Source organism: Polaribacter marinaquae (assembly GCF_038019025.1).
GTDB lineage: Bacteria > Bacteroidota > Bacteroidia > Flavobacteriales > Flavobacteriaceae > Polaribacter > Polaribacter marinaquae.
On sequence record NZ_CP150496.1, the window covers coordinates 258,186 to 315,453 of the forward strand.

Annotated in this window: 63 protein-coding genes (1 of these 63 running past the window's edge); 35 read left to right on the forward strand and 28 right to left on the reverse strand. The window is 28.0% G+C overall.

The window, feature by feature from the left end:
• Window positions 1-31: 31 nt before the first annotated feature.
• The 14 genes from WG950_RS01170 to WG950_RS01235 all read left to right on the forward strand — a co-directional run bounded on the left by WG950_RS01170 (window position 32) and on the right by WG950_RS01235 (window position 10,267).
• Window positions 32-445, forward strand: a complete 414-nt coding sequence (locus tag WG950_RS01170) for a DUF2141 domain-containing protein (RefSeq protein ID WP_340933583.1) — start codon at window positions 32-34, stop codon at window positions 443-445.
• Window positions 446-474: 29 nt separating this feature from the next.
• The gene (locus WG950_RS01175) at window positions 475-1,836 is read left to right on the forward strand and encodes a 2TM domain-containing protein (RefSeq protein WP_340933585.1); all 1,362 of its coding nucleotides are present in this window, start codon (window positions 475-477) and stop codon (window positions 1,834-1,836) included.
• Complete coding sequence (locus tag WG950_RS01180) at window positions 1,836-2,159, forward strand: 2TM domain-containing protein (protein WP_340933587.1); 324 nt, start codon at window positions 1,836-1,838, stop codon at window positions 2,157-2,159. The genes WG950_RS01175 and WG950_RS01180 overlap by 1 nt, the downstream gene beginning before the upstream one ends.
• Before the next feature lies 1 nt (window position 2,160).
• Window positions 2,161-2,445, forward strand: a complete 285-nt coding sequence (locus WG950_RS01185; protein WP_340933589.1) for a 2TM domain-containing protein — start codon at window positions 2,161-2,163, stop codon at window positions 2,443-2,445.
• Window positions 2,446-2,452: 7 nt separating this feature from the next.
• Window positions 2,453-2,788 (forward strand): 2TM domain-containing protein, encoded by a 336-nt coding sequence (locus WG950_RS01190; protein WP_077809483.1) that lies wholly within the window; start codon window positions 2,453-2,455, stop codon window positions 2,786-2,788.
• A 2-nt stretch (window positions 2,789-2,790) separates the two neighbouring features.
• A complete protein-coding gene (locus tag WG950_RS01195; protein ID WP_340933591.1) occupies window positions 2,791-3,099 on the forward strand; it encodes a 2TM domain-containing protein in 309 nt (102 codons plus the stop codon).
• Between the two features lie 40 nt (window positions 3,100-3,139).
• Window positions 3,140-3,895, forward strand: coding sequence for a LytTR family DNA-binding domain-containing protein (locus tag WG950_RS01200; RefSeq protein WP_340933593.1), 756 nt, complete (start codon window positions 3,140-3,142; stop codon window positions 3,893-3,895).
• Between the two features lie 122 nt (window positions 3,896-4,017).
• On the forward strand, window positions 4,018-5,415 hold the full coding sequence (locus WG950_RS01205) for a sensor histidine kinase (protein ID WP_340933595.1): 1,398 nt from the start codon (window positions 4,018-4,020) through the stop codon (window positions 5,413-5,415).
• Window positions 5,415-6,155, forward strand: coding sequence for a LytTR family DNA-binding domain-containing protein (locus WG950_RS01210; RefSeq protein ID WP_340933597.1), 741 nt, complete (start codon window positions 5,415-5,417; stop codon window positions 6,153-6,155). Before WG950_RS01205 ends, WG950_RS01210 begins: the two co-directional genes overlap by 1 nt.
• A gap of 97 nt (window positions 6,156-6,252) precedes the next feature.
• Complete coding sequence (locus WG950_RS01215; protein ID WP_340933598.1) at window positions 6,253-7,254, forward strand: DHH family phosphoesterase; 1,002 nt, start codon at window positions 6,253-6,255, stop codon at window positions 7,252-7,254.
• 69 nt (window positions 7,255-7,323) lie between these two features.
• Window positions 7,324-8,895, forward strand: a complete 1,572-nt coding sequence (locus WG950_RS01220; RefSeq protein WP_340933600.1) for a helicase HerA-like domain-containing protein — start codon at window positions 7,324-7,326, stop codon at window positions 8,893-8,895.
• Window positions 8,896-8,938: 43 nt separating this feature from the next.
• The gene (locus WG950_RS01225) at window positions 8,939-9,505 is read left to right on the forward strand and encodes a hypothetical protein (RefSeq protein ID WP_079736735.1); all 567 of its coding nucleotides are present in this window, start codon (window positions 8,939-8,941) and stop codon (window positions 9,503-9,505) included.
• A gap of 6 nt (window positions 9,506-9,511) precedes the next feature.
• Window positions 9,512-9,901, forward strand: coding sequence for a hypothetical protein (locus tag WG950_RS01230; protein WP_340933601.1), 390 nt, complete (start codon window positions 9,512-9,514; stop codon window positions 9,899-9,901).
• Entirely contained in the window at window positions 9,902-10,267 is a 366-nt protein-coding gene (locus tag WG950_RS01235; protein WP_340933602.1) for a cupin domain-containing protein, read from the forward strand. It begins immediately after the preceding gene.
• Here WG950_RS01235 and WG950_RS01240 read toward each other — a convergent pair.
• On the reverse strand, window positions 10,264-10,965 hold the full coding sequence (locus tag WG950_RS01240; protein WP_340933603.1) for a TIGR02206 family membrane protein: 702 nt from the start codon (window positions 10,963-10,965) through the stop codon (window positions 10,264-10,266). The genes WG950_RS01235 and WG950_RS01240 overlap by 4 nt on opposite strands.
• A 120-nt stretch (window positions 10,966-11,085) precedes the next feature.
• On the opposite strand from WG950_RS01240, the gene WG950_RS01245 reads away from it, so the two are divergent.
• Window positions 11,086-12,117 carry an AI-2E family transporter gene (locus WG950_RS01245; protein ID WP_340933604.1) on the forward strand — a complete coding sequence of 344 codons (1,032 nt, stop codon included), beginning with the start codon at window positions 11,086-11,088 and terminating at the stop codon, window positions 12,115-12,117.
• On the opposite strand, the gene WG950_RS01250 is transcribed toward WG950_RS01245, so the two are convergent.
• From WG950_RS01250 to msrB, 7 genes are all read right to left on the reverse strand, one after another.
• Complete coding sequence (locus tag WG950_RS01250) at window positions 12,114-13,004, reverse strand: YitT family protein (RefSeq protein WP_340933606.1); 891 nt, start codon at window positions 13,002-13,004, stop codon at window positions 12,114-12,116. The genes WG950_RS01245 and WG950_RS01250 overlap by 4 nt on opposite strands.
• The gene (gene folD, locus WG950_RS01255; protein ID WP_077809470.1) at window positions 13,004-13,882 is read right to left on the reverse strand and encodes a bifunctional methylenetetrahydrofolate dehydrogenase/methenyltetrahydrofolate cyclohydrolase FolD; all 879 of its coding nucleotides are present in this window, start codon (window positions 13,880-13,882) and stop codon (window positions 13,004-13,006) included. The genes WG950_RS01250 and folD overlap by 1 nt, the downstream gene beginning before the upstream one ends.
• Complete coding sequence (locus tag WG950_RS01260) at window positions 13,879-15,207, reverse strand: hypothetical protein (RefSeq protein WP_340933609.1); 1,329 nt, start codon at window positions 15,205-15,207, stop codon at window positions 13,879-13,881. Before WG950_RS01260 ends, folD begins: the two co-directional genes overlap by 4 nt.
• A gap of 145 nt (window positions 15,208-15,352) precedes the next feature.
• Window positions 15,353-16,681, reverse strand: a complete 1,329-nt coding sequence (gene ffh, locus WG950_RS01265) for a signal recognition particle protein (protein ID WP_079736728.1) — start codon at window positions 16,679-16,681, stop codon at window positions 15,353-15,355.
• A gap of 75 nt (window positions 16,682-16,756) precedes the next feature.
• The gene (locus tag WG950_RS01270; protein WP_340933610.1) at window positions 16,757-17,221 is read right to left on the reverse strand and encodes a hypothetical protein; all 465 of its coding nucleotides are present in this window, start codon (window positions 17,219-17,221) and stop codon (window positions 16,757-16,759) included.
• Entirely contained in the window at window positions 17,208-17,741 is a 534-nt protein-coding gene (locus tag WG950_RS01275) for a DinB family protein (protein ID WP_340933612.1), read from the reverse strand. Before WG950_RS01275 ends, WG950_RS01270 begins: the two co-directional genes overlap by 14 nt.
• A gap of 89 nt (window positions 17,742-17,830) precedes the next feature.
• Complete coding sequence (gene msrB, locus WG950_RS01280; RefSeq protein ID WP_340933614.1) at window positions 17,831-18,313, reverse strand: peptide-methionine (R)-S-oxide reductase MsrB; 483 nt, start codon at window positions 18,311-18,313, stop codon at window positions 17,831-17,833.
• A gap of 200 nt (window positions 18,314-18,513) precedes the next feature.
• On the opposite strand from msrB, the gene WG950_RS01285 reads away from it, so the two are divergent.
• Window positions 18,514-19,323 carry a M48 family metallopeptidase gene (locus tag WG950_RS01285; protein WP_077809464.1) on the forward strand — a complete coding sequence of 270 codons (810 nt, stop codon included), beginning with the start codon at window positions 18,514-18,516 and terminating at the stop codon, window positions 19,321-19,323.
• Window positions 19,324-19,406: 83 nt separating this feature from the next.
• Complete coding sequence (locus WG950_RS01290) at window positions 19,407-20,783, forward strand: MFS transporter (RefSeq protein ID WP_340933616.1); 1,377 nt, start codon at window positions 19,407-19,409, stop codon at window positions 20,781-20,783.
• Window positions 20,784-20,858: 75 nt separating this feature from the next.
• Here WG950_RS01290 and WG950_RS01295 read toward each other — a convergent pair whose 3' ends face one another.
• The 6 genes from WG950_RS01295 to WG950_RS01320 form a co-directional block, all read right to left on the reverse strand.
• Window positions 20,859-23,147 carry a TonB-dependent receptor gene (locus WG950_RS01295; RefSeq protein WP_340933618.1) on the reverse strand — a complete coding sequence of 763 codons (2,289 nt, stop codon included), beginning with the start codon at window positions 23,145-23,147 and terminating at the stop codon, window positions 20,859-20,861.
• An 81-nt stretch (window positions 23,148-23,228) separates the two neighbouring features.
• Window positions 23,229-23,501 carry a hypothetical protein gene (locus WG950_RS01300; protein ID WP_340933619.1) on the reverse strand — a complete coding sequence of 91 codons (273 nt, stop codon included), beginning with the start codon at window positions 23,499-23,501 and terminating at the stop codon, window positions 23,229-23,231.
• 49 nt (window positions 23,502-23,550) lie between these two features.
• Window positions 23,551-24,315 (reverse strand): TerC family protein, encoded by a 765-nt coding sequence (locus tag WG950_RS01305; protein ID WP_340933621.1) that lies wholly within the window; start codon window positions 24,313-24,315, stop codon window positions 23,551-23,553.
• Window position 24,316: 1 nt separating this feature from the next.
• A complete protein-coding gene (locus WG950_RS01310; RefSeq protein ID WP_340933622.1) occupies window positions 24,317-24,802 on the reverse strand; it encodes a hypothetical protein in 486 nt (161 codons plus the stop codon).
• 1 nt (window position 24,803) lies between these two features.
• Window positions 24,804-26,147 (reverse strand): adenylosuccinate lyase, encoded by a 1,344-nt coding sequence (gene purB, locus WG950_RS01315; protein ID WP_340933624.1) that lies wholly within the window; start codon window positions 26,145-26,147, stop codon window positions 24,804-24,806.
• A 45-nt stretch (window positions 26,148-26,192) separates the two neighbouring features.
• Window positions 26,193-26,765, reverse strand: coding sequence for an adenylosuccinate lyase (locus tag WG950_RS01320; protein WP_340933626.1), 573 nt, complete (start codon window positions 26,763-26,765; stop codon window positions 26,193-26,195).
• A gap of 59 nt (window positions 26,766-26,824) precedes the next feature.
• Here WG950_RS01320 and WG950_RS01325 point away from each other — a divergent pair, with 59 nt between their 5' ends.
• The 7 genes from WG950_RS01325 (at window position 26,825) to WG950_RS01355 (ending at window position 32,865) form a co-directional block, all read left to right on the forward strand.
• Complete coding sequence (locus tag WG950_RS01325) at window positions 26,825-27,538, forward strand: toxin-antitoxin system YwqK family antitoxin (RefSeq protein ID WP_340933628.1); 714 nt, start codon at window positions 26,825-26,827, stop codon at window positions 27,536-27,538.
• An 88-nt stretch (window positions 27,539-27,626) separates the two neighbouring features.
• Window positions 27,627-28,814 carry a tRNA 2-thiouridine(34) synthase MnmA gene (gene mnmA, locus WG950_RS01330; protein ID WP_340933630.1) on the forward strand — a complete coding sequence of 396 codons (1,188 nt, stop codon included), beginning with the start codon at window positions 27,627-27,629 and terminating at the stop codon, window positions 28,812-28,814.
• Between the two features lie 44 nt (window positions 28,815-28,858).
• A complete protein-coding gene (locus tag WG950_RS01335) occupies window positions 28,859-30,526 on the forward strand; it encodes a S8 family serine peptidase (protein ID WP_340933632.1) in 1,668 nt (555 codons plus the stop codon).
• Entirely contained in the window at window positions 30,526-31,335 is an 810-nt protein-coding gene (locus tag WG950_RS01340) for a hypothetical protein (protein WP_340933635.1), read from the forward strand. Before WG950_RS01335 ends, WG950_RS01340 begins: the two co-directional genes overlap by 1 nt.
• The gene (locus tag WG950_RS01345; RefSeq protein WP_340933638.1) at window positions 31,332-32,273 is read left to right on the forward strand and encodes an NAD(P)H-dependent flavin oxidoreductase; all 942 of its coding nucleotides are present in this window, start codon (window positions 31,332-31,334) and stop codon (window positions 32,271-32,273) included. The genes WG950_RS01340 and WG950_RS01345 overlap by 4 nt, the downstream gene beginning before the upstream one ends.
• A 116-nt stretch (window positions 32,274-32,389) precedes the next feature.
• Complete coding sequence (locus tag WG950_RS01350) at window positions 32,390-32,581, forward strand: cold-shock protein (protein ID WP_077809452.1); 192 nt, start codon at window positions 32,390-32,392, stop codon at window positions 32,579-32,581.
• A gap of 86 nt (window positions 32,582-32,667) precedes the next feature.
• Window positions 32,668-32,865 (forward strand): YwbE family protein, encoded by a 198-nt coding sequence (locus WG950_RS01355; protein WP_340933642.1) that lies wholly within the window; start codon window positions 32,668-32,670, stop codon window positions 32,863-32,865.
• 9 nt (window positions 32,866-32,874) lie between these two features.
• Here WG950_RS01355 and WG950_RS01360 read toward each other — a convergent pair whose 3' ends face one another.
• The 3 genes from WG950_RS01360 to mtaB form a co-directional block, all read right to left on the reverse strand.
• On the reverse strand, window positions 32,875-33,777 hold the full coding sequence (locus WG950_RS01360; RefSeq protein ID WP_340933644.1) for a lytic transglycosylase domain-containing protein: 903 nt from the start codon (window positions 33,775-33,777) through the stop codon (window positions 32,875-32,877).
• 40 nt (window positions 33,778-33,817) lie between these two features.
• On the reverse strand, window positions 33,818-34,477 hold the full coding sequence (locus WG950_RS01365) for an alpha/beta hydrolase (RefSeq protein ID WP_340933647.1): 660 nt from the start codon (window positions 34,475-34,477) through the stop codon (window positions 33,818-33,820).
• A 78-nt stretch (window positions 34,478-34,555) separates the two neighbouring features.
• Window positions 34,556-35,878, reverse strand: coding sequence for a tRNA (N(6)-L-threonylcarbamoyladenosine(37)-C(2))-methylthiotransferase MtaB (mtaB, locus tag WG950_RS01370; RefSeq protein WP_340933649.1), 1,323 nt, complete (start codon window positions 35,876-35,878; stop codon window positions 34,556-34,558).
• A gap of 193 nt (window positions 35,879-36,071) precedes the next feature.
• Here mtaB and WG950_RS01375 point away from each other — a divergent pair, with 193 nt between their 5' ends.
• Window positions 36,072-36,389 carry an antibiotic biosynthesis monooxygenase family protein gene (locus WG950_RS01375; RefSeq protein ID WP_340933651.1) on the forward strand — a complete coding sequence of 106 codons (318 nt, stop codon included), beginning with the start codon at window positions 36,072-36,074 and terminating at the stop codon, window positions 36,387-36,389.
• Here WG950_RS01375 and WG950_RS01380 read toward each other — a convergent pair.
• The 8 genes from WG950_RS01380 to WG950_RS01415 form a co-directional block, all read right to left on the reverse strand.
• Window positions 36,386-37,546 carry an NAD(P)/FAD-dependent oxidoreductase gene (locus tag WG950_RS01380; RefSeq protein ID WP_340933653.1) on the reverse strand — a complete coding sequence of 387 codons (1,161 nt, stop codon included), beginning with the start codon at window positions 37,544-37,546 and terminating at the stop codon, window positions 36,386-36,388. The genes WG950_RS01375 and WG950_RS01380 overlap by 4 nt on opposite strands.
• A 42-nt stretch (window positions 37,547-37,588) precedes the next feature.
• A complete protein-coding gene (locus tag WG950_RS01385; RefSeq protein WP_340933655.1) occupies window positions 37,589-38,605 on the reverse strand; it encodes an endonuclease/exonuclease/phosphatase family protein in 1,017 nt (338 codons plus the stop codon).
• A gap of 1 nt (window position 38,606) precedes the next feature.
• Window positions 38,607-39,461 (reverse strand): rhomboid family intramembrane serine protease, encoded by an 855-nt coding sequence (locus WG950_RS01390; protein WP_340933656.1) that lies wholly within the window; start codon window positions 39,459-39,461, stop codon window positions 38,607-38,609.
• Complete coding sequence (locus WG950_RS01395) at window positions 39,461-40,192, reverse strand: rhomboid family intramembrane serine protease (RefSeq protein ID WP_340933658.1); 732 nt, start codon at window positions 40,190-40,192, stop codon at window positions 39,461-39,463. Before WG950_RS01395 ends, WG950_RS01390 begins: the two co-directional genes overlap by 1 nt.
• 2 nt (window positions 40,193-40,194) lie before the next feature.
• The gene (gene mutL, locus WG950_RS01400) at window positions 40,195-42,009 is read right to left on the reverse strand and encodes a DNA mismatch repair endonuclease MutL (RefSeq protein ID WP_077809442.1); all 1,815 of its coding nucleotides are present in this window, start codon (window positions 42,007-42,009) and stop codon (window positions 40,195-40,197) included.
• Entirely contained in the window at window positions 42,009-42,284 is a 276-nt protein-coding gene (locus WG950_RS01405; RefSeq protein ID WP_077809441.1) for a riboflavin synthase subunit beta, read from the reverse strand. The genes mutL and WG950_RS01405 overlap by 1 nt, the downstream gene beginning before the upstream one ends.
• A gap of 120 nt (window positions 42,285-42,404) precedes the next feature.
• Window positions 42,405-42,911 (reverse strand): 6,7-dimethyl-8-ribityllumazine synthase, encoded by a 507-nt coding sequence (ribH, locus tag WG950_RS01410; RefSeq protein WP_340933660.1) that lies wholly within the window; start codon window positions 42,909-42,911, stop codon window positions 42,405-42,407.
• Window positions 42,912-42,987: 76 nt separating this feature from the next.
• The gene (locus WG950_RS01415) at window positions 42,988-43,755 is read right to left on the reverse strand and encodes a tetratricopeptide repeat protein (RefSeq protein WP_340933662.1); all 768 of its coding nucleotides are present in this window, start codon (window positions 43,753-43,755) and stop codon (window positions 42,988-42,990) included.
• 114 nt (window positions 43,756-43,869) lie between these two features.
• Here WG950_RS01415 and recF point away from each other — a divergent pair, with 114 nt between their 5' ends.
• Both recF and WG950_RS01425 read left to right on the forward strand, forming a co-directional pair.
• The gene (gene recF, locus WG950_RS01420; RefSeq protein ID WP_340933664.1) at window positions 43,870-44,949 is read left to right on the forward strand and encodes a DNA replication/repair protein RecF; all 1,080 of its coding nucleotides are present in this window, start codon (window positions 43,870-43,872) and stop codon (window positions 44,947-44,949) included.
• On the forward strand, window positions 44,949-45,245 hold the full coding sequence (locus WG950_RS01425; protein ID WP_077809437.1) for a DUF721 domain-containing protein: 297 nt from the start codon (window positions 44,949-44,951) through the stop codon (window positions 45,243-45,245). Before recF ends, WG950_RS01425 begins: the two co-directional genes overlap by 1 nt.
• Before the next feature lie 72 nt (window positions 45,246-45,317).
• Here the strand turns inward: WG950_RS01425 and WG950_RS01430 are convergent, their stop codons facing one another.
• Both WG950_RS01430 and WG950_RS01435 read right to left on the reverse strand, forming a co-directional pair.
• A complete protein-coding gene (locus WG950_RS01430) occupies window positions 45,318-45,737 on the reverse strand; it encodes a nucleoside-diphosphate kinase (protein WP_077809436.1) in 420 nt (139 codons plus the stop codon).
• Window positions 45,738-45,787: 50 nt separating this feature from the next.
• Complete coding sequence (locus tag WG950_RS01435; protein ID WP_340933666.1) at window positions 45,788-46,819, reverse strand: alkaline phosphatase D family protein; 1,032 nt, start codon at window positions 46,817-46,819, stop codon at window positions 45,788-45,790.
• A gap of 80 nt (window positions 46,820-46,899) precedes the next feature.
• On the opposite strand from WG950_RS01435, the gene WG950_RS01440 reads away from it, so the two are divergent.
• From WG950_RS01440 to WG950_RS01460, 5 genes are read left to right on the forward strand one after another with little or no spacing between them, the layout of a single operon-like run.
• Complete coding sequence (locus WG950_RS01440; protein ID WP_340933668.1) at window positions 46,900-47,928, forward strand: DHH family phosphoesterase; 1,029 nt, start codon at window positions 46,900-46,902, stop codon at window positions 47,926-47,928.
• Complete coding sequence (gene gldI / locus WG950_RS01445) at window positions 47,918-48,448, forward strand: gliding motility-associated peptidyl-prolyl isomerase GldI (RefSeq protein ID WP_340933669.1); 531 nt, start codon at window positions 47,918-47,920, stop codon at window positions 48,446-48,448. Before WG950_RS01440 ends, gldI begins: the two co-directional genes overlap by 11 nt.
• Window positions 48,449-48,457: 9 nt before the next feature.
• Window positions 48,458-49,186 (forward strand): FKBP-type peptidyl-prolyl cis-trans isomerase, encoded by a 729-nt coding sequence (locus WG950_RS01450; protein WP_079736698.1) that lies wholly within the window; start codon window positions 48,458-48,460, stop codon window positions 49,184-49,186.
• 4 nt (window positions 49,187-49,190) lie between these two features.
• Entirely contained in the window at window positions 49,191-50,345 is a 1,155-nt protein-coding gene (locus tag WG950_RS01455; RefSeq protein ID WP_340933671.1) for a peptidylprolyl isomerase, read from the forward strand.
• A gap of 5 nt (window positions 50,346-50,350) precedes the next feature.
• Window positions 50,351-50,905 (forward strand): phosphatase PAP2 family protein, encoded by a 555-nt coding sequence (locus WG950_RS01460; protein WP_340933672.1) that lies wholly within the window; start codon window positions 50,351-50,353, stop codon window positions 50,903-50,905.
• Here WG950_RS01460 and WG950_RS01465 read toward each other — a convergent pair.
• The gene (locus WG950_RS01465; RefSeq protein WP_340933674.1) at window positions 50,902-52,896 is read right to left on the reverse strand and encodes an LTA synthase family protein; all 1,995 of its coding nucleotides are present in this window, start codon (window positions 52,894-52,896) and stop codon (window positions 50,902-50,904) included. The genes WG950_RS01460 and WG950_RS01465 overlap by 4 nt on opposite strands.
• Before the next feature lie 348 nt (window positions 52,897-53,244).
• Here WG950_RS01465 and pheT point away from each other — a divergent pair, with 348 nt between their 5' ends.
• The 3 genes in view from pheT to WG950_RS01480 are tightly spaced (at most 48 nt apart) and all read left to right on the forward strand, a layout consistent with a single transcriptional unit that may run on beyond the window.
• Complete coding sequence (gene pheT, locus WG950_RS01470; RefSeq protein ID WP_340933675.1) at window positions 53,245-55,671, forward strand: phenylalanine--tRNA ligase subunit beta; 2,427 nt, start codon at window positions 53,245-53,247, stop codon at window positions 55,669-55,671.
• A gap of 48 nt (window positions 55,672-55,719) precedes the next feature.
• Window positions 55,720-56,751, forward strand: coding sequence for a quinone-dependent dihydroorotate dehydrogenase (locus tag WG950_RS01475; protein WP_340933677.1), 1,032 nt, complete (start codon window positions 55,720-55,722; stop codon window positions 56,749-56,751).
• A gap of 38 nt (window positions 56,752-56,789) precedes the next feature.
• Window positions 56,790-57,268, forward strand: the 5' portion of a protein-coding gene (locus tag WG950_RS01480) for a LysE family translocator (RefSeq protein WP_340933679.1). It continues 139 nt past the right edge of the window; 479 of the gene's 618 nt are visible here — the first part of the coding sequence; its start codon is at window positions 56,790-56,792; the stop codon falls past the right edge of the window.

The following is a 57,268-nucleotide window of genomic DNA, read 5'->3' on the forward strand; positions in this document are numbered from 1 at the left end:
GAACCATAATTAATAACAAAAACCACACAACATGAAAACTTTAGTATCTTTTTTAGTAATCGCAATGTTAACATTAACAAATGATTTAATTGCGCAAAACAAAACAATAACTGCAACTGTAGTAAATGTAACTTCAGATTCTGGTAAAGTAGGATTTGCGCTGTATGACAAATCTAACTTTAGATTAAAACCAATAAAAGCATCAGCATCTAAAATTATAGACGGTAAAAGTGTCGTTGTCTTTAAAGATGTAATCGCTGGAGATTATGCAATTATTTGCTACCATGACAGAAATGACAACGATAAAATGGATTTTAGATCTAACGGAATGCCATTAGAAGATTACGGTGCTTCTAATAATGTTATGAGTTTTGGGCCTCCAAATTTTGAAGATTCTAAATTTACAGTTTCTGATAAAGATGTATCTTTAGATATAAAATTTTAAGAATTTATTTATAAAATTAAATAGTAAAAATGTTTGCAACCAACTCGAATTTATTTAAAGAATTAAGAAAGGATTTGTTAATTTCTTTAAAGCTAGCTTTAATTTTAGGAGTAGTGTTTATACTGATAAATCAACAGTTTACAGTAAAAGGAATGGCTCTAACATTTTTAATATCTGCTATGTATTCTTTTACATTGGGTTTAGGAAACGGAATTTTAAACGAATTCTTAAACAAAAAATGGGATTGGGTTACCGAAACGAATAGTAGAGTTTGGGCAGGTGTTGTAGCAACATTTATTTATACTGTTATTGCAGTTTTAATTATTCATTATGTACAATACATTTTAATATTTGGTTACAAATTCGAAGATTTTTTTAAAGGATTTTTAATTTGGGTTCATTTATTTGCCATCGTTTTTTCTCTTGGAGTAGCCGTTTTTTTTCATGCAAAAGGTTTTATGATCAACTGGAAAAAGGCAATGACCAAAGAAAGTACGCAACAACAAATTGTGGCGAAAACAGAAACTGCAAAGTTCGAATCTCTTAAAAATCAGTTAGATCCTCATTTTTTATTCAATAGTTTAAACGTTTTAACAAGTTTAATTGGAGAAAATCCTAATCAAGCAGAAAAATTTACAACCAAACTTTCTAAAGTTTATAGGTACGTTTTAGAACAAAGAAATAAAGATTTAGTACCAATTACCGAAGAATTAAATTTTGCCAAAACTTACATGCAATTATTAGGTATGCGTTTTGAAGATGCTGTAAAATTTAATATACCAGATCTAGTAAGTAACAACGATCTTAAAATTGTGCCATTATCACTGCAATTATTACTAGAAAATGCAGTAAAACACAATGTGGTTTCATCTTCAAAACCTTTAGAAATATCAATTTACGAAGAAGATAATTATTTAATCATAGAAAACAACATCAATCCTAAAGAAGCAATAGGTAAAAGCACCAAAGTTGGGTTGCAAAATATTGCAGATAGATACGGATTAATCACTCAGAAAGGAGTGAAAATAGAAAACAATAACAAAACTTTTAAGGTGAGCTTGCCTCTCTTATATAAAATAAATGACATTATGTACACAGACGATTTAGAAAACAGCAAATATGTAAAAGCAGTAGAAAAAGTAGAAAAATTAAAAGAATTTTATCAGAATTTAGCTTCTTACTGTATTGTAATACCTTTTTTAATATTTATCAATTTAAGATTTTCTCCAGGATTTCACTGGTTTTGGTTTCCAATTTTTGGTTGGGGAATGGGCTTAATTTTTCACTTCTTAGAAGTTAATAATTACAATATTTTCTTAGGAAATAATTGGGAGGACAGAAAAATTAAAGAGATAATGGATAAAGAAAATCAACAAAAAAATTACAGATAATGAAAACGAATTATATAGAAGAACAAAACTATATTTTAGCAAAAAAGAAGGTTGAAAGGTTAAGTAAGTTTTACAAGCATTTAGTAGTTTATATTGTAGTTAATACTTTTTTAAGTGCAATTTTTATTGTTGGTGATATAAATGATGGTAGTACTTTTACACAAGCAGTGTTTTACAATAGCAACTATAAAATTTGGTTGTTTTGGGGAATAGGAATCGCTTTTCAAGCCATAAATACATTTGGTTTAAATATCTTTTTTACAAATGATTGGGAAAAAAGAAAGATAGATAAATTTATGAACGAACAAAATTATAGACAATAAAATGGAGGTAAATTATACACAAGAACAAAAACTTTTTGTTGCTAAAAAAAGGGTAAAAAAGATCAAAGGTTTCTATTCTCACTTAACCGTTTACTGCATTGTAATACCAACTTTAATTTTTATAAATTTAAAATTCGATCCTAGTTTTCATTGGTTTTGGTTTTCTTTATGCGGTTGGGGTATTGGTCTTTTCTCTCATTGGTTTGCGGTTTTTGGCATGAACTTATTAGGTTTTGGAGAAAATTGGGAAGAAAAGAAAATTAAAGAATTAATGAATAATAATTAAAACTGTTATGGAAAAAGATTTTAGAAAAGAACAGCAATATATTAAAGCAAAAAAAAGAGTAAAAGCCATTAAAGGTTTCTACATTCACTTAATAGTTTTTGTGTTGGTAAATATTTTTATTAGCGGAATTGTTATTTTTGGTTTAATGCAAAATGGATATAATTTTAAAGAAGCATTAACCAATTTCGGCACCTATTCTACATGGTTATTTTGGGGAATCGGTATGTTTTTTCATTGGTTAGGTGTATTCGGATTTAATTCTATTGGTTTTGGCTCTAATTGGGAAGAAAAAAAAATTAATGAGATTTTAGACAGACAAAACGATAGAGACAACAAAAGGTAATTATGAAAAATGCAGATGAATACAAATATGCAAAAGCAAGAAAGAAAGTAGAAAACATTAAAAAGTTTTACAAACATGTAGTTACTTATCTAATAGTAAATTTATTTTTAACATTTGTTTGGAAATTTTCGTTTAAAATATTTGGAAACTTTATATTGAGCAATCAATATGATAGTGACGGATTTAAACACATTCCGTTTTGGTTAATTTGGGGAATCTTCTTAATATTTGATGCATTTAGAACTTATGATGTGATTACTATTTTTGGTAAAGATTGGGAAGAAAGAAAAATGAAAGAGTTTATGAAATAAAACATTTCATTCATAAAAAGTAAAAAAGAAAACAATTTCTATGAACGTATTAATAATTGAAGATGAAAAACCTGCTGCAAGAAGATTAAACAGAATGTTAGCAGAATTAGATATAGAAGTACAACAAATGCTACATTCTGTAGAAGAATCTTTAAGTTGGTTACAAAACAATCCGCACCCAGATTTAATATTTTTAGATATTCAATTATCAGACGGTTTGTCTTTTGAAATATTTGAAGAAATAGAAGTAAAGTCTGCAATAATTTTTACAACGGCTTATGATGAATATGCTTTAAAAGCGTTTAAATTAAATAGTATAGATTATTTGTTAAAACCTTTAGATGAAGATGAATTAAAGGTTGCTGTAAAAAAATTTAAAGAAAACCAACCAAAGCAATCAGACGTTCAAGTAAACTTAGATGATATCCGTAAACTTTTGGTAAATCCTGTAGATCGTAAATTTAAAAAACGAATCTCAATCAAAGTTGGGCAACATATTAAAATTATTAATATTGATGAAGTTGAATGTTTTTATAGCGAAAATAAAGCTACATACATTCATACATCAGAAAATAGGAATTATTTATTAGATGGCTCTTTAGAAAACTGGCAAGAACAACTAGATCCAGAAAAGTTTTTTAGAGTAAACCGTACTTTTATTATCAATATAAATTCGATTAAAGATATCATTGCCTATTCTAATTCACGCTTAAAATTGATTTTAAATACGTATCAAGATTCAGAAATTATTGTAAGTAGAGAACGAGTAAAAGATTTTAAAAATTGGATTGATTAATTTAGTTGTTTTTTATTTTAGAACATAATTTTAATACAATCCACTTGTAAAAAACTACAATTCACTATATTTCTTTTTTTATTGATGATGATAAGTTTCATTTTTGATGAAAATTAGAAATTATGAAAAGAAAAGTAAGGTTAATATTAGTATCATTAGTTGTTTATTTAATTATAATTTTAAGTTCACATATTATTTCGAAATCATTAAATAATTATGAAAAAGATGATTTTTTTAAAGTTTATGTTACATCATTTATAATAATTTTCTTACCAGTTTCTATATCAATATTCACTTTTAGAAAAAATCAAAAAAGCAATTTTTATATTAAAGCTCCATTAATTTCTTTTGGATTAGTTTTTGTAGCTATTTATTTATATTTCTCGAAAATATTATTGAAAGAAAGTTATAGTTTTTTAGAATTTACAACTCTAATGAACTCTTTAATTGGTTTTTTTATCTCATTATTATTTAATTTTTTGTTATTGATTAAATCGAAATATGCTGATAAAAATGGAAAGTTATTCTTAAAAGTTAGTTATTCAATTAAGAAGATTTTAATAATAGCTCTAACTACAACAATTATATATAGTATTTTAATAATATTAGGTTCTGCTAGTTTTACAAAATTGATTTTTGTTTGGACAACATTATTTCCATTTGGTTTACTTTTCGCTTTTTTAACTATTACTTTTTTAAATAACTTTCAAAGCAATAATTTATTTAAAATTATTATTATGTACTTGTTGGTTATACTTTTATTTGATTTTCTTACGACTCTGCCTTTAATGACTAGAACATATGAGATTACTTTTTCTAATAGGCTTTATTTAAACATATTATTGTCAATAGCCTTATTTTCACCTTATTACTTGTGTATAGTGCTATTAACTCATTTGTATTTTCTGAAACTTGTTTCAAAACAAGAAAAAACTTTTTTAATTCAACAATCTATAGAATCACAATTAAACTATCAACAATTAAAAAATCAAATAAGTCCGCATTTTTTGTTTAATAATATTAATGTTTTAACCAGTTTAATTGAAGAAAATCCTAAAAAAGCAGTAACTTTTTCTGAAAATTTATCACATATTTATCGTTATTTTTTAGAGCAAGAAAAGCAAGATGTAGTTTTAGTAAAAGATGAAATTGAATTTGCAAAAAGCTATTTACAACTTTTGAAAAGTCGTTTTGAAGTTGGTTTTAATTATTCTATATCTATTGATGAAAAAATAAATGAAAAATACATTGTTTCTACCATTTTACAGCAAGTTTTAGAAAATGTTGTAAAACATAATATTATCAATGAAAATAATATTGTTGATGTAAAAATTACATCCGAAGAAAATTATTTAATTGTAGAAAATAATAAGATTCTAAAATCAGTAAAGATAGAAAATTCAAAAAAAGGAATAGAAAATATAATACAAAGAATTGCTTATTTTACAGATGATAAAGTAATTATAAAAAAATCTGAAACACATTTTGTTATTCAATTACCAATTTTAGAAACCGTTTAATGAAAGCCTTAATTATAGAAGACGAATTGCCATCAGCAAGAAGATTAGAGAGAATTTTAAAAGATTTTGATGTTGAAATTTTATCAGTATTAACATCAGTAAAATCTTCTATAAACTGGTTTCAAAATAATAAACAGCCAGATATTATTTTTCTAGATATTCAACTTTCTGACGAATTGTGTTTTGATATTTTTAAACAAATAGATATTACTTCTAAAATAATCTTTACAACCGCATTTAGTAACTATAGTTTAAAAGCTTTTGACTACAATAGTATTTCTTATTTACTAAAACCAATTAATAGACTAAAACTTTCTAATGCAATCGAGAAAGTTAAAGAAATTCATCAAAAAGATATCGACTTAGAAAAATTTAAAAAGTTAGTTAGTAATTTTAAGATTGATAATTTTAAAGAATCTTTTACTGTAAAAGTTGGTAAAAAGATTAAAATAATTGAAATCGATAGAATATCTTTTTTCTATAGTTTAGAAAATGCAACATATTTAAAAACTTCTAATTTAAATTATATAATTAATTACTCATTATCAAGTTTAGAAAATATTCTAAATCCAGAAAAATTTTTTAGAGTAAACAGAACTTTTATTGTGCATATTAACGCTATAAAAGATATCATTGCGTATTCTAATTCTCGTTTAAAGTTAATTTTAAATTCTTATAATGAATCCGAAATTATTGTAAGTAGAGAACGTGTAAAAGATTTTAAAAATTGGATTGATTAATTTTTAAATTGAAATTATTACTTCACTTCAATAATAATCCTAACTTCGCGAACTTTAAAATAATTACACTTCTAAAGTAATTATAAAAATAATTTTCATGAATATTTATAAGAAAATTGAAGCTGAAATATTAACAGCTTCAAACATCGTAATAACAGCTCATAAATCTGCAGATGGAGATTCTGTAGGTTCATCTTTAGGATTACTTCATTTTATAGAGAAATTGGGTAAATCTGCAGTAATTTGTCATCCCGATAAAGCACCCGGTTTTTTACATTGGTTAGATACATCAGAAATACTTTTAATGGATGAAAATCCTGAAGAAGTTGCAAATAAAATCAGTAAAGCAGATTTAATTTTTTGTTTAGACTACAATGCAATTAGTAGAGTAGGGCCAGAAATGGAATCTTTGTTGGCAGCTTCTACTGCTAAGAAAATAATGATAGATCATCATTTAAATCCAGAAGATTTTCCTGATATTATTGTTTCTGAAACAACTGCATCATCAACATCACAATTAATTGTAGATTTAATAGAGCAGTCTGATAATTTAGATGTATTAGACGCTAAAATAGGTACCCCGTTGTATTTAGGTATTTTAACAGATACAGGTAGTTTTAGATTTAATTCTGTAAAACCAAGAACGCATGAGGTTTTGGCTAAATTATTAGCTGCAGGTGTAGAACATCATTTAATTCACGAAAAATTGAGTGATAATAATACAGAAACTCGCTTGCGCTTACAAGGTTTTGCAATGAGCGAAAAGTTAGAGGTTTTATATGATTATAATGTTGCTATAATTTCTTTGTCTAAAGAAGAATTGGCAAAGTATAAATATGTTAAAGGAGATACCGATAATTTAGCAAATTTAGTTTTATCAATAAAAGGCATGAGAGCCGCCATAGTTTTTACAGAAAGAGACGGAATTATGAAAATTTCTTTTCGATCTAAAGGAGCAGAAAATCCTGTAAACCTTTTGGCAAAAGAACATTTTAATGGTGGTGGTCATGCAAATGCAGCTGGCGGAATGAGTGAATTGTCTGTAGAAGAAACATTGGTAAAACTTAAAAGTTTAATTCCGGAATATTTTTCTAATTAGAAGGAACAAAACTCTTCAAATAATTTCTTAAATGTTAAAGTTTGATTATTTTTATCAAAATTTACGAAGATGAGTCAGCAGGAAGAATTTTTTGAATACATTAATAATGGCTACAAAACTAAAGGTGAGTCTATTGAGTTAGGCGCTGCAATGTTAGGTGAAGAAACCATAACAAACGCCATTGTTAAAGTTCCTTTAAAAACTTTAAATAGGCACGGTTTAATTGCTGGTGCAACAGGAACCGGAAAAACCAAAACTTTACAAGTTTTAGCAGAAAACCTTTCAGAAAAAGGAATTCCGGTTTTGTTAATGGATATAAAAGGAGACCTTTCTGGTTTAGCACAACCAAGCCCAGGACATGCAAAAATAGACGAACGTCATGCAAAAATTGGATTTGAATTTACTGCTCAAAAATTTCCTATTGAAGTTTTAACGATATCTGAACAAGATGGTACAAGGTTGCGTGCAACAATATCAGAATTTGGACCAGTTTTGTTATCTAGAATTTTAGATTTAACAGAAACACAAAGCGGAATTGTATCTATAATTTTTAAATATTGTGATGACAATAAATATCCGTTGTTAGATATTAAAGATTTTAAAAAGGTATTACAATTTGTAACGCAAGAAGGTAAAGAAGAGATTCAAGCAGAATATGGTCGAATTTCTACTGCAAGTACAGGTGCAATCTTACGTAAAATTGTAGAAATAGAGCAACAAGGTGGTGATTTGTTTTTTGGTGAAAAATCTTTTGATGTAGAAGATTTAACAAGAATAGATGAAGACGGTAAAGGAATTATTTCTGTTTTACGTTTAACAGATATTCAAGACAAACCAAAGTTGTTTTCTACATTTATGTTGCAATTATTGGCAGAAGTTTATGAAACTTTTCCAGAGCAAGGGGATTCTGGAAGACCAGAATTGGTAATTTTTATTGATGAAGCACATTTAGTTTTTGAAGAAGCTTCTAAAGCATTGCTTAATCAAATAGAAAGTATTGTAAAATTGATTCGTTCTAAAGGTATAGGTTTGTATTTTGTAACGCAAAACCCTAAAGATGTACCAGAAGATATTTTAGCACAATTGGGTTTAAAAATTCAGCATGCATTAAGAGCGTTTACTGCTAAAGACAGAAAAGCAATAAAATTGGCTGCAGAGAATTATCCAGATTCTGAATATTACGATACGAAAGAAGTGTTAACTCAATTAGGTATTGGTGAAGCCTTTGTTTCTGTTTTAAACGAAAAAGGAATACCAACACCATTGGCTAGAACAATGTTAAGAGCACCAATGAGTAGAATGGATGTTTTAACACCCAAAGAACTTAAAAGTGTTATTAATAATTCGAGACTTTTTTATAAATACAATGAAAATTTAGATAGAGAAAGCGCTTATGAGTTGCTAAACTCTAAAATTGAAAAAGTAAATTTAGCTGAAGCAAAAGCAATTAAAGAGGCTGAAGAAAAGAAGGAAAGAGAAAAACTAGCAAAAGAAAAAGAACGAGAAAGAAAAAGAGAAGAAAAAGCGTCTAGAAGTTATTCTAGAAGAAGAAGTACAGCTCAAAACCCAATTGTAAAAGTACTTACAAGTGCAACCTTTATAAGAGCAGCCTTCGGAATATTAAAAAAAGTTTTAAAATAACAAAAATAGATATAGCACGTTATAAACGTATAAACTACCAAGTATGATTAAAAAAAATATATTATCAATAGTAATAATTGCATGTTCACTTTTAGTAATTAGTTGTGGCGATGGAGGAAGATTTACAATAGAAAAAGGTAAAGTAGGTCATTTAACACCAAAAACAACTATTGAAGAGTTAGATGAAATTTTTGAAAATGATTCTATTGTTAAAAATTTAAGTGAAGGGGCTTTAGGTGATAATTATTTTCAAGATGATGACGAGTATTTGGTATATGAAAAAGGAGGGAAGTTAAAACTAACAATTGTACCTAAAGAACAATTAGATTCTGTATCTACAATTAAAAGTATCGAAATTCATGATTCAAGATATGCTACTGAATCTGGTATCAATATTAATTCTAGTTTTTCTGAAATAAACTTAAACAATAATATAAATAGAGTAGAGTCTACTTTTTCTACTGCAACATTATTTATAGATGATTTAAACGCAACTATAGGAATCGACAAAGAAGAATTAGGCTTAAAAGATTTTTCTACTCAGAATGTAACTTTAGAACAAATTCCTGATTTAGCAAAAATGAAATCTTTTATTGTTTGGTTTAATTAATAGAATATGAGCACGTATTCTATAGAAAATAGTAAAGATTCAATTTTAAGACCAAATTCTGAGTTCGAAAGAAGAATTATTCTTCAATATTATCTTGATAATGATATTAAAATTAACGAGATAGAAAGAGGTATTTTAAATGAATGTCATGTTTCAGAACACGAGTCTATAGGTATTATTGGTTGCTTGCTAGATGATAAATCTTTACTAAATTCTTTAAGATTAGTTATCGGTGCAAATAATAGATCTAATTTTAAACTTTCTACATTATCAAATTCTTTACTAGATTCAGAAATTTTAAAAAAGGCTGTTTCTTATTATTTTGAAGAAAATAAATACGATAGTCTTAATAGAAATGAACAAATTATAAGAAGAGAATTTAACATCGTTTATTAAATGAAAAAATACACAATTCAGAAATCTCCGTTTGTTGTACCAACAACAGATGGTAAATTAATAGAAGAACATTTTGGTAATGCAACTGATGGTAATTCTCAAATAAGTATTGCACATATGGTTGCGCCATCTAAATGGAGTGAGCCATTTCAAAAACCAGAATTTGACGAATACACTTATATTATTAAAGGTAAAAAGCAATTTATTATAGATGGAGAAACTGTTATTTTAAAAACAGGCGAGTCTATTAAAATTGAAAAAAATACTAGAGTGCAATATTCAAATCCTTTTGATGAACCTTGTGAATATCTTGCAGTTTGTTTACCTGCATTTTCTATCGATTTAGTAAATCGAGAAGAAAATTAAGACCTTTTTTTTGCGATATAAAAAGGTAAATAAATTAGTAAAAAGTAAGGGATTACTATAATCTCTACTACAAAAATGTATTTTGGCCACTCTCCGAATAAATCTAATAAGGTTTCAGCATCTGGTTTTCTATTGGTGTAAAAATAGTTAGAACCTAAGAAATAATTTAATACAAACATAATTATCATATAAATTTGCATTGCTAAAAATGATTTTGCTACACTTTTTATAGTTGGTCTCATTTTATATATAAACGTGGCATATAGCATAAAAATGATTAGTCCTGCGTGTACAAACCAATATCTAAAAAACTTAAAATTTAAATAATTAGATTCATCTGGTGTTATTAAGGACTGTAAAGTTCCTGCAAAGACTAAAAATAGAAGAATTTCGTAGTATATAAGTTTTCTGGTAAGTGACAAAACAGGTATAATAATTGCCATAAAACTACATAAATGTAATGGTAAGTCTTTTTGATAATTAAAGTTTCCTTTATAAAAGTTTATAATTGTACCTAGTATTACGGTAAAAGAAAGACTGAAAGCAAATATATTTCCTATTAATATTTGTTTTCTTTTAGATTGACTTTTTGCAAATAAAAGTAAAAGAAATCCAAAAATAATTAAACAAGCGACTACACTTAAGTGCTGATTTGTAAAAGGTGTAAAATCATTGTTTTCCTTCAAAAAGAAATCCATAAAACGTACTAAATATAATTTTGTTACCTCTAATATTATGAGGTTTAAATGAGTTAAATTTATAATTGATTTTTACAATATATAGATTTATAATTTAATAAATTGCATAAAATCTATTTTATGAATGATACAATTGCACCCAAAACCATAAGACAAGTATTTGTTTTATTATTAATATTAGTTATAGGTATTTTGATTTTTAAGGAAATGATGCCTTATTTATCGGGCGTTTTAGGTGCTATAACTGTGTATGTCTTGCTAAGAAAATGGATGATTATTTTAGTAAAAAGAAAATGGCATCCAGATGTAGCAGCAATATTTTTAATGTTGATATCATTTGTATGCATTTTATTACCAGTAACAGGTTTATTAATGATGTTGGGCAGTAAAATAGGAGATGCAGTTAAAAATTCTGCAGAAGTTACACAGGCCCTAAAAGATATATTTGGTAAAATAGAAAATAGATTTGGTTATGATTTAGCTGAAAAAATTAATGTATCTGAAGTTTCTACTTGGGTTACAAGCAATTTAGAAGGTTTTGCAGGCGGTACATTTAATATTTTTATAGCAATTGGTATCATGTATTTTATGTTGTATTATATGTTTACCAATAGATCAGAACTTAGAAATTCTTTGTATCAATATATACCAATAAGTGATAAAAATTTAAAAATTATAGGAGAAGAATCTCAAGCAATGGTTCGTTCTAATGCAATTGGTATTCCGTTAGTTGCTATTGGTCAAGGTATAATTGCTCTAATTGGTTTCTTAATATTTGATATTAACGATCCTTTCTTTTGGTTTATAATTGTTACTGTAGGTTCTATGATTCCGTTTGTGGGAACTCTTATAGGAATCTTACCCGTTTTTATTTTAACAATTTCTACAGGAAACAATTTTGCAGCTTGGGGAATTCTAATTTATGGTTTAGTTGTAGTAGGTTCTACAGACAATATTATAAGGCTGTTTGTTTTAAAGAAATTAGATAATGTACATCCGTTAATTACATTAATTGGTGTTATTGTTGGTGTGCCTTTATTCGGATTTATTGGTTTAATTTTTGGACCATTACTAATAAGTTTATTCTTAGTGATAGTAAGAATTTATAGAAAAGAATTTGGTGCACAAAGATCAGAAGAAAATGTACTTTAAATAATTGGTAGTTTTTTGTTTTTTTTCTTGTTAATATAATGTCTTAAAACTCCGCCTTTAACACTATTTACATCAAACTCTACAATAAATGCATTTTCATCTAAATTTTGTACAATTCGATACATTTTTTTAATATCTATTCTATTGATTATAGAATGGATTATATCAAAATCTTCTGATTTGCCGTTGCTACCAAAACCAGAAGATCCTTTGTAAATTGTTAAACCTACACCCAATTCTTCTAAAATAGCTTTTTTAATAATTTTATGTTTTCTAGAAACTATTGTTACACCAATAAAATCTTCAAAGCCTTCTATTACTGTATCTGTAACTTTAGCGGCAATTATATATGTTAAAATTGAATAGAGAGCAACTTCTACAGAGACCACAAAAGCTGTTATTGTGAATAGAATAATGTTAAAAAATAATACAATTTTACCGATGCTTAATCCGAATTTATCGTTTAAGTAAACACCCAAAATTTCAGATCCATCTAAAACAGAACCATTTCTTATCGCTATTCCAATACCAGAACCAACCAATAAACCACCAAATATTGAAATTAGCAGTTTATCGTTGGTAATAGTTTGAAAGTTCTCTAAATGAATAAACAAGGCTAAGCCTAAAATACTTATAATAGATTTAATTACAATTCTTTTCGAAACTGTAAAATAACCTAATATTAAAAAAGGTATACTGAATACTAACAATAGATAAGACATGTTAATGTCTACTTGCGTTCTTACTAAAAGTGCAATACCAGTTACACCACCATCTAGAAATCCGTTTGGTAATAAAAAGGCCTTCAAGCCCAAACTTGTTAAAACGATTCCAACAAATATTTGAAAATATTCTGATAGGTAAGTGGTTACATTTTTAATTGACATTATTTAGATTTTCTAGTACAAGCTAAAAGAGTATTTTTTAATAACATTGCAATTGTCATAGGACCTACTCCACCAGGAACTGGCGTTATAAAATCAGATTTTTTAGAAACTTCTTCAAAAGCAACATCGCCAACCAATCTAAAACCATTTTTTTTAGTTGAATCTGCTAAACGCGTAATTCCTACATCAATCACAGTTACATTGTCTTTAACCATGTCTGCTTTTAAAAATTCTGGAATACCAATTGCAGCAATTACAATATCTGCTTGTAATGTAATTTCTTTTAAATTTTTTGTTCTACTATGGCACATTGTAACAGTTGCATTACCAACTTTACGTTTTTGAGATAAAAGTATACTCATTGGACTACCAACAATATGGCTTCTTCCTAAAACAACTACATGTTTACCTGATGTTTCTACGTTGTATCTATCTAATAATTCTAAAATTCCGAAAGGAGTTGCAGAAATAAATGTTGGTAAGTTTAAAGCCATTTTACCAACGTTAGTTGGGTGAAATCCATCAACATCTTTTTCAGGATCTACTGCCATTAATATTTTTTGCTCGTCTATGTGTTTAGGTAATGGTAATTGTACAATAAAGCCATCAATATCATTATCTACATTTAAAACAGCAATTTCGTTAAGTAGTTCTTCTTCTGTAGTTTCTTCTGAAAGTCTAATTAATGTAGATTCAAAGCCAACACGTTCACATGCTTTTACTTTTGCATTTACATAAGTTATACTAGCACCGTCGTTACCTACAATTACCGCAGCTAAATGAGGCGTTTTATGGCCTTTGTCTTTTAAGTCTCTAACTTCTAAAGCAATTTCTTCTTTAATGTCTGCAGATGTCTTTTTTCCGTCTAATAAAATCATTGTTCTTTTAAAATATAAATATTGATAGTTATGTTAAAATTATTGAATTCTTTTAATATGTTATAGTCATTTTCTAAACTTTTTAATTCATCATCAGATAAATTAAAAACTGTGGCGTAAAAAACGTACTTGTTTTTTTTATTAAATTTTTGAAAAGATCTTGTGTCTCCCTTAAAATCAACAAAATCTAATTTGGTTAAGTTAGGAAAAAAACTAGCAACATCTTCGACATTAATATTTTCTTTATTTAAATAATTAATAGCTTCTAAGCGCAAAGAATGATAAGGAATGTGGGCTAAAGTAGCATCCCAACCTTGTGAGATTTCCTTTGGATAAATCCATAAATTACCTGTTACAAGACCAAGAAATAAGATGCTATAAATAATTTTTTTTCTAGTAAAAAAGAATATAATTATTCTAAAAGATAGTGTTATAAATATAATATAAGAAACTATAAAATATCGATGGCCAATGGTGTTAGTAGATATTAATGAAATTAGAATAATAAAAAATACAGAAGAAATTGATAATAATAATAACTGTTTATTTTTAATAGAGTTTATTATTTTTTTACCAAAAAGAATGAACGAAACAATTAAAAATAAGAAAATAAAAATTTTACCAAAGTCTAAATATCTTTGTACTAAAATAAAACAGTTTTTAACAAACCATTTAATATCAACAAATTGCCATAAACTAGCCCAAGGAGAATTTGGATGAGTTTGCAACCAACCTTTAGTAATAAGTCTCCAAACCACAAAAGAGATGCCAGTTATATTGCCAAAAAAATAAATTAACAGGAATTTAAAATTTAAGATAGAATTTATTTTCTCTCTTTGAATGTATAATTTATTCAGCACATCATAAAGAAAAATTCCTGCAACTAACATCATACTTCTGTATGATATAATGCTTAAAAATATAAGACCAATAAATTTTAAGTAATCGTTTTTAAATAGAATCGAGTTTACAACTAAAAAAAAGAAAAATAGAATAATTATTTCTGGATTAACAATAACAAAAGAGGTTGCTAAGCTTGGTTCTGCAATTATTAGAATAAATAAAAAGAAGTGCTTATTAGAAGCTTCTATAAAATAGGAAATAAATTTTCTAATTTGAAAAAAGAACCCAATAGTAAAAGGTAATATCAATAAATGAGAAACCCATAATTCATGACCAAAAATTTTCCAGAAAATGGCTAATAAAAAACCTAAAAAAGGCGGATGACCAGGATCGAAACTAATAGGAATATTCCAGTCGAATAAAGAGTTTTCATACAAATGATTACCCATTTTTGAAGCAAACAATACATTATCCCAAAACATTCCATTTTTAAAAGATAACAGAAATAGTAAGACACCAAAAGAAATAAAGAAAAGGATTCTTTTATTTTTTGATTTGAATAACGTTTGCAAAAAAATGTACATTTATTAATTAAAAAAAGCTGCAAAATTGCAGCTTATATTTATTTTATTTCATTCCCTTCATCATTTGCATCATTTTTTTGCCACCACCACCTTGCATCATTTTCATCATCTTGCTCATTTGATTAAATTGCTTCATCAATTGATTTACTTCTGTAACCGATGTACCAGAACCTTTAGCTATTCTTTTCTTACGACTAGCATTAATAGTTGTTGGTGTGCTTCTTTCTGAAGGTGTCATAGAATGTATAATTGCTTCAATACCTTTAAAAGCATCATCATCAATATCAATATCTTTCATTGCTTTACCAGCACCAGGAATCATACCCATAAGGTCTTTCATGCTTCCCATTTTCTTTATTTGCTGAATCTGATTTAAGAAATCATCAAAACCAAACTGATTTTTTGCAATTTTTTTCTGTAATTTTCTAGCTTCCTCTTCATCATATTGATCTTGAGCTCTTTCAACAAGAGAAATAACATCTCCCATTCCAAGAATTCTATCTGCCATTCTATCAGGATGAAAAACGTCTATAGCATCCATCTTCTCTCCAGTACCAATAAATTTAATTGGTTTGTCTACTACAGATTTAATCGATAACGCAGCTCCACCACGAGTATCACCATCTAACTTTGTAAGAACAACACCATCAAAATTTAAAATATCATTAAAGGCCTTTGCTGTATTAACTGCATCTTGCCCTGTCATAGAATCTACAACAAATAGCGTTTCTTGTGGCGTAATTGCTTTATGAATATTAGAGATCTCTGTCATCATTTCTTCATCAACAGCTAAACGACCAGCAGTATCGATAATTACAACATTTTTGCCATTAGCTTTGGCGTGTTGTATAGCGTTTTTAGAAATTTCTACAGGATTGTTATTACCAACTTCTGCATATACTTCTACACCAATTTGCTCACCAACTACTTGTAATTGGTTAATTGCTGCAGGTCTATAAACATCACAACCAACAAGAAGTACTTGTTTTGCTTTTTTTGTTTTTAAGAAGTTAGCTAATTTTCCAGAAAAAGTTGTTTTACCAGAACCTTGTAAACCAGACATTAAAATTACGGTTGGTGATCCACCAAGGTTAACACCTACAGTTTCACCACCCATTAGTTCTGTTAGTTCATCTTTAACTAACTTAACCATTAATTGCCCAGGATTTAATGTAGTTAATACATCTTGTCCTATTGCTTTTGTTTGAACACTTTTAGTAAATTGTTTTGCAATTTTAAAGTTAACATCGGCATCTAATAACGCTCTTCTAACTTCTTTTAAAGTTTCTGCAACGTTTACTTCTGTAATTTTACCGTGTCCTTTAAGGGTGTGTAAGGCTTTATCTAATTTATCGCTTAAATTATTAAACATAATTTGTGTCTTTTTTTTGGAAACACAAATATAATAAATTAACAAGAATTTTAAGAAAGTTATTAATGCCTTTTTTTACAAGTTTTTCTTTAAAAATAATGCGGTAAAAAAGTTTGTAAAATGTAAAAAAATAGAAATCAAGAAAAATATAATTGCTATTGTAAATAATAATGAACTATAATTGTATAAGTTTTTGTAATCTAAATTATTATATGTTTTTAGGGTTTTAAAATATTGAGAAATCATTAAGGTTACTAATGATGAAATTTGGGTAATTAAATGTAAAATAGTGAGCCATTTATTTGGTTTTTTGCCTGTCCATTTTAAAATATAATAATTAAAAGCAATTAATAAAAAATACACAGCAGATACATAGAACCAATAATTGATACTTATAGTCATGTAAATATCCATAAAATCGATATTTATAAGATTATTATTTACAATACCTAAGATGATGAACGAAATGCTAAACGCTAGAAATGTTAAGTATGGTTTATCTAAACAGTTTTTTAATAAAGATACTTTATAAGTTTTCATATTTTTCTGAAAAAATAGTAGTGTGATGTTCTAAATGATATGCAGACCACATAACAATTTCTCTAATAGTCATTTTACCCATTAAAGGATGTGGAATAACCAATCGGTCTAAATTTAAATCACTTCTTCTTCTAACTTTATTTTGAAGTTTTTTATTAGATAAAGACAATTTACGAAGTATTTTTTTTCTACTTTTTAAAGAAGGTTTTTTTAATTTACTATTAAATTTTCTCGCCTTATCTTCATTGCCTTTTAATTTATTTTGATAATTCTTAACAACCGTATCGTAATCTCTTGTTTCTCTGTTGCACAAACCAAATTTGTGTTTTAAAAAGAATCTCGGAAAGTTTAAAGCTTTGTTTAATAATTGAAAACTGTTAACCAGATGCAGAACATGCTGCCCAGTAGTCCATTTATCAGAAGGACCTTTTTCCCAAATTTCTTTGGGTTGTTTTTCTAACCAATCGATTAAAATATCATGATTAGTTTGTAACAATTCTATTATTTCTTTTTTATTCATTCAGAATAATTATATCAATAAATATACAAAATTTAAAGCATAAAAAAAGAGCTTTGCTAAAGCTCTTATATCATTAAAATGATTACAAATTATTTTTGTTTCGGAATAAATTCTAAAGCAACTCCGTTAATACAATGACGTTTTCCTGTGGTTTCTTGTGGCCCATCATCAAAAGAATGCCCTAAATGGCCACCACAAGTATTACATTTAAGTTCTGTTCTTGCATAACCAATTTTATAATCTACATCTAATTCTACGTTTCCTTTAACTGCTCTATCAAAAGATGGCCATCCTGTTCCAGAAATAAATTTATGTTTTGTTTCGTATAAAGGTGTTTTACATGCAGCACATACAAATGTTCCTGGCGTTTTTATTTTATTTAATTCACTAGAATGTGGTCTTTCTGTGCCTGCTTGCCTAAGCACATAATATTGTTGTTCTGTTAGTTCTTTTTTCCATTGTGCATCTGTTTTTGAGATTTTGTACGTTTTGGCTTTATCAGATTTTTTCTGAGCATTACCAGCACAACTAAAGAAAGAGAAAATAATAATTAATGAAAATATTTTATTCATGATGATTTTATTTGTAAGTTTTTATTGAATTATTTTGTCGATATAGCTATCGAAAACTTACACAAATTTACTTTTTTTAAAATTCATTTTAAAGTGATTTTCTTTTTCAGTTAAGATTAAAACTGATATAGTTCAAATTCTAATAATAAAATTTATAAATTGCTATCGAAAATAAAATATTAGAATAAAAACAATCAAAAATGAAGAAAATAGCCATTTTATTATTTACTGTTATTCTTTTTTCAGAATGTAGTAAAGTTCCTATTACAGGTAGAAGTAGAGTTAATTTTGTAAGTGATTCACAAGTTTTACCTGCAAGTTTTGCACAATATCAAGGTTTTTTAGAAGAAAATAAACTTTCTACAAATAGAACCATGACTAATCAAGTAAAAAGTGTTGGTACAAATATTGCAGCTGCTGTAGATCGATTTATGAGAGCCAATAATATGACTAGTGAAGCAGAAGCTTATAGATGGGAATTTAATTTAGTAGAAGACAATACGGTAAACGCTTGGTGTATGCCAGGAGGGAAAGTGGTTTTTTATACTGGTATAATGCCAATTTGTAAAAATGTTGATGGAGTAGCAGCAGTTATGGGGCACGAGGTTGCACATGCATTTGCTAAACATGGCCAAGAAAGAATGTCTCAAGGACAATTACAACAAATCGGAGGATTAGCTGTGGCTTTAGGTACTTCTGGTAAAGATGCAAAAACACAACAATTATGGAATACTGCTTTTGGAATAGGTTCTGGTTTAGGAGTTTTAAAGTTTAGTAGAGTTCACGAACAAGAGGCAGATAGATTAGGATTGGTATTTATGATTATGGCTGGTTATGATGGTACAGAAGCTGCAGAAGTTTGGGTAAGAATGAGCCAGAAATCTGGCGGAAGCTCTCAACCAGAAATTTTAAGTACACACCCTTCTAACGAATCTAGAATTCAAGATTTAAAAACGTATTTACCTACCGCAAGAAAGTATGCAGCTAAATTTAATGTAGCCGCAAAATAAAAATAATTTAAAAGGTAAAAACTTTTACTATATTGTATGCCGTTCAATACACATTGAACGGCATTTTTATTTAAAAAAACGATATGTTAAAAATAGGAGATAAAAAATTAATTAATGCTTGGGCTTTTTATGATTGGGCAAACTCTGTGTATTCTTTAGTTATTAGTACTGCTGTTTTCCCTTTATTTTATAGCGCCATAACAAAAGATGAAATTGTAACATTTTTAGGCATGAAATGGGATTACCCAGATACTTTATACAGTTACGCTTTATCTTTTTCTTTTTTAGTTGTTGCATTTATGTCTCCAATTTTATCTGCTATTGCAGATTATACGGGTAACAAACTTAAGTTTATGAAATTCTTTTGTTGGCTTGGTGGTTTGTCTGTAATTTCTATGTATTTCTTTAAAGATTTAAACACCGCTTGGATAGGTATTATTTGTACAATTTTAGCAAGTATTGGTTTTTGGTCTAGTATTGTTTTTTACAATTCTTATTTACCAGAAGTTGCGCATCCAGAACAACAAGATGCTGCAAGTGCTAAAGGTTTTATTCATGGTTATATTGGTTCTATAATTTTACTTTTAATTTGTTTAGGAATGATTTTAGCACCTAATACTTTTGGTTTTGATACCAGTATTTCTGAGACTATATTATCTTCTGGTAACAGTTTAGAAATTGAAAAAGCTATAGAAGATGCTAAAAATGCAGCATCATTAAAGGCCATGAGAATATCTTTTGTTATGGTGGGCTTATGGTGGATTGGTTTTGCACAAATAACATTTAAAAAATTGCCAAACAATATTTACAATAGAAAACCAGAAAAAGATTTTATTTGGAAGGGTTTTAAAGAACTAAAAAAAGTTTGGATAGAATTAAAAGGATATCCAACCTTAAGAAACTTTTTAATTGCTTTCTTTTTACTGAGTGTTGGTGTACAAACAATTATTTTATTAGCAACAATTTTTGGTTCATCAGAATTAGGTTTAGGTACTACAAATTTAATTGTAACGGTATTACTTATTCAGTTTGTTGCTATTTTAGGTGCTTGGGTTTTTTCTAACGTTTCTAAAAAATTAGGAAATTTTATGGCAATAAAAATCACTATTTTCATATGGATTTTAGTTTGTTTTTCTGCTTTTATGCTAGAAAAAGAATTAAAAAATGTAGAAATTTATTTTTATGCTTTAGGCGGATTATTAGGTTTGGTGTTAGGTGCAATTCAATCTTTAACAAGATCTACATATTCTAAACTTTTACCAAAAACTCAAGACAATGCAACGTATTTTAGTTTTTATGATGTTACAGAAAAGATAGCAATTGTATTAGGAACTTTTGTATTCGGATTCTTAATCTATTTAACAGACTCTATGCAATGGAGTGTTCTTTCTTTGGCTTTGTTTTTTGTAGCTGCTTTAATTGTATTAAGTACTTTAAAAAGAACGGAACACGTACATTAATTTTAGAATAAAATTATTAAAATAAAAAAGTGTCACTGTTTAGTGACACTTTTTTTATGAACACAAATGTTCAATTTAAATATGAACATTAATTCCTAAAACTACATTTCTACCTTGGTTAAATATTCCATCATTTTTTAATCGAGATAAATGATTGATATATTTTTTATTTAATAAATTATTAACGCTAAGTGAACCTGTAAATTTTACATTTCTTATAGAAACATCTCCACCTAAAGCAAAATTTAATAAATTATAATTGCTAGTTTGGGTTTCAAAAGAGCTTACATTTTCTTGAGAAAAAGTACTTTCTAATGTAATAGAAGTATAACCTTGCGTTAACCAGTCTTTATAATTAAATTCTGTTCTAAAGGTATTTCTCCAAGTATTAGCAGGTATTAGCGGTAAATAATCTCCATTTTTTTGTTTACCAATTACAGTTTCGAAAGTACTTTCTAAATGCAACCAATCTTGTGGATGCGGATGTAAATGGAAACCAAATTCACCACCATACAATTTTGCATTTTCTTGTATATATGTAAATACTTGTTCACCATCTTCAATTTCATCCGTAGGCGTTATAAATATATAATTGTTTAAATGGTTGTAAAATCCGTTAGCAAATACCTCGAAATGTTCTGTTTTGTATTCTAAGGAAAGATCTAATTGTACATTTTTTTCATTTACCAAATTACTATTTCCTTTTTCAAATCTATTTGTACCATGATGCACTCCGTTAGAACTTAATTCTGCTAAGTTAGGAGCTCTAAAACCAGAAGCAACATTTATTCTTGTAGTAATTTGATCTGATAATGAAGTTTTAAAACCTAAAGAAGTTGTAAAACTGTTGTAAGATTTATTTACAGCCTCAAAAACATGTATTTCATCATCATGAGCAACTTCATGTCTTTCTGTATCAATTTTTCTATTATCAAAACGAATACCAGCTTGTAAAGTATTGTTATTCCATGTGTAATTTGCGGTTGTAAAAATTCCGAAGTCATTTACGGTAGCATTTGGTATTAAAATTTCTTCACCAAAATTAGTATTTGTTTGATGTAAACCTTGTATACCAGATAAAATTTCTAAGCTTCCAATTTTAGGGAAATGATATTTTGCATTATAGGTAAATGTTTTCAATTTCATTCTTAAAGCAGCTTCTTCATGTTCTTCATCATGGTCTTCATCTGCGTGGTCATGATCATCTTCATCTTCATCCTCATCATGGTCATCGTGCTCTTCATGTTCTTCAAACTCTTGTCTATCATTAAAAGTATAACCTAAATCGATATCTAATTTAGAATCTCCAAAAAAGAAGTGGTTATGAGAGCTTATAATATGATTGTCTATTGTTTGAAACGGTTCTAATAAATCATTACTTGTTGATTGTAGATCGATTCCTTCTGTTAAACCTAAATTAGATTTGTTGTAATTGTACCTTAATTCTGATGTAAATTTATTTTTAGAATATGCAATTCCAGATTTAAAATCCTTTTCGTTAAAACGTGTATTTGTAACTCTTTTATCTGTAGGTATTTTATAATCTGCATGATTAGCATAAGTTCCTCTTGCTAAAAACTTCCAATTTTCTAAAGAACTTTTAACTCCTACGGATGTATTTGTTCCTAATGTATTATTAAAGTAACGCTGATTGATATTAACTTTTGTTTTATTTGAAGAAGCAAATTTTTCTGGATTTAGATATAAAACACCACCTAATGCATCAGAACCATAAAGTAAAGATGCAGCACCTTTAATTACTTCTACAGAACCAATACCGGCATCATTAATACCTAAACCGTGTTCGCCACCAAATTGCTGATTTTCTAAACGAATACCTTGTGTGTAAACCAAAACTCTGTTACCGCTTAAACCTCTAATAACAGGTTTACCAATAGAATTTCCGGTAGAGATTTGAGAAACTCCTGCAATATTTACAATTCCTTCGGATAATGTTGTAGCTCCTAATTTTTGCAATTTATTTGCAGAAAGTCTTTCAACTTTCATCACATTTTCTGATTGCAATTTATTAAAAGGAGTAGAAACAATAATTTCGTCTATTTCATAAAATGTTTCAACTAATTGTAAATTAATTTCTAGGTTGTTATCGTTTAAATCTACATTTTTAGATACAGTTTTATAACCTAAATAAGTAAATGTTAATTTAATTTTTCCGTTTGGGATGTTTTTTAATTTATAAAAACCATCATTATTAGTTATAGTTCCTTTGTGAATTTCTTGTGCATGAATTTCTACACCAATTAGTGCATTGTTATTAGTGTCTGTAATTTTTCCTGAAATGCTATTTTGAGCATTCACAGATATAAATGCCGTTAAAAATAGCAGTTTTAAATATGATTTCATTGTAATGTATTTACTATTAAATAGAAGATTTTCCCAGAAAATTATATTGAAAAATAATTAGTAGGGTATAGGTAAATAGTTCTAAATAGTAAATTTAGGTGGTGCTCTAGAAGATTTTTTAGAAATTTTTACTTCTTTAAATCTAATTTTTTTTGATATAAAATTACTTTTGTATATTTCTATGTTTGTTAATTCGAATGAATTAAAAGTAAAGTTAAATGTTATTAATTGTTTGTGCAGTTCATCACAATTTAAAGAATCTTGATGTAAGTGTTGCTCTACTTTTGATGAACAAACCACATGGTCATGATTTTCTAGCGCGTGGGTTATTTGTATTGATGCAGGAAACATCAATACGAACAAAAATAAAAAACTGATATGTTGTTTAAAACCTTTGATAAAATTACTTTTTTCTAATTTTTAAATTCAGCATTTCTACTCCTAAAGAAAAAGCGATCGCAAAGTACAAATATCCTTTAGGAATAGCTCCTACAGTTTTGTTAAAAATTTCTGTATGCGATAAATGTGCAGCTTCTGTAATAAGCATAAAGCCAATTAAAATTAAAAAAGAAAGCGCCAACATTTGAATTGTTGGATTTTTATTTACGAAATTACTTATTGGTTTAGAAAAAATCATCATAATAAGAATCGAGACAATTACTGCAATAATCATAATTATAAGTGCACCTTCGATTCCGTTAGTCATACCAACTGCGGTAAGAATACTATCAAAAGAAAAAACAATATCTATTAATATTATTTGAATAATTACACTAGAAAAAGAAATTACTTTTGGTGATTTTAGTACTTCATCTTCGTTTGTGTTTTCTACTTTTTGTCTTATTTCTTTTGTGCTTTTGTATAATAGAAATAATCCACCTAAAAATAAAATTATACTTTGACCAGTAATACCTGTTTTAAACCATTCGATATCTATTTTTAAAAAAGGATCTTTTAAAGCAATTAAATAAGATACACCAAATAGCAAAATGATTCTCGTAATCATTGCTAAGGCCAAACCTAAAATTGTTGCTTTTCTTTCTTGATTTTCTGGTAATTTGTTGGCAGATATTGATATAAATATAATATTATCTATACCTAAAATTATTTCTAAAAACGTTAATGTTAGTAGTGCTACCCAAGTATCTGCATTTAGAAATATTTCCATGTTATTTTATTTTATAAATAGTACCGTCGGTTAAAAATTTACTGAATCCTATTTTAGCAGAAAAATCGTAAGAACTGTCTTTAATCTTAGTTATTTGCACATAAATAGCATCTTTGTCTAACTGCTTTTTTGGTGATTTCATTTTTAAAGAATAGAAAAAATTACTTTTCCATTTAATGTATAAAGTATCTATATGTTTAATTCTTTTTTCTGTGGTTAAACTATCTGCAGAAATACTTACAATTTTATCGTACTCTTCTATTTGCAAACTATCGATTCTAGTAATTTTAGTTTTACTATAACCGTCTCCGGCAGGAATTTCGAAAACACCTTGTTTAAATCTATCCGGATCACCTTTTTCAGCTTTACAAGAAGCTAATATTAGAAAAAAAAGACAAGAAAAAAGAGACAAAACAATGCCTTTATTTCTTTTAAAAATAAATTTTGAAACCTCTTTTTTCTCTATCTTTTTTTCTGTTTTTATCATTTTAAATACCTGTATAATTTGCTGGTGTTATTGCTTTTAATTCGTTTTTAATTTCATCAGAAACTTCTAACGTATCTATAAAGTTAGCAATAGAATTTTGATTTATTTTTTCGTTTGTTCTAGTTAATCCTTTTAAAGCTTCATAAGGATTAGGATATGCTTCTCTTCTTAAAATTGTTTGTATTGCTTCTGCAACCACAGCCCAATTATTTTCTAAATCTTGCTCGAACTTTTCTTTGTTTAATAACAATTTATTTAAACCTTTTAAAGTAGATGTAAATGCGATAATGGTATGCCCAAAAGGTACACCAACATTACGTAAAACCGTACTATCTGTTAAATCTCTTTGTAGTCTAGAAATTGGTAATTTTGCAGAAAGATGTTCGAAAATTGCATTAGCCAAACCTAAATTTCCTTCAGAATTTTCGAAGTCGATTGGGTTAACTTTATGTGGCATTGCAGAAGAACCTACTTCACCAGCTTTAATTTTTTGTTTAAAATAATCCATAGAAACATAGGTCCAGAAATCTCTGTCTAAATCTATAATTATTGTATTGATACGTTTTAAAGTATCAAACAAAGCAGCCATATGGTCGTAGTGTTCTATTTGAGTTGTTGGAAAAGAATGCTGTAAACCTAATTTTTCTTGTACAAAAGTAGTTCCAAATTCTTTCCAATCTATTGCAGGATAAGCTACTTTATGTGCATTATAATTACCTGTTGCGCCACCAAATTTAGCTGCACTTGGTATATCATTTAACAAATTGAATTGTTCTTTTAAACGAACCACAAAAACTTCTATTTCTTTCCCTAATCTTGTAGGAGAAGCTGGTTGACCATGAGTTCTTGCCAACATAGAAATATCTGCCCATTCTGTAACCAATTCTTGTAGTTTTTCTAAAACTTCAAAATATTGAGGTACATAAACATCATTCATTGCTTCTTTTATAGAAAGCGGAACAGCGGTATTATTAATATCTTGAGACGTCAATCCGAAGTGGATAAATTCTTTAAATTCTTGTAAATTTAAAGCATCAAATTTTTCTTTGATAAAATATTCTACAGCTTTTACATCATGGTTTGTAATGCTTTCGATATCTTTAATTTTCTGCGCATCTTCAGCTGTAAATTCTGTATAAATTTTACGTAATTCTTCAAAAAGAGAAGTATCAAAACCTTCTAATTGTGGTAAAGGAATTTCGCATAAAGCGATAAAATATTCTATTTCTACGCGAACTCTATATTTAATTAAAGCTTCTTCAGAAAAATAGTTTGCAAGTTTATCAATTTTACCTCTATAACGACCATCAATAGGTGAGATGGCATTTAATTTTGTTAAGTTCATTTTTTAGTTATGTTGTTAATTGCAAAAATAGGTAATTTAACAGATTTATAAACTCGATTTTTGATGTTTTTCTATCATTGCTAAAATGTGATTCCCGCGAGCTTTACAGCCTTTGCTTTCGTGTATAATTTTTGTTTGTATTAAATGTTTTAATTCAGGATGAATCCACTCTTTTTCTAAGCCAAAAAAGTATAAAGTATTCATTGTATAAGCTCTAACCGCAATTTTTTGTGGTGTAATTAACCAATCAAATCCTGTTTCAACGATGTTGTCTATATGTTTTTTTGTTAATTTTTTTTGAACATCATTTTCTTTTTTTGCATAATTAGCAGTAGCCAAATGTTCACAAATTTTAGCACAAGGTCTTGTAGCGCTGTCAAATTTTACATTGTAAATTTCAGTTGTAAAAGTATCTAAATGTGGTAAAATCCAGTTTATGTGATTATGTGTGCAAATCCATTCTAAAATCCAAGCAGCTTTAATAGATGTTTTATCATCAACATTAAAAGTAATAGTTATCAAATCTTTAAATAAATCTGGATTATCTAATACAATATTTGCAACTCTTTGGCGGTTATCTCTTTTAGGATTTGCCATATTATTAAGTTGCTCTGTCATATGAAGTAAATTTGAATTTGGCACTATTAATGTATATTTGTTTTAAAAATTTTGTTTAAATGATAAATATAAAAAGACTGTTTTTGATTTTATGCTTTTTCTCTTGTTTTTTAACAACTGAAAGAATCAATGCTCAAAAAATAAATCAGTTTGATGCGAATAAGAAAAGAACTGGTGTTTGGAAAAAATATTATCCTAATAAACGTGTGCGTTACACTGGCCAGTTTAAAAACGGAAAAGAAGTTGGTGTTTTTAAGTTTTACGACATTAGAACTTCTGAGCATCCTGTCATAATAAAAACTTTTTTTGAGGATTCTGATTCTCTTTTTGTTCAATTTTACACTTTAAAAGGCAAGATTAAAACTGAAGGCGTTTTAAATGATAGAAAAAGAGTAGGGAATTGGCAATATTTTTATCCTGACGGAACTTTAATGTCTGAAGAAAATTATAAAAATGGAAAACTCGATGGCGAACAGTTGGTATATTATCCTAACGGACAAGTCACTGAATTTGCTACTTATAAAAACGGGTTATTAGATGGTGTAACTAGTAAATATTCTAGTAAAGGAGTTTTAATTGAAGAAGTTACATATAAAGAAGGTAAACCAAACGGATTAGCAAAATATTTTGAATTGAATGGTAATTTAAAAGAAACCGGAACTTATAAAAATGGTGTTCGAGTTGGTAAATGGGAATATTATTTAGACGGAGAACTTGCTACAGATTTAGAAAAAAAGAAAAAAAGTACGTTTACACGAAAAAAAGACAATTAATAGATAACATAAATTAATATATCTATCAATTTTTTCAATCTTTAAAAACCATTTCTAATTCGTACATTTGCAAACTCAAAAATAGATAATGAAAAGAGTAGTTGTTGGTCTTTCTGGTGGTGTAGATTCTAGTGTTACTGCACATTTATTAAAAGAACAAGGTTACGAAGTTATTGGGCTTTTTATGAAAAATTGGCACGATGATTCTGTAACTATTTCAAATGAGTGCCCATGGTTAGAAGATAGTAATGATGCAATGATTGTTGCAGAAAAGTTAGGTATTCCGTTTCAAGTAGTAGATTTAAGCGAACAATATAAAGAGCGTATTGTAGATTATATGTTCGATGAATATTCTAAAGGAAGAACACCAAACCCAGACGTACTTTGTAATAGAGAAATTAAGTTTGATGTCTTTATGGACATTGCCTTAAAGTTAGGTGCAGATTATGTTGCAACGGGTCATTATTGTAGAAAAGGAGAAGAAATTATAAACGGTAAATCTGTTTATAAATTATTAGCTGGTAAAGATAATAACAAAGACCAATCTTACTTTTTGTGTCAATTATCGCAAGAGCAATTAACAAAAGCTTTATTTCCAATAGGTGAATTAACAAAACCACAAGTTAGAGAAATTGCCAAAGAAGCAGATTTAATTACTGCAGAAAAGAAAGATTCGCAAGGTTTGTGTTTTATTGGTAAAGTTAGATTACCAGAGTTTTTACAGCAAAAATTGCAACCGAAAACTGGTGAGATTGTTACAATTCCTTCAGATTTTGAACAATACACAAAACCAACACCAGAATTTGAAAATAAAGAAGCAGCTTTAAAATATTATGCTACTAAGTTTTCTTATCATAAAAACGATGGTAAAATTGTTGGTAAACACCAAGGAGCTCACTATTTTACAAAAGGACAGCGTAAAGGTTTAAATGTTGGCGGAACAAAAGAGGCTTTGTATGTTATTGAAACGGATGTAAACGAAAATGTTATTTACACAGGCGAAGGTAAAAATCATCAAGGGTTATACAGAAATGTGTTGTTTGTAGCTAATGAAGAAATTCATTGGATTCGTGAAGATTTAACGCTTAAAACCGGCGAAACTTTAGACGTCGAAGCTAGAATAAGATACAGACAGGCTTTAGAAAAAGCCACTTTACATAAAGTTGAAACAGGTATGTATGTAGAATTTGAAAATAAACAATCTGCAATACAAGAAGGACAATTTGTTGCTTGGTATTTAGACGAAGAATTGCTCGGGTCTGGAGTAATTTCGTAAGCTTTAAATTTATAAAATCATAAAAAAGTAGTAATTTCGAAAACATGAAGAAATTACTACTTTTTTTGTTTGCAATTACTTTTTTTCAAGCAAAGGCACAAGAAGATGCTTGGTTGTTTTTAAAAGATAAACCTAGTGCAGAAACATATTTAGAAAACCCGCTTCTAATGTTATCTCAAAGAGCATTAGATAGAAGAAATAAACTAAATATAGCGGTTGGTTTAATTGATGTTCCTTTAGAAAACACATATTTAGAAACACTAAAAACTACTAATGGTATAACAGTTTTAGGTGCTTCTAAATGGTTAAATGCAGTTCATATTCAAGCTACACAAAGTGATATTGAAAATGCTAAACAAAATTTAAGTTTTATAGATTATATAGAATATGCTAATAAATCTTTAAATCAAGCGGCAAGAAAGGGTAAGAAAATCAAACAAAATCATCAGAATAAATTTAATAATTCTATGACTGATTTTACCTACGGAAGTACTAAAAATCAAATTGAAATGTTAAAAGGTGATTTTTTACATGGAATTAATTTAACCGCAAAAAACCAAATTATAGCAGTTATTGACACGGGTTTTCCAAACGTAAATACATTACAGGCATTTCAAAGATTAAGAGATAATAATAAGATTTTAGGAGGTTATGATTTTGTAGAAAGAAGTACAAATTTTTATTCGGGTCATAATCATGGTACAAATGTACTTTCTACAATTGGTGGTTATATAGAAAATGAATTTGTTGGTTCAGCGCCAGATGCTTCATTCTACTTATTTAGAACAGAAAATGTCGCTGTAGAAGTTCCGTTAGAAGAAACATTATGGGTAGAGGCAGCAGAAAGAGCAGATAGTTTAGGTGTTGATGTAATAAACACATCTTTGGGGTATTCTACTTTTGATAATCCAGATTACAGTTATAATTATAATGATATGGATGGAAAAACTACATTTATATCTAGAGGAGCAGAAATTGCTGCAAACCGCGGAATTTTAGTTGTTAATTCTGCCGGAAATTCTGGTACTGATTCTTGGAAATATATTACTGCACCTGCAGATGCTGTATCTGTAATTACTGTAGGTTCTGTAGATAGTAATGGAAATATATCTAGTTTTAGTTCTTTTGGACCAACTTCTGATGGAAGAATTAAACCAGAAATTTTAGCGCAGGGTACTGCTTCGGCTATTATTAATCATACAGATAATTCTGTTTCAAGCGCTAGTGGTACTTCTTTTTCTGCTCCAATAATGGCAGGTTTAATAGCTTGTTTAAATGATACAGGAAATATAATTTTTAAAACGTTAAATAAAAAAGATCAAGCAAAACAATTAAACAATCGAATTCAAAAGTTAAAACAGTCTATAATAGAATCTGCTGATAAATTTAATAATCCAACAGATCAGCATGGTTACGGTATTCCTAATTTTGAAACTGCTTACAATAGTTTTTTAGTAAGCTTATCCACAGAAAATTATTCAATAAATGATATAGAAGTTTATCCAAATCCGGTTTTAAATGAGCTTAATATTACTATTGATAATCTTCATTTAAATGAAACTAAAGTTTCAGTTTATACAATTCTTGGTAAAAAGATTTTAACCTTTGAAAATAAAAAAAATATAGATGTTTCATCTTTAAAGTCAGGTGTTTATTTATTGAAAATTAAAAATGGGACTTCTTTAAAATCACTTAAATTTATTAAAAAATAATGATCAAGTACATTAAAAAATTATTACTATTATTATTTATTCTATGTTATGCAAAGTCGAATGCTCAAAAAGATTCGATTGTTACTTTTTACGATAACAAATTTAATGTAGTTGAAAAGAAATCTAAAGCATACTTTTTTGAAATTTTAACAAAAGTTACTGATTCTCTTTGGCTAGGTAGAAGATATAAGAAAAATGGAAAGATATTCCATTATGTGCACTATAAATCCAAGAATAAAAAGATTAAAATTGGTCAAGCTTTAACTATAAACAGTAATGGTAAAACTGTTGGATTAATGTATTTTAATCATAAAGGTGAAATACATGGAATGCATAAGCAATGGTTTGATAATGGTAATTTAAGTCTCGAAGGAAGATATTTCAATAATAAAAAAGAAGGTCTTTTTAAAGTTTATCATTTCAATTCTAAAATAGCTGGTAAAGCGATTTTTAAAAATGATACTTTAACTCGTGAAATTTATTATGATATTAAAGGTAATGTTGTTAATAAAGAAGATGTTGTTTGTAGACAAAAAGCTGAGTTTAAAGGAGGTGAAAAAGCTTTCAAAAAAAAGTTAAGAGAATTAAAAGATAAGTTAACTTACAAAATTAATGGAACTGTAAATGTTTATTTTAAAATTAACACACTAGGCGATATAGTTGATGTAACACTAGATGGAGATTTACCATTGAAACTTCAGAAGGAAGTCATTACATTTTTTGAATCGATAAAAGGATGGTCTCCAGCAATTGATAGAAATAGATTGGTTGAAGCAAGTATAGTCCAAAAGATAAATTTTAAATTATGACAAATAAAATAACAGAATTATTTAAAATAAAATATCCAGTAATTCAAGGAGGAATGATTTGGGTGTCTGGTTATAAATTAGCAGCAGCAGTATCTAATGCAGGTGGATTAGGACTAATTGGTGCAGGTTCGATGTATCCAGAAGTTCTAAGAGAACATATACAGAAATGTAAAAAAGCAACTTCAAAACCCTTTGGTGTTAATGTACCAATGTTATATCCTGATATTGAAAAAATAATAGAAATTATTGTTGAAGAAGGTGTTAAAATAGTTTTTACTTCTGCAGGTAACCCTAAAACTTATACTTCTTTTCTAAAGGAAAAAGGTATTACTGTTGTACATGTTGTTAGTTCTGTAAAGTTTGCATTAAAATCTGAAGCAGCAGGTGTTGATGCGGTAGTTTGTGAAGGTTTTGAAGCCGGTGGACATAATGGTCGAGAAGAAACTACAACTTTTACGCTAATACCAATGGTTAAAGAGCAATTGAAAATTCCGGTTATTGCAGCAGGAGGAGTTGGAACGGGTAGAGGAATGCTTGCAGCAATGGTTTTAGGTGCAGATGCAGTGCAAATTGGTAGTAGGTTTGCGGCTACAGAAGAATCTTCTGCACATTCTAATTTTAAGAAAACTATTATTGATGTTAAAGATGGTGATACACAATTAACATTAAAAGAATTGGCACCAGTTAGATTGGTGAAAAATAATTTTTACAATCAAATACAAGAATTATATCAACAAAATCCAACTTTAGAGGAAATTAAAGATCTTTTAGGTAGAGCACGTGCAAAAAAAGGAATGTTTGAAGGTGATTTAGATAATGGCGAATTAGAAATAGGGCAAGTAGCCGGATTAATACATAAAATTAAACCAGCTAAAGAAGTTTTAGATGAAATTGTAGCTGAATTTAATACTGTTAAAGCATTAATTGCCAGTATTTAAGTTATTTTCTAAAATAAAAGTAAATAAACTTGGTTATTTAATTTTATTGGCATTATCTTTGTAACTCAATAAACGTTGTTAGTAATTAAACAAGCAACATATTTAATATTATTATAATGAATAAAGGTACCGTAAAATTTTTCAATGAATCTAAAGGATTCGGATTCATCACTGAAGAAGGAACAAACAAAGAACATTTTGTACATGTGTCAGGTTTAGTTGACGAAATTCGTGAAAACGATGAAGTTGAGTTTGACTTACAAGATGGAAGAAAAGGATTAAACGCAGTAAACGTAAGAGTTATATAATTATATATTATTACTAGTTAAATTTTTATCTAAAAGCCTATCAATTATTGATAGGCTTTTTTTATTTTAGTCATTAAAAAATTAATATGAAAGATGGTAGACAAAGAAAAAATGTACAATTGGGTATTTTTGTAGAAATTGTACAAAAACATCATCAATCTTCGGGTGAATTAACAAAAGGTGTTGTACAGAAAATATTAACCAAATCTAAAAACCATCCTTACGGAATAAAGGTACAATTAGAATCTGGTTTGGTTGGTAGAGTTAAGAATATACTGGATTAAGATTTTCTTCTATTTGTCTAAAACTTTAATTTCATAAAGCTTTCTACTTTTATTATTTAATTTGTTTTCTCTTAACCAAGGATTGTGAATTTTTAATTCTTTATAATTCATTCCGTAGTTTTTAGCAAAGTTAGTCAAGTTGGTAATTACAGTATCAACCTTAACTGTTCTTGTTTTTTCAAGAGTATAAAGATCAGAATCTTCGAAAACAAATCCATATTTCTTTGGATTCGAAATTATTTCTTTTAAAGCAATTATCCTAAATATGTAACGCTCTGTTTCATCAGGAAGTAAAGCATCGTAATAACTACTTACTTGTTGCGTTTCTAATCTTTTAGAAACACCATAATTACCAGCGTTATATGCAGCAGCAGCTAACGTCCAAGAACCTAATTTGTTTTTAGATTTCTTTAAGTATTCGGCTGCAACTTTTGTAGATTTTTCAATATTATAACGTTCGTCTACGTTTTTATTAATTTCTAATCCGTATTCTTTACCTGTTGCTCTCATAAAATGCCACATACCCGCAGCACCAACAGAAGAAGTTTCATCTGTAAAACCACTTTCGGCTAAAGCTAAAAACTTAAAATCATCAGGTAAATTATATTTTTTTAATAATGGTTCTATTATTGGGAAATATTTATTGGCTCTCTTTATAAGCAATAATCCATTTGATTGCCAATAGGTATTTACAAGTAATTCGCGTTCCATTCTCTCTCTTACATCATTAATTTCTAAAGGAACTCTTTCTCCTGCAAGGTTTAATCCTTCAGGTAATTTAAGAGATTTAATTTTGTAAGTTCTATGTGTAAGTGTTTCCGGATCTGTATCAGATTTATGTACACCGTTAAAAAAAACGATGGTTATAAGAGTTACACTTAGTAAAGAAAATATGCGTTGTAAAGATTTCATAATATCAATTTTACCATAAATGTATGGAAAACACTTTAGTTTAAAAAGTTAAAACGTCATCAATAATCTTAGATATTTTTTTTGCTTTGGTTAATATCATGATATGTGTTCCGCCTTTGATTTCTATAGCGTTTTTTACATTTTTAATAGGAAATACGGTGTCTTTCGTTCCGTGAATATGTACAATATCTTCTAAAGGACTAATTTGTTCCCATTTAAGAACATTGTAAATAGACCATTTAAGGTATTTCTTACTTCTAACAGAAAGATATTTCTTATATAAGTCTGCTTTTTTCTTTAAAGATTTACCAAGAAAATACCTTGCATAATCTTCAAAATTCTCTACAATTACTGTAGGAAAAAACTTGTAAACCTTTGTAAATTTTGCCAGTTTAAATTTTTTAGGCAATTCGCCTTGATTTTTAACACTAGAAATAATAATTACTTTCTTAGGATTTACAAATTTGGCAATTTCTTGTACCATAATTCCGCCGAAAGAAACACCAACTAAAACAGGATTTTTTTCTTTAATTTCATCACTTAACCTGCATGCATAATTATCTATATCTTCTTCTAAAGCCAGTGGTTTGATCCATTTTAAATAATGAAAAGTATACTTTTCTGGATCTAATTCTAAATTTTCAAAAATTTCTGGACCCGCAGCTAAACCGGGCATAAAATATATAGGGGTTTTATTCATTTAAATTATATGTATTTTGTCGACATTAGAGCATCAAAACAAATGCCAAATTTACTTTTTCTTAATGTTAATTTAATCTTAAAGATTTGTAAAATTTAATCTCACAGAACCATCTTCGTCTATTTCAGTTAAGACTACTTTATGAAGTGTATTTACCAATGCAGGATTCCATGGAGTTTTTACTTTTACGTAATTTTCTGTAAAACCATGTATATATCCTTCTTTATTTTCACTTTCGAACAAAACAGTTAAAGTATTACCTAATTGACTTTCGTAAAAAGCTCTACGTTTTTTTGCAGATAAACCTCTAAGCATTTTACTTCTTTTTGCTCTTACTTTTTTAGGAACTACGCCTTCAAATTCAACAGCTTCTGTATTAGGTCTTTCAGAATAGGTAAAAACATGTAAGTACGAAATATCCATTTCGTTTAAATAATTATATGTTTCTAAAAATAATTCGTCTGTTTCACCAGGAAAACCAACAATAACATCAACACCAATACAAGCATTTGGCATAACTTCTTTAATACGAGTAACCCTATTTGTATAAGTATTTGTTAAGTATCTACGTTTCATTTTATTTAATAAAACATCGCTACCAGATTGTAAAGGAATATGAAAATGAGGTACAAAAGAAGAAGATTTAGAAACAAAGTCTATAGTTTCATCTTTTAATAGATTTGGTTCTATAGATGAGATTCTTAAACGATGAATTCCATCTACTTTATCTAGTTCTTTAACAAGTTCTAAAAAGGTATGTTCGTGTTTTTTATTACCAAACTCACCTTTACCATAATCACCAATATTTACCCCAGTTAATACAATTTCTTTAATACCTTTAGAAGAAATTTCTTTGGCGTTAGAAATTACGTTTTCTAAAGTATCACTTCTAGAGATTCCTCTAGCTAGAGGTATTGTACAATATGTACACTTATAATCGCAACCATCTTGAACTTTTAAAAATGCTCTTGTTCTGTCTCCAATAGAATAAGAACCAACATAAAAATCGGCATCAGAAATTTCACAAGAATGTACTTCACCAACATTGTTTTTAGTTAAATCATTTATGTAAGAAGTAACATTAAATTTTTCTGTTGCACCAAGAACTAAATCTACACCATCTACTGCAGCTAATTCTTCTGGTTTAAGTTGCGCGTAACAACCAACAGCTATTAAAAATGCATCATCATTTTTCTTTAAAGCATTTTTTACAATAGATTTAAAACGTTTATCTGCATTGTCTGTAACAGAGCATGTATTTATTACATATACATCTGCTTTCTCTTCAAACTCTACACGTTTAAAACCTTCATTAACAAAATTTCTAGCAATAGTAGATGTTTCAGAGAAGTTAAGTTTACAACCTAAAGTATAAAAAGCTACCTTTTTTTCTGCGACCATTTTTATGATTTTTGCAAATGCAAAAGTACGATTTTATTGATGATTTTTAAAATGGATCGATTACATATTAATAAATGGTTAAATAGTAAAATTATAAACTATTCATTAACTTGATATTACATTTTATTTTTTAACTTAATTAATCGTTTTTTAATCTCTAAATTATATTTTTGGAGTTTAAAAATATGTTATAATGATAATTGATAATTTGAAAACACCATATTATGCTGTAGTTTTTTCAACAATTTTAACCGATAATATAAAAGGTTATGAAGAAATGGCTGATAAAATGGAGCTGTTGGCAAAAAAACAACCTGGTTATTTAGGTATCGAATCTGCTAGAAAAAGTATTGGTATTACTATTTCTTATTGGAGTTCTTTAGAGGCTATAATTGCTTGGAAAAACAATGTAGAACATACAGAAGCTAGAGAATTAGGGAGAAAAAAATGGTACAAGAAATATCGTTTACGTATTTGTAAAGTAGAAAGAGAATATGGTTTTGAGAGCTAATAACTTTTTCTTTTGATAATTTTTGTTGCTTTTGTTTGAATTCTATTTTTTAGTAAATAAGTTATTGAACCAAACAAAAATTTAAATTCTGTAGCTTTAAGCATTAAACGGCTAAACTTTAATAACCTACCAAATTCACTTTTTAAGTTTTTAGAGTAAGTTGATAAAAAATCTTCACTATAGTCATTGTTTTTTAGACTAGCCTCAATAGATTTTGCACAAATGATACCAGACATCATTCCTGTACCTACACCTTCTTTGTAAAAAGGATTTGTTAAGCCAGCAGCATCACCAACCAACATAAATCTATTTCCGTATACTTTATTTTTACCAAAATTATAAGGAATACTCCATCCTCGCCAAGAATCAATTTTAATAGCATTTGTAAATTTATACGCTACTTTAGGATGGTTTTTAATTATTGATTCTACTTGCTCGATTAAATTAATATTATGTTTTAATATCAATTTTGCATTTCCGCCTAAACTTATATTTACAGATCCATCAGAAAGAGGAAAAATATAGAAAAATAATGGAATTTTTTTATAGATGATCCTTATTTCAGCTTCGTTAGTTTTAGATAAGTTGGTTACGTTTTTAAAATAACCGTTTACAAATGTAGATGTTAAGTTTTTTTGAAGTTTATTTCCGGCTAGTTTTCTACTTACAATAGAGTTAACACCATCTGCACCAATAACAATTTTACTTAAAACTTCTTTACCGTCTTTTAGCTTGATGAGCACACCGTCTTTAAGTTCAGTTATATTTTTAACTCCATTACCAAAATCAAAAGAAGCATACTTATCAGAAATATTCTTAACTAAAAAGTCATCAAAATCGAATCTTTTAGCATAAGTTATTACCATGTTCCGATCTTTACTTTCTTTAAAGTTGATATCTACATTATTATTTACATGTAGTTTAATATTTTTACTATGTATAAATTTAGGGTGATTTAAAAATTTATCAAACAAACCTTCATCTATTAAGCGTAAAGCTTTGTAAGCATATAAAATCAATCCATCGCCACAAGTTTTATTTCTAGGAAAAGTAGATTTATCTATGATATAATGTGGTATTTTCATCTTTGATAAAGTCAAAGATGTGCTTGCACCCGATGGGCCAGCACCAATAATACAGACATCAGTTTTTATCATAGCTATTGGGTGAATCTCTTTTGTTAATTTTAGCTAATTTACTTAATCTTTCCAATTAATTTTTGATAGAATAGGGAAGTGGTCTGAGTTTTTGTTTTCTAAAGTTAAAAATTGATTAACTATAGCATCTTTATCGGTTAAAATAAAATCTATTCTTAACGGAAACCAATAAGAAAAAGACTTACCAAAACCTTTACCAGCTTCTATAAAAGCATCTTTTTTGTTATCTGATATTTGATGATATAACCAAGAGTAAGAAGTATTGTTAAAATCTCCGCTTATAATTTTTTTACCAGTCCATAATTTCTCATGCGCTAAAAAAATATTGGTTTGTTCTGCTTGTTTTTTAAATGAATTTGAAACTCGTTTTATTAATTTTTCTGAATTTTCTTCACCAAAATTTTCTTCGTTAGGCTTTATTCTTAGAGATTCGAAATGAACGTTATAAATTCTTATGGTGTCTTTATTCTTAAGTATATCTGCAAAAATTATATTATTTCCTTTACTATCTAAATCTAGCGAACCTGAATTTACAATTTTATATTTAGAATAAATTGCCAATCCATATTGACTCTTTTTTGACCTAAGTTTGATGTATTTATAGGGAAAAGATAATTTATTTTTCTTTGATTTATAATATTCTTGAATAACTAAAATGTCTGGATTTTTATCAGAAATAAAATCAAAACCATTAGAAAAGTTGCTACTGTCTTTTGATTTTGTAAATAAATCGAAAGCTTTTACGTTATAACTCATCACTTTTAAATCGGAATTTAAAGATGAATTATTACTTGAAATTTTGTAAAAAGGAGGTGTGAAAAGCCATCCAACAATTAAAACTATTATTGATATTAAAAACTGACGTTTAAGTTTTAACAACCAATAAATAACAAAGAAAAGATTGATAATCAGTAAAAAGGGTACAAATAAACTTAAAATAGCAAACACCGGAACAACACTTGGCGATATAAATGGCAACAAGTAAGAAAGTAACAGTAGTGTTGCAGCAAGAGAGTTCAATAAATAAAGAACTTTGTCTATAAAAGATAAGTTTTTCATATTATTTTTTCCCTTGTTTAAATAAAAACTCTTTTTCTTGTTTCGTTAACGTGTCGTAACCAGATTTACTAATTTTATCTAAAATTTGATCAACTTGTTCTTGGTTAAGACTATTGGTTTTTGGCTTCGTTTTTTTAGCTCTCTTAGAATTATAAACAGTTTTTAATTTCTTTTCTTTCTTTTTAAATAGCGAAGAAAATATTTCAGAAAAGTTGATTTTTTTATTACTTGCTTGTCTCACATACAAAAAGCCCAATAAACTACCACCTAAATGAGAAAAACTACCACCCGCATTAGCACCAATTAACCCGATAAAGTCAAAAGCTAACCAAATTACTGCTAAGTGCCATAATTTTAAAAAGCCTAACAAAGGTATTTTTATTTGATAATTTGGCATGTAGGTAACAATACCTATAAATATTGCTGATACTCCGGCAGATGCACCAACCAATCTAGAAGATTCACCATCAAATAAAGGAAAATAATTTTGACTTAACATAAAAAATAATCCGCCAAATAAGGTTCCTAAAATATAAAATGTTAGCGCTTGTTTTTGAGTAAAATATTGAATAAAAAGATTGCCTATAAAATATAGCGTTATCATATTAAACAACAGGTGAATAAAATCTGCGTGCAAGAATCCGTACGAAATAATAGACCAAGGTCTTGATATAAAGATGTTTAATTTATCGTCTAAAGAAAACCACTCGAAAACAAAATTCTGATTACTTTTATATAAACCAGAAAAGACCTTAAGAATAAGTGTTACTAAAAAAACACCTACATTTATATAGATTAGTTTTTCTATAATATTACCAGATTTATACTTGTATTTTAAATTGTCTATAAAACTCATTATGAAATTTTAAATTGATTTTTTTTCCAATAGTAAGCAATTATAAAACCTATTAAAGCACCACCAATGTGTGCAAAATGAGCAACACTACCAACAGAATAGTTGGTCATTCCGAAAAATAAATCTCCTAAAATCATTAACGGAATAAAGTATTTAGCAGCAATTGGAACCGGAAAGAATAATAAGGCCAATTTTGCATCTTTAAAATACAATCCAAAAGCAACTAAAACACCGTAAACAGCACCAGAAGCACCAACTGCAGGCATGTGGTATAAAGAATAAATTTTATCAAACTGAGCTTGTGTTATCGCTGCGTTTACATTAAAACCAGCAGTAGAACCTTTTTCTAAAATAGAAATTACATCTGCATTATTTAAACCAGCATTTATAAATAAATCATAAATTCCGTTAAATTGATAATAGTTTACAAGAGTATAAATTAAACCAGCGCCTAAACCAGCAGAAAAATAAAAGAATAAAAATTTCTTTTTGCCCCACATTTGCTCTAACGGTGTACCAAAAGCCCACAAACCGTACATATTAAATAAAATATGCGGAAAGCTTGCATGCATAAACATATGAGTTAAATATTGCCAAAATCCGAAATGACTATTTTTTGGGAAGTGCAATGCTAAAACATTAGTAAGATCTAATTTTAAAAACTGAGGAGCTATAAATAAAATAACATTTATTATAATTAGATGTTTAATTCCGTCTGTAATTTTATTCATAATTAACTATTAAATAAATTATCTATTTGGTTTAAAGTTAGTGTTTTAAAAGTAGCTTTTCCAAACGGAGAAATAGTAGGTTCTTTACAAGAAAATAAGTTGTTTACAAGACTTTCTTGTTCTTTTTCTGAAAGAAGAGTACCTGTTTTTATAGATAGAGTTTTGGCAAAAGATTTTGCCATTACATCAAAATGACTAAAACTAGCATCTGGTACTTCTAAATTCATATCATTTAACAATTCTTCTAAAATAATTGTTATTTTACTTTCTGTTACCGAAACCGGTATACCTTTAATTGTAACACTATCTTTTGTAAATTCATCAAAAGAAAAACCAGCATTTTCTAATTCTGATTTTATAGTATATATCATTTCTATTTCTGCTGATGAAAATGAAATTTTAACAGGAAATAGCAATTGCTGACTGTTTGCTTCTTTAACGGTAATACTTTCTAAAAATTGTTCGTATAACACTCTTTGATGTGCTAACGATTGATTGATTAAAACAACACCAGATTTAATCAAACTCATTACATATTTACGCTGTATTTGAAAAGTCTTTTGAGTCTTTTCTTCTTCAACTTGTTCAAATAAGCTTTCTGTTTTATTAGTTTCTGTGCTCTCTATGTTAGTATATAAAGATTCCCAACTTTCTGTTTGTTTTTCTCTTTTGTAATTAAAGTTTGGTTGTGTATTTTGTTCTTCTTTAAAAGGATTAAAATCTGGATTAACCGATATAGTTGGTACTGCAGCGGTTTTAGTGCTAGATTTAAAATTGTAAGGTGTATCTAAATTTGCATCTCTATTAAAATCTAAAACAGGTGCTACATTGTATTGGCCTAAACTATGTTTAACAGTTGCTCTTAGCATAGCATAAAGCGCCTTCTCATTATCAAACTTAATTTCTGTCTTAGTAGGATGAATGTTAATATCTATTGTATTTGCAGGAACTTGTAAATACAAAAAATAGGAGGGATGCGAACCTTGTTCTAATAAACCGTCAAAAGCACTAACTACTGCATGATTTAAATAAGAACTTTTAATAAATCTGTTATTTACAAAAAAGAATTGTTCGCCCCTTTTTCTTTTAGAAAATTCTGGCTTTGCTACAAAACCTTCAATAGCAACAATATCTGTTTTTTCATCTATCGGAACTAATTTTTCATTCATTTTAGTACCAAAAACAGCTACTATTCTTTGTCGTAAATTTCCGCTTTTAAGATGATACACCTCATTGTTATTATGATGTAACAAAAAAGAAATGCTAGAATGTGCCAAAGCAACTCGTTGAAACTCGTCTATAATATGACGTGTTTCTACAGTATCAGATTTTAAAAAATTTCTTCTAGCAGGAATATTATAAAATAGATTTTTAACAGCTAAACTTGTTCCTTCACCGGTAGAAATAAAATCTTGAGAAATTATTTTACTTCCTTCTATTTTAATACAAGTACCTAATTCTTCTCCTTTAGGTTTTGTTTTTAATTCTACATGAGCAATAGCAGCAATAGAAGCCAAAGCTTCACCTCTAAAACCTTTGGTATTTAAATTAAATAAATCTTCTGCTTTCTGAATTTTTGAAGTTGCATGACGCTCAAAACTCATTCTTGCATCGGTAGTACTCATGCCTTTACCGTCATCAATTACTTGTATTAAAGTTTTTCCTGCATCTTTAATTAGTAATTTAATATTTGTTGCACCAGCGTCTATTGCATTTTCTAGTAATTCTTTAACTACAGATGCAGGACGTTGTACCACTTCTCCTGCAGCAATTTGATTTGCTACATGATCTGGTAAAAGTTGAATAATATCAGACATTAATTATTTATAAATATAGATAAGTCGAAGTCTATTATGTAAAGAAAGATTAAAACTAAAATAGAAATTATAATAATTAAAGTTCTATTTGTTTTCTTATCAGAATTTTTTAAATCTCCAATAGCATCATGAAACTTACCTTTAAGATTTTTATTTTTTCCGGCAGTTGTTCTAAACTGATCTAATTTGTGCTCTATTTTAAAAGGGTTTCCTTCTCCTTTATAATAGCGAGGTTGATAATCAAATTTTTTATTTGTTCTTTTTAGAAATCCCATAATTTTAGTAATAATTGATGAATAGATTTTAGAGTAAATCAATTTTCATACCAATTGAAAATGGATTCCAAATTTAATTAAATTAAAGGAAACTTACTAAAAATGATGTTAAAACAATTCTTAAAAACCTATGCTTTCGCTTTTTTTGTCTATATTTTTTATAGCAGCCATTTTTATTGCAGCAACAGCACATTCTATACCTTTATTACCTAGTTTACCACCAGATCTATCGATAGATTGTTGCTTTGTATTGTCTGTTAATACACAAAAAATTACAGGCACATCGTATTTAATGTTTAAGTCTACAATACCTTGTGTAACACCTTCACATACAAAATCGAAGTGTTTTGTTTCGCCTTGTATAACATTACCAATTGCAATAATTGCATCTACTTGTTCAGATTCAATCATTTTTTTACAACCGTAAACCAATTCGAAACTTCCTGGAACATCCCAAGAAATTATATTTTCTTTAGAAGTACCACAGTCTAAAAAAGTTTCTATTGCACCTTGTTGTAGGTTTTTTGTGATTTCTGGATTCCATTCAGAAACAACAATCCCAAATCGAAAAGATTTCGCATTTGGGATTGTAGCTTTATCGTAATAAGATAAGTTTGTTGTTGCCATTTAAGTCAGTATTCAGTTTAAGTATGCAGTATTTATAAAACTACTTACTGCAAATTGTTACTGTTATTACTTCGAACTATTGTTCAGAGTATTTTGCAGCATTAATAAATTTATCAACATTAAGACCTTGATCTGATGTTGGATAATTGTCTTTTATTTTTGTAAATAAAGAAGTTGCTTTATCAAACTCTTTTAATTCCATAGCAGTTATACCTGCTTTATATAAAAATAAAGGAGTTGTAAATTCGTTGTCTTTTTTATTTGCTGCTTTTTCGTAGTATTCTAAAGCTTGTTCTGGTTGGTTAATATCTGCAAAAGCATCACCAACTGCACCTAGAGTAATAGGACCTAACATTTCATCATCAGAATCAAATTTTTCTAAATGATTTATTGCTTTATCATACTGCTTCATTTCTAAATAAGAAACACCTGCATAGTAATTAGCTAAATTTCCAGCGTTTGTTCCGCTATAATTATCAGCGATGTCTAAGAAACCATATTTACCATCTGCACCTTCTAAACCTAAATTTAATAAAGAATCGATACCAGAACCAGCTGTAGAAGCCATGTCGTAGTATTTTCTAGGAAAAGCCAATTCGTTAGAAGCTTCTAATTCGTTTGGTTCAGAAATGTAATTATTATAACCTAGGTAAGCTAAAAATAAAACAACTACTGCAATTAAAGAGTAAAATAACGGCTTGCTATTTTTTTTTATCCATTGTTCAGATTTAGAAGCAGTTTCGTCTAAAGTGTTTAAAACTCCAGCTGTTTCAAATTCAGAATCATCAAATTGTTGTTGCTCTTTTTTACCTTCTGGTTTATATTTTTTCTTGTATGTAGCCATGCTTAGTTTAAAATTAGTGGCGACAAAAATAGTTTTTTTAATTGGATTTTAAAAGCACATATTTCGCAAAATTTTCAATAATTTGCAATTCTTTTTAAAGAACAAAACTTATTCATGTATTTACAAAAACTTTCTTTAGTTAATTTTAAAAATATCGAATCGCAATCTTTTGATTTTCAGCAAAAAATAAATTGTTTTGTTGGTAATAATGGTGTTGGTAAAACAAATGTTTTAGATGCTATTTATTATTTGTCTTTTGCAAAAAGTTACTTTAATTCTGTCGCAACACAGAATATTAGACACGGAGAATCTTTTTTTATGATCGAAGGCGATTACAATTTAAACGACAGAAATGAAAAGATTGTATGTAGTTTAAAAAAAGGTCAAAAGAAGGTTTTAAAGAGAAATGGTAAAAATTACGACAAGTTTTCTGATCATATTGGGCAATTACCTTTAGTAATAATTTCACCTGCTGATAGAGATTTAGTAACAGAAGGTAGTGATACAAGAAGAAAATTTATAGATGGTGTTATTTCGCAGCAAAATAAAAGTTATTTGAAAGACCTAATTGCATATAATAAAATACTGAGTCAAAGAAACGCCTTGTTAAAGTATTTTGCCGCTAATAGAACTTTTGATGCACTAAATTTAAATGTATATGATGAGCAATTATGTGAATACGGTACAAGAATTTATGAGGTTAGAAAAGCTTTTTTAGAGAAATTTATTCCTATTTTTAATGAGAAATATCAAATAATTTCTGATGATAAAGAACATGTAAACTTGGTTTATAAAAGTCAGTTACACGATTTTTCTTTAAAAGAACTATTTCAGAAATCTTTAGATAAAGATAAAATAATACAGTATACTACATCTGGTATACATAAAGACGATTTAAGTTTCGAGATAGGAAATTATCCTATTAAAAAATTTGGCTCACAAGGGCAACAAAAGTCCTATTTAATCGCTTTAAAATTTGCGCAGTTAGAGTTTATAAAGCAACAAGCTAGCGTAACACCTATTTTATTGCTAGATGATATTTTTGATAAATTAGATGAAAGTAGAGTGTTGCAAATTATCAATTTAGTTAATAATGATGAATTTGGACAAATTTTTATAACAGATACACATTCTGAAAGAACAGAAAACATCGTAAAACAAAGTAATAAACCTTATCAAATATTTAAATTATAATGTCTAAAAGAGAAAATGATTCTTTTTCTATTGAAGATTTAATGCAACTTTTTATCAAAGAAAACAATTTGACAAAAGGAATGCAAAAGATTAAAATTGAAGAATCTTGGACCAAAATGATGGGACCAGGAGTTGCAAATCATACAACATCTGTTAAACTACAAAATAAAACGCTTGTTGTACAATTGACTTCTTCTGTTTTGAGAGAAGAGTTGAGTTATGGTAAAGATAAAATTGCTAAAATGTTAAATGAAGAGATTGGTGAAGATGTAATCTCTAAAGTAATGTTGGTATAAAAAAAACTCGTAACAATTAAGTTACGAGTTTTCTAAATATATTTTTAGACTAAGAATTTCTAAAAATTCTTATTAAAATTGCTCTCTTCCAGAAAAGTGAAAGTTTCCTTCAATTTCTGCATTTTCATCAGAATCAGAACCATGTACAGCATTTTCTCCCATAGAAGTTGCATATAATTTTCTAATTGTACCTTCTGCAGCATCTGCTGGGTTTGTTGCACCAATTAAAGTTCTAAAGTCTTCTACTGCATTTTCTTTTTCTAAAATTGCAGCTACAATTGGTCCGCGAGTCATAAATTCTACTAACTCACCAAAAAACGGACGCTCGTTATGCACAGCATAAAAAGTTTCTGCGTCTGCTTTAGTCATTTGAGTTTTCTTTAAAGCTACTATTCTAAAGCCTGCAGCGTTAATTTTGTCTAAGATAGCACCAGTGTGACCGTTTTCTACAGCATCTGGTTTAAGCATTGTAAATGTTCTATTTGTTGCCATTGTAATTTTTAAATTTTTGCAAAAGTACACTTTTTAATATTAATAGCAAGTTATGGATAGATTTGATAAAGTTCTTGTAACAATTTATTGTTTTTACCACGCATTTCCATTGTAATTTTATGAGTGTCAAAATCAAATTTTAACAAACCATAACTTATTTCTGATATAACATTTAGAACTCTATTTTTATTTTCTTCACCACTAAAATTTTTGTAAGAATGTGTTAATCCACTAGAAGTAAAATCGATTAAAGGATAGTTTAAATCTTTTACTTCTGTTTTAGAAAACTCAGAAATGTGTCTGTCGCCAGAAAGTAATAAAACACCCTTTGCTTTACTATCTTTTATTATTTGCTTTAATTTGTCTACTTCATGCGGAAAATTACCCCAAGTTTCGTAACCATGTTCTTGAGATAATACTTGTATACTGCTAACAATAATATTGAATTCTGCATTAGAGTTTTTTAGTTCTTTAGTTAACCAATCCCATTGTTGATCGCCTAAAACTGTGCCTTTGCCATATGTATTTGGCTTGTATCTTTTTTTAGTATCGTTGTCGTCTGTTAAGGCAGTTCTAAAATATCGTGTATCTAAAGTAAATACTTTTATTGCACCTTTTGCTGTCTTAAAAGTTTCAGTATGATAAATTCCTTTTCGATTTCTGCGAGAATCATTAGTATCTACATTAAAAAAATCTAAAAAAGCTTTTTGAGCTTCTATTTTATTTGGCGATTCTACACCACTATCATTAACTCCGTAATCATGATCATCCCAAGTAGCCATAACGGGAATATTTTTAACTAAATCTAAATACCCTTTTTGATTTTTTTGAGTTGCATAATCTTCTTTAAGCTTTGCTAAATTATGAGTGTCTGCATAAATATTATCTCCGCCCCAAATCCATAAATTAGGTTTGTTTTTTTTAATTTCTTTCCAAAGTACATTTTCTACATATTGTTTGTTACAAGAACCAAAAGCAATTGTAAAATCGTTTGTTTCATTTTCGATGATTGTGCCAGTTGATGTACATGAAAAAATAAATAAAGCACAGATAAAATAATAATATTTAATAATTAATTTCACTTTAAATAGGTTTGAGTTTTAAACAAATGTAAATTAATTTTTATTTTGAACAATGTTATTAAATTGTATATTCGCCACATATGATTTTAAAAGGATTTGAAGAGTTAAAAACGTTTTTATCAGAACCAAGAAATATTGTAATTATTGGTCATAGAAACCCAGACGGAGACGCAATGGGTTCTACTTTAGGCTTATTACATTATTTAGAAAAAAAAGGTCATAAACCAACAGTTGTTGTACCAAATGAGTATCCAGATTTTTTACATTGGCTACCTGGTTCTAAAAACACGTATCGTTTCGATTGGCAAAACTCTCAATCTAAAAAAGCTATAGAAGCATCAGAAATTATATTTTTATTAGATTTTAATGCTTTACACAGAGTTGGTAACGACATGCAGAATACATTAGAAAAGTATCCTAATGATTTTGCAATGATAGATCATCATCAGCAACCAGACGATGTAAAATATATGTATTCTGATGTTACAATTTGTTCTACATGTCAAATGGTGTATCAATTTATAGAAATGAACAATGATTTAGATTTAATTGATAAAGATATTGCTACTTGTTTGTATACTGGTATCATGACAGATACAGGTTCTTTTAGATTTAGATCTACAACAAGTACTACTCACAGAATTATTGCAAATCTTATTGACAAAGGAGCCAAAAACGATAAAATACATAACAACGTTTACGATTCTAATTCTTACGGAAGATTATTATTATTAGGACAAGCACTAACAAATTTACAAATATTAACAGAGTTTAAAACCGCTTTTATTACGTTAACCGAAGACGAAAAGAAAAAATTTGATTTTCAGAAAGGAGACACAGAAGGTGTTGTAAATTATGCTTTGTCTTTAAAAGGAATAATTTTTGCAGCAATTTTTATTGAAGATAAAGAGCAAAATATTATTAAAATTTCGTTTAGATCCAAAGGGAAATTCTCTGTAAACAAATTTGCTAGAAATCATTTTGATGGTGGCGGACATGATAATGCAGCAGGAGGAAGGTTTTCTGGTTCTATTGAAGAAATTATAGAAGAATTTAAAGCGCTATTACCAAAATATAAAACTGAATTAAAAACCTCTTATGAAGACTAATTTCTATTTTATTATTTTTTTATTGATTTTAGGTTGTTCTAAACCACAACCAAGAAGACCTATTAATCCGAAGGCAAGCACAACAATCTTTCAAGATAATATAGAAACCGCTAAAAAAATGGCGAAATATGAAGATGAAAAGATTTTAGATTTTATTAGAAAAGATTCTCTTAAGGTTTATCAAAATTCATCAAACGGATTTTGGTACACATATAAAAATAAAAATTTAACAGATACCATTTCACCAAAAACAGGTGATGTTGTAGAGATAGAATACGATATTAGAGATTTGAACGACTCAATAATTTATTCTAAAGAAGAATTAGGTGTAAAAACTTACCGAGTAGATAAAGAAGATTTTATTTCTGGAATTCAAAAAGGAATAAAGTTGATGAAAATAGGAGAAACAATTACATTTGTTATTCCGTCTTATAATGCTTTTGGTATTACTGGAGATGGCAACAAAATAGAAATGAACAAAACAATTAAAAGTAACGTAAAATTAATAAACATTAAATAATTTATAAAAATGAAAATTGTAAAAAATTTAGCAGCAGTAGCAATTACAGTATCTATGTTTTCTTGTGGTAACCAAGTAAAAGAAGTTAGTTCTTTAGAAACAGAATTAGACTCTGTTAGTTATGCAGTTGGTTTAAGTATGTCTGGTCAATTAAAATCTAATTTTAGTGAAGTAGATAAAGATTTATTAGCACAAGGTATTAGAAATGGTTTAGACTCTACAAATTTATTAATTGAGAATAAAGATATTCAAAAAGTCTTAAGTTCATACTTTCAGAAGAAGCAAGAAGCTCAAATGAAAGAAATGCAAGCAAAAGCAGAAAAAGAAGCAATGGCTAAGTTTGGAGAAAACAAAAAAGCAGGAGAAGAATTTTTAGCAGAAAATAAAAATAAGGAAGGTGTAAAAACTACAGAAAGTGGTATTCAATACATCGTTTTAAAAGAAGGTAAAGGAGAAAAACCAGCAGGACCAAACTCTAGAGTAAAAGTTCATTATCATGGTACTAACTTAGATGGTAAAGTTTTTGATAGTTCTGTAGATAGAGGTACACCAGCAGAATTTGGTTTAAATCAAGTAATTAAAGGATGGACAGAAGGTGTGCAGTTAATGAAAGAAGGAGCAAAGTATAAATTCTTTATTCCACAAGAATTAGCATATGGTGTACAGCAAAGAGGAGAAAACATCAAGCCTTTTTCTACATTAATTTTCGAAATCGAATTATTAGAAGTTTTAAAATAATAGAATGAAAAATTTTTTCATAATTTCTTTATTATTAATTGTTCTAACATCTTGTAATACTCAAAAGTATAAAGATTTAGACAACGGTTTGTATGCAGAAATAGAAACCAATAAAGGAAATATTTTATTAGAATTACATGCAGAAAATGTACCCAAAACTGTAGCGAATTTTGTTGCTTTAGTTGAGGGTACAAATAGCAGATTAGCCGATTCTTTAAAAGGTAAAAACTTTTATGAAGGTATTGTTTTTCATAGAGTTGTGCCTAATTTTGTAATTCAAGGTGGCGGATTTACACCAGATGGTAGAAAAAGTGCAGGATATCTTTTTGGTGACGAATTTCCGAGAGATCAAAATGGAGATGTTTTGTATAAGCACGACGATCAAGGTGTGCTTTCTATGGCTAATGGAGGTCCAACAACAAATAATAGTCAATTTTTTATAACACATAGACCAATTCCGCATTTAGATGGTAAACACAGTGTTTTTGGAAAAACTGTTGTGAACCCTTTTGAATTAAAAAAACTTCAACAAAAACATTCTGATTCTTTACAATTAGTAAAAGCAATAGATTCTACAAGAATGTTAGTAGTTAATAGTATAGTTCAAAACGATACTATAAAAACTATAAATATTATCAGAATAGGTGATTTTGCAGAGAATTTTAATGCTGCAGAAGTTTTTGATAGAGAAGTTGAAAATTTTAATAAATCTCAAAAAGAAAAACTAGAACAAGAAAAAATTCTAGAAGAAAAGAGATATGCTAAATATTTAAAAGCTAAAAAAGAATTTTTAATTGAAAAGGAAGAATCTAAAGCAACTAAAACAGGTACAGGTTTACGTATATTAAAACTAAAAGAAACGAACGGTAAAAAGGTAAACCCTAATAAATCTGTTACAGTAAATTATACTCTTTACATTGCAGATGGTACAAGAATGCAATCTTCTAGTGATGTTGGTAATCCTATAGTTTTTGATTTAAATGATGAAGCTAGACCTATGATAAGTGGATTAAAAGAAGGTATTTTGACTATGAGACAAGGTGAAAAAGCAAGGTTGTTTATACCATATACTATTGGTTTTGGTGATATAAAATTTGGGCCTTTTCCTGCAAAATCTGATTTGGTTTTTGAGGTTGAAGTTCTAAAAATTGGTAAGTAAGTTTTATGAATATTATTCAAAAAGACAAAGAATTACTAATTTTTCTAAATAATTTAGGAAATGAATATTGGGATCCGTTTTGGTTGACTGTTACAGATCAACGAAACTGGATTCCTTTATTTCTTTTAATTATGTTTTTGGTAATTAAAAAATTTGGTTGGAAAAAAGGAGGATTCGTTTTTTTGGCGATGATTATTTTAGTAGCATTTTCAGATCAATTTACCAATCTAATTAAAAATTCTGTACAACGAATAAGACCTAATAACGATATCACTATAAAATATCAGCTTAGAACATTAATAAGTCCGCAAAGCTTTAGTTTTATGTCTGGTCATGCAACAACATCTACTTTCTTTACTGTATTTGTTATTTTATTACTAAAAGATGCGTACAAGTATGTGTACTTTTTGTTATTATTTCCAATGATATTTGCTTATAGTAGATTGTATTTGGGTATTCATTATCCAATAGACATTTTAGTAGGAATTCTAATCGGAATCACTTTTGCAAAAATTTATTTTTACTTATTTAATAAGTTAGATAAAAAGATTTTTAGTTAGTCTTTTTTATTATTAAAATATAAGTATTTAGTAGCGTTATAATAAGCGCTAAGTAAACTGTCTAATTCTCTAGTTTTTTTTGGTAAATTATCTTTTAAATCTGTTAGTGATTTTTCTTTTAAATTATACAAACCATTAGATTTTGTAATGGTTGTTTTATAGTAATACAAACTATCTTCAATTATTCCTACCGCAGGTTCTCCTTTAATACCTAGGTATACAAAAGAGTTACTATTTGTGTAGGTACTATCTAATAAATTGTTACCCAAAGTATAGTTTGTGTGTTCTATTTTAGCCAAACTAATTAAAGTTGGAAATAAGTCAATTAATTTACCATTCTTTTTAATAACTCTTGGCTTTACATATTTAGGTGCGTGAATTAAAAAGGGTACATGTTGCGATTGAATATTTAAATCATATTCTTTAGAATACAAATCTGTTTTTGTCATAGCAGTATTATGATCACCAAAAAATGCAAAAATTGTATTATCATAATAACCAGATTCTTTAGCTCTTTTTAGAAATCTACCTACATTAAAATCTAGATATCTAAGTGCATTTAATTGATCTACAGATTTAAATCCGCTTTTTTCTAATTCATTTTTAGAAATATCATTCTCTTTTAAAGGTTTGTAGCTTTCCTTAGCATCTGGTACTGTAAAAGGCATATGATTTGTTGCTGTTTGTATATAAGCTACAAAGGGTTTGCCTTTTTTAGATATTTTTTCTAACTCTTTATTAGCTTCTTTAAACAATTCATAATCATCAATTCCCCAAACATCTGCTCTGTTTTCAGTTTCGTAGCTTCCTTCTTCAAAAATTTTTAAACCTTTAATATTCGATTGAAAAATACTTCTAATGTTTGCCCAATTTGCACTTCCGCCTAAAAAATATAATTTTTCATAATCTGTAAACTGATCAAAAAGAATTCTTTGATCTTGTAAAAGAGGGTTTCTAGAAGCTGTTCTAATATTTTCGACATCTGGTAAACCTGTTACACTTGCAAAAACACTAGCAGCTGTTCCAGATTTATGTACATAAAAATTAGGAAAACTGATGCTTTTTTGAAGTAAAGAATCTAAAATAGGTGTGCTTTTTATTGGGTTACCATAATAGCTCATTGGTTTAACACCCACGGATTCTAACATAACAATAATTACATTTGGTTTCTCTTTAAAAGTCGTTTTAAAATTTACTTTTCTAGAAAATGATATAGAATCTTTTGGTAATTTTAAGTGCTTAGAAATTACAGGGTAAAATTTATTAAACTCTGTCATATTTACGCCTTCACTTCTGTAGGCAAAACTGTCAAAAAAATATAAAACAGGATTTAAAGTAAATTGATTTACTGCATTATTTTTAGAAAAAAAAGCTTGACTCCATCGAAGAGGATAGTGAGTAAAACTATTATAAATTCCGAAAGAAAGAATTAAAAATGTTACAATAAAATAAAGTGATTTAACTTTGTTAGTAATAAAAGTTTTTTGAGTTGTAAATGAGTTATAAATAAATTTAGAAAACCAAAAGACAGCAATACCAAGTAATAATAACCCGATTAAACCTTTATAAATAGGATAGCTTTCTACTAAAACCTTACTAGAAATTTTTAAATTACTTAAAAAGCGTAAAGAAGATGCGTCTAGCCTAATGTTTAAATAGTCATAATACCCAAAATCGAATAAAAAGAATAGCGTTAAAATTACATAACCAATTAAGAAATAAATATTTGCAATAATTTTGAATATTTTTTTACTAAAAAATTTATAGTTGGTTATTAATACTAAAATAGCTATCGGAAAAATTGTAATTACAGCTAATTTTAAATCGAAACGTGCTCCTAAAAAGAAACCTTTTTTTATTTCACTAATTGCAATATTATCTAACTCGGAAAATAAAAAGTAAAATAAAATTCTAAAGAAAAATATATAAGCAAACAGAAAAATAAGATGAATGAAAATATATTTAATATAGTTTGGTATTCTTTTGAACATTATATTTTTTTAACTGCAAATATATTGTTTTTCGGTTACTAATAAATTTATAAATATTTTCAAAAACTTGGCCTATCGTTGTGGTTAAAAAATAATTTAATGAAATACTTTTACTGATGAACGTTGATTCATTAAAATTTATAATAAATAAACGTGGTTTAATTTTTAGTTTATTCTATGAAATACAGAAGATTAAATAAATATAAAATGTAGATTTCATTTCTTCAAATTCAACAGAATTAAATATTATGTTTATTGTGAATAAACTTACGTCTTTTAAGTAGAAAATGGACTTAAAAAACGATAAAAATAGTTAAATTTGCAGCTTATAAACCCGAAAAAAGGAATATGAAAATATCATACAACTGGTTAAAACAGTTTTTACAAACAGATTGGGATGCTGTTAAAACAGGCGAATTATTAACTGATTTAGGTCTAGAAGTAGAAGGAATAGAAACTAAAGAATCTATTAAAGGAAGCTTACAAGGTATTGTTGTTGGTGAAGTTTTAACATGTGTGCAACACCCAAATGCAGATAGGTTAAAAGTAACTACAGTAGATTTAGGTAACGGAGAACCTGTACAAATTGTTTGTGGTGCACCAAATGTAGCTGCTGGTCAAAAAGTACCTGTTGCAACTATTGGTACTACTTTATATGATGATAAAGGAGAAGGGTTTAAAATAAAAAAAGGTAAAATTAGAGGAGAAGAAAGTCATGGAATGATTTGTGCCGAAGACGAACTAGGTTTAGGTTCTGGGCACGATGGTATTATGATTTTAGATGAAACTCTTACTACAGGTACACCAGCTGCAGAAGTTTTTAATATAGAAATAGATCAAATTTTTGAAATTGGTTTAACTCCAAATAGATCTGATGCGATGAGCCATTTTGGTGTTGCTAGAGATTTAAGAGCGGGTTTAATGCAGCAAGAAATTAATTTAGAATTAATTTCTCCTTCTGTAAGTGATTTTCATGTTGATGAAAGAACACTCCGTTTTGATGTTGAAGTAGAAAACAAAGAACAAGCTCCTAGATATTGCGGTATTACAATTACAGATGTAACTGTTAAAGATTCTCCGGAGTGGATTCAGAATAGATTAAAAGCAATCGGTTTAACGCCTAAAAACAATATTGTAGATATAACAAATTATGTTTTACATGAATTAGGACAGCCTTTACATGCTTTTGATGCTCAGAAAATAAAAGGAAATAAAGTTTTAGTTAAAACCTTAGAAGAAGGAACAAAGTTTACAACACTAGATGATGTAGAAAGAGAATTGTCATCAGAAGATATTATGATTTGTGATGCAGATTCAAATCCGCTTTGTATTGCAGGTGTATTTGGAGGAAGTAAATCTGGTGTAACAGAAAATACAACTTCAATTTTCTTAGAAAGTGCATATTTTAATCCGGTTTCTGTTAGAAAAACAGCTAAAAGACATGCTTTAAATACAGATGCTTCTTTCCGATTTGAAAGAGGAATCGATATTAATATGACAGAATATGCTTTAAAAAGAGCTGCTTTGTTAATTGAAGAATATGCTGGCGGAAAAATGGGATCTGATATTTCTGATTTCTATCCTGAAAAAGCAGAAGATTATCAAGTGTTTTTATCTTACGAAAATGCATACAGATTAATTGGTCAAGAACTACCAAAAGAAACAATTAAAAATATTTTAGCTTCATTAGAAATTAAAATTAACAGTGAAACTGCAGGTGGTTTAGGATTAACAATTCCTTTTTACAGAACAGATGTTCAAAGAGAAGCAGATATTATAGAAGAAATTTTAAGAGTTTACGGTTATAACAATATCGAATTTTCTCATAAATTAAATACTTCTATTTCTTTTGATTCTAATAAAGATTCTAAGATAGAAAATGTTGTAGCAAATCAATTATCTGCTTTAGGTTTTAATGAAACTATGGCAAATTCTTTAACAAAACCGCATTATGCAACTTTATCAGAAAATATAAATGAAGAAGCTAATGTAGAAATGTTAAACCCATTAAGTAATGATTTAAAGGTGATGCGTCAGTCTTTATTATTTAGTGGTTTAGAGTCTGTTTCTTACAACATCAATAGAAAAAATAATGCTTTAAAGTTTTATGAGTTTGGTAAAACCTACCATAAATACAATGATAAATATCAAGAAGATAAACACTTAACGTTATTTGTTACTGGTAATAGAACAAATGATACTTGGGTTCAGAACAATAAGCAATCAGATTTTTTCTACTTAAAAGGTATAATTACGAATATTCTTGGTAGGTTAGGGGTAGATAAACTAAAAACAACGCCTTCTAAATTAGATGTTTTTTCTGAAGGAATTACCCTAAGTTTAGGTAAAATGAAACTTGTAGAATTTGGAGTTGTTAAAAGAGCTTTATTAAAAGAATTCGGAATTAAACAAGAGGTTTTATTTGCTGATTTTAATTGGGATACGATTTTAAAAATTACTGGAAATAAAAACATTAAAATTACAGATTTGGCTAAGTTTCCTGCTGTAAAAAGAGATTTAGCATTATTATTAGATACTAAAACCGAATTTAAAGAGCTTTATAATGCTGCTTTTCAATCAGAAAAAAAGTTATTAAAAGAAGTTGATTTATTTGATGTTTACGAAGGTGAAAATCTACCAGAAGGTAAAAAATCTTATGCAGTTAGTTTTTTATTGCAAGATGAAACAAAAACGTTAGCCGATAAACAGATTGACAAAATAATGCAAAAACTTCAGCAAACTTTCGAAAAGAATTTTAATGCTGTTTTAAGATAATTTATAAAAGCTCCATGTTATTTGGGGCTTTTTTTATACCCTAATTTTATGTACAAATTAATTATACGACCTATTTTATTTTTATTTGATCCAGAAAAAGTTCATTACTTTACATTTTCTCTAATTCGATTTTTATGTAAAATCCCTTTGATAGCACCTTTATTTAGAAAAGTATATCAAATTAATGATAAAAAATTAGAACGTAATCTATTTGGATTAACTTTTAAAAATCCTGTAGGTTTAGCTGCTGGTTTCGATAAAAATGCAGTTTTATATAATGAGTTGGCAAATTTTGGTTTTGGTTTTATAGAAATAGGAACAGTTACACCAAAAGGACAAGTTGGTAACCCTAAAAAAAGACTTTTTAGATTAAAGGATGATAAAGGTATCATTAATAGAATGGGGTTTAATAATGATGGTGTAGAAGAGGCTATAAAAAATTTAAAAAAGAATAAACATAAAGTAATAATTGGTGGTAACATAGGAAAAAACACAACTACTTCTGCTGAAGATTATACCAAAGATTATTTAGAAGTTTTTGCAGAATTACATCCTTTTGTAGATTATTTTGTTTTAAATGTTAGTTGTCCAAATGTAGGAAGTCACGCTAAATTAAATGACAAAGATTATTTAGTTGAATTGATTACAGAATGTCAAAAAAAGAACAACCAGTTTACTATCAAAAAACCAATTTTGCTTAAGATTGCTCCGGGTTTAAATAATGTACAATTAGATGAAATAATTGAGTTAGTTGCAGAGACCAATATTGATGGTGTAATTGCCTCAAATACTTCTACTAAAAGAGATAATTTAAAAGCGAGTAAAGAAAGGTTAAATGAAATTGGTAACGGTGGTGTTAGTGGTCAACCTATAAAAAATCAAAGTACAGCAGTAATTAAATACTTAGCCGTTAATTCTAATAAAAGTTTTCCGATTATTGGAGTAGGAGGTATTCATTCTGCAGAAGATGCTTTAGAAAAATTGAACGCAGGTGCAGATCTAGTGCAAGTTTATACAGGATTTATTTATGAAGGACCAAGTTTAATCAAAAAAATAAATAAAGCTATTTTAAATAATTAACTATTTTTATAATTAAATTATACTGATTTACTTATAAAATGATAGAAACCCTTTTTTCGTTTGCCTTAGCAACCTCTATGCTAGCTTTATCGCCAGGACCTGATAATATTTTTGTGTTAACTGAAAGTATTGTTAATGGTATAAAATACGGTTTAGCAACTGTTTTTGGTTTGATAAGTGGTTGTTTAATTCATACGACATTATTAGCTTTCGGAGTTTCCGCAATAATTAAAGAGTCGGAGAGTGTCTACTTAACAATTAAAATATTTGGAGCTGTTTACCTATTATATTTAGCTTACAAGGTTTATAAATCTGACGATAATATTGAACTTTCACAAAATAATATTCCAAAAAAATCTACGCTACAATTATTTAAGCAAGGATTTATCATGAATGTTTTAAATCCTAAAGTAACCATTTTCTTTCTTGCCTTTTTTCCAGGGTTTTTATTCAGTGATCAATTAAGCACAGTTATTCAATTTTATGTTTTGGGTTTAATTTTTATGTTAGTTTCTTT

Coding starts and splice junctions, on each gene's coding strand:
- WG950_RS01475 (WP_340933677.1), top strand. CDS start 55,720: ATGTACAAATTAATTATACGACCTATTTTATTTTTATTTGATCCAGAA.
- WG950_RS01180 (WP_340933587.1), top strand. CDS start 1,836: ATGAAAACGAATTATATAGAAGAACAAAACTATATTTTAGCAAAAAAG.
- WG950_RS01440 (WP_340933668.1), top strand. CDS start 46,900: ATGATTTTAAAAGGATTTGAAGAGTTAAAAACGTTTTTATCAGAACCA.
- msrB (WP_340933614.1), bottom strand. CDS start 18,313: ATGAATAAAATATTTTCATTAATTATTATTTTCTCTTTCTTTAGTTGT.
- gldI (WP_340933669.1), top strand. CDS start 47,918: ATGAAGACTAATTTCTATTTTATTATTTTTTTATTGATTTTAGGTTGT.
- WG950_RS01220 (WP_340933600.1), top strand. CDS start 7,324: ATGAGTCAGCAGGAAGAATTTTTTGAATACATTAATAATGGCTACAAA.
- WG950_RS01270 (WP_340933610.1), bottom strand. CDS start 17,221: ATGAAAACTTATAAAGTATCTTTATTAAAAAACTGTTTAGATAAACCA.
- WG950_RS01415 (WP_340933662.1), bottom strand. CDS start 43,755: ATGGCTACATACAAGAAAAAATATAAACCAGAAGGTAAAAAAGAGCAA.
- WG950_RS01360 (WP_340933644.1), bottom strand. CDS start 33,777: ATGAAATCTTTACAACGCATATTTTCTTTACTAAGTGTAACTCTTATA.
- folD (WP_077809470.1), bottom strand. CDS start 13,882: ATGATTTTATTAGACGGAAAAAAGACATCTGCAGACATTAAAGAAGAA.
- WG950_RS01460 (WP_340933672.1), top strand. CDS start 50,351: ATGAATATTATTCAAAAAGACAAAGAATTACTAATTTTTCTAAATAAT.
- ribH (WP_340933660.1), bottom strand. CDS start 42,911: ATGGCAACAACAAACTTATCTTATTACGATAAAGCTACAATCCCAAAT.
- mtaB (WP_340933649.1), bottom strand. CDS start 35,878: ATGGTCGCAGAAAAAAAGGTAGCTTTTTATACTTTAGGTTGTAAACTT.
- mnmA (WP_340933630.1), top strand. CDS start 27,627: ATGAAAAGAGTAGTTGTTGGTCTTTCTGGTGGTGTAGATTCTAGTGTT.
- WG950_RS01350 (WP_077809452.1), top strand. CDS start 32,390: ATGAATAAAGGTACCGTAAAATTTTTCAATGAATCTAAAGGATTCGGA.
- WG950_RS01325 (WP_340933628.1), top strand. CDS start 26,825: ATGATAAATATAAAAAGACTGTTTTTGATTTTATGCTTTTTCTCTTGT.
- WG950_RS01210 (WP_340933597.1), top strand. CDS start 5,415: ATGAAAGCCTTAATTATAGAAGACGAATTGCCATCAGCAAGAAGATTA.
- ffh (WP_079736728.1), bottom strand. CDS start 16,681: ATGTTTAATAATTTAAGCGATAAATTAGATAAAGCCTTACACACCCTT.
- WG950_RS01295 (WP_340933618.1), bottom strand. CDS start 23,147: ATGAAATCATATTTAAAACTGCTATTTTTAACGGCATTTATATCTGTG.
- WG950_RS01365 (WP_340933647.1), bottom strand. CDS start 34,477: ATGAATAAAACCCCTATATATTTTATGCCCGGTTTAGCTGCGGGTCCA.
- WG950_RS01355 (WP_340933642.1), top strand. CDS start 32,668: ATGAAAGATGGTAGACAAAGAAAAAATGTACAATTGGGTATTTTTGTA.
- WG950_RS01455 (WP_340933671.1), top strand. CDS start 49,191: ATGAAAAATTTTTTCATAATTTCTTTATTATTAATTGTTCTAACATCT.
- WG950_RS01250 (WP_340933606.1), bottom strand. CDS start 13,004: ATGTCAATTAAAAATGTAACCACTTACCTATCAGAATATTTTCAAATA.
- WG950_RS01465 (WP_340933674.1), bottom strand. CDS start 52,896: ATGTTCAAAAGAATACCAAACTATATTAAATATATTTTCATTCATCTT.
- WG950_RS01175 (WP_340933585.1), top strand. CDS start 475: ATGTTTGCAACCAACTCGAATTTATTTAAAGAATTAAGAAAGGATTTG.
- WG950_RS01450 (WP_079736698.1), top strand. CDS start 48,458: ATGAAAATTGTAAAAAATTTAGCAGCAGTAGCAATTACAGTATCTATG.
- WG950_RS01320 (WP_340933626.1), bottom strand. CDS start 26,765: ATGACAGAGCAACTTAATAATATGGCAAATCCTAAAAGAGATAACCGC.
- WG950_RS01275 (WP_340933612.1), bottom strand. CDS start 17,741: ATGAATAAAAAAGAAATAATAGAATTGTTACAAACTAATCATGATATT.
- WG950_RS01215 (WP_340933598.1), top strand. CDS start 6,253: ATGAATATTTATAAGAAAATTGAAGCTGAAATATTAACAGCTTCAAAC.
- WG950_RS01200 (WP_340933593.1), top strand. CDS start 3,140: ATGAACGTATTAATAATTGAAGATGAAAAACCTGCTGCAAGAAGATTA.
- WG950_RS01245 (WP_340933604.1), top strand. CDS start 11,086: ATGAATGATACAATTGCACCCAAAACCATAAGACAAGTATTTGTTTTA.
- WG950_RS01240 (WP_340933603.1), bottom strand. CDS start 10,965: ATGGATTTCTTTTTGAAGGAAAACAATGATTTTACACCTTTTACAAAT.
- WG950_RS01390 (WP_340933656.1), bottom strand. CDS start 39,461: ATGAGTTTTATAGACAATTTAAAATACAAGTATAAATCTGGTAATATT.
- WG950_RS01205 (WP_340933595.1), top strand. CDS start 4,018: ATGAAAAGAAAAGTAAGGTTAATATTAGTATCATTAGTTGTTTATTTA.
- WG950_RS01430 (WP_077809436.1), bottom strand. CDS start 45,737: ATGGCAACAAATAGAACATTTACAATGCTTAAACCAGATGCTGTAGAA.
- WG950_RS01340 (WP_340933635.1), top strand. CDS start 30,526: ATGATCAAGTACATTAAAAAATTATTACTATTATTATTTATTCTATGT.
- WG950_RS01380 (WP_340933653.1), bottom strand. CDS start 37,546: ATGATAAAAACTGATGTCTGTATTATTGGTGCTGGCCCATCGGGTGCA.
- recF (WP_340933664.1), top strand. CDS start 43,870: ATGTATTTACAAAAACTTTCTTTAGTTAATTTTAAAAATATCGAATCG.
- WG950_RS01195 (WP_340933591.1), top strand. CDS start 2,791: ATGAAAAATGCAGATGAATACAAATATGCAAAAGCAAGAAAGAAAGTA.
- WG950_RS01335 (WP_340933632.1), top strand. CDS start 28,859: ATGAAGAAATTACTACTTTTTTTGTTTGCAATTACTTTTTTTCAAGCA.
- WG950_RS01425 (WP_077809437.1), top strand. CDS start 44,949: ATGTCTAAAAGAGAAAATGATTCTTTTTCTATTGAAGATTTAATGCAA.
- pheT (WP_340933675.1), top strand. CDS start 53,245: ATGAAAATATCATACAACTGGTTAAAACAGTTTTTACAAACAGATTGG.
- WG950_RS01170 (WP_340933583.1), top strand. CDS start 32: ATGAAAACTTTAGTATCTTTTTTAGTAATCGCAATGTTAACATTAACA.
- WG950_RS01395 (WP_340933658.1), bottom strand. CDS start 40,192: ATGAATAAAATTACAGACGGAATTAAACATCTAATTATAATAAATGTT.
- WG950_RS01235 (WP_340933602.1), top strand. CDS start 9,902: ATGAAAAAATACACAATTCAGAAATCTCCGTTTGTTGTACCAACAACA.
- WG950_RS01310 (WP_340933622.1), bottom strand. CDS start 24,802: ATGATAAAAACAGAAAAAAAGATAGAGAAAAAAGAGGTTTCAAAATTT.
- WG950_RS01225 (WP_079736735.1), top strand. CDS start 8,939: ATGATTAAAAAAAATATATTATCAATAGTAATAATTGCATGTTCACTT.
- WG950_RS01305 (WP_340933621.1), bottom strand. CDS start 24,315: ATGGAAATATTTCTAAATGCAGATACTTGGGTAGCACTACTAACATTA.
- WG950_RS01405 (WP_077809441.1), bottom strand. CDS start 42,284: ATGGGATTTCTAAAAAGAACAAATAAAAAATTTGATTATCAACCTCGC.
- WG950_RS01290 (WP_340933616.1), top strand. CDS start 19,407: ATGTTAAAAATAGGAGATAAAAAATTAATTAATGCTTGGGCTTTTTAT.
- WG950_RS01375 (WP_340933651.1), top strand. CDS start 36,072: ATGATAATTGATAATTTGAAAACACCATATTATGCTGTAGTTTTTTCA.
- WG950_RS01260 (WP_340933609.1), bottom strand. CDS start 15,207: ATGTTTTGGGATAATGTATTGTTTGCTTCAAAAATGGGTAATCATTTG.
- WG950_RS01185 (WP_340933589.1), top strand. CDS start 2,161: ATGGAGGTAAATTATACACAAGAACAAAAACTTTTTGTTGCTAAAAAA.
- WG950_RS01190 (WP_077809483.1), top strand. CDS start 2,453: ATGGAAAAAGATTTTAGAAAAGAACAGCAATATATTAAAGCAAAAAAA.
- WG950_RS01285 (WP_077809464.1), top strand. CDS start 18,514: ATGAAGAAAATAGCCATTTTATTATTTACTGTTATTCTTTTTTCAGAA.
- WG950_RS01385 (WP_340933655.1), bottom strand. CDS start 38,605: ATGAAAAACTTATCTTTTATAGACAAAGTTCTTTATTTATTGAACTCT.
- WG950_RS01230 (WP_340933601.1), top strand. CDS start 9,512: ATGAGCACGTATTCTATAGAAAATAGTAAAGATTCAATTTTAAGACCA.
- mutL (WP_077809442.1), bottom strand. CDS start 42,009: ATGTCTGATATTATTCAACTTTTACCAGATCATGTAGCAAATCAAATT.
- purB (WP_340933624.1), bottom strand. CDS start 26,147: ATGAACTTAACAAAATTAAATGCCATCTCACCTATTGATGGTCGTTAT.
- WG950_RS01345 (WP_340933638.1), top strand. CDS start 31,332: ATGACAAATAAAATAACAGAATTATTTAAAATAAAATATCCAGTAATT.